The 55,697-nt window shown below is 68.9% G+C and carries 53 protein-coding genes (1 of these 53 running past the window's edge); 22 read left to right on the forward strand and 31 right to left on the reverse strand.

Annotated features, from left to right (window positions below):
* Positions 1–623, forward strand: a 623-nt coding sequence (locus VK682_RS19340; RefSeq protein ID WP_324782421.1) for an MOFRL family protein, incomplete at its 5' end; no start/stop codon positions are given.
* A gap of 236 nt (positions 624–859) precedes the next feature.
* On the opposite strand, the gene VK682_RS19345 is transcribed toward VK682_RS19340, so the two are convergent.
* A complete protein-coding gene (locus VK682_RS19345; protein ID WP_230794399.1) occupies positions 860–2,374 on the reverse strand; it encodes an MDR family MFS transporter in 1,515 nt (504 codons plus the stop codon).
* 148 nt (positions 2,375–2,522) lie between these two features.
* Here VK682_RS19345 and VK682_RS19350 point away from each other — a divergent pair, with 148 nt between their 5' ends.
* The 3 genes from VK682_RS19350 (at position 2,523) to VK682_RS19360 (ending at position 6,819) form a co-directional block, all read left to right on the forward strand.
* Positions 2,523–3,146: a MarR family winged helix-turn-helix transcriptional regulator gene (locus VK682_RS19350; RefSeq protein WP_230794402.1), complete on the forward strand. Its 624-nt coding sequence runs from the start codon at positions 2,523–2,525 to the stop codon at positions 3,144–3,146.
* Between the two features lie 182 nt (positions 3,147–3,328).
* Positions 3,329–3,955 (forward strand): DsbA family protein, encoded by a 627-nt coding sequence (locus VK682_RS19355; RefSeq protein WP_230794404.1) that lies wholly within the window; start codon positions 3,329–3,331, stop codon positions 3,953–3,955.
* Positions 3,956–4,239: 284 nt separating this feature from the next.
* Positions 4,240–6,819 carry a calcium-binding protein gene (locus VK682_RS19360; RefSeq protein WP_324782422.1) on the forward strand — a complete coding sequence of 860 codons (2,580 nt, stop codon included), beginning with the start codon at positions 4,240–4,242 and terminating at the stop codon, positions 6,817–6,819.
* Positions 6,820–6,846: 27 nt separating this feature from the next.
* Here VK682_RS19360 and VK682_RS19365 read toward each other — a convergent pair whose 3' ends face one another.
* The gene (locus VK682_RS19365; protein WP_324782423.1) at positions 6,847–9,459 is read right to left on the reverse strand and encodes an AAA family ATPase; all 2,613 of its coding nucleotides are present in this window, start codon (positions 9,457–9,459) and stop codon (positions 6,847–6,849) included.
* Positions 9,456–10,586 carry a metallophosphoesterase family protein gene (locus VK682_RS19370; RefSeq protein ID WP_324782424.1) on the reverse strand — a complete coding sequence of 377 codons (1,131 nt, stop codon included), beginning with the start codon at positions 10,584–10,586 and terminating at the stop codon, positions 9,456–9,458. The genes VK682_RS19365 and VK682_RS19370 overlap by 4 nt, the downstream gene beginning before the upstream one ends.
* A gap of 206 nt (positions 10,587–10,792) precedes the next feature.
* On the opposite strand from VK682_RS19370, the gene VK682_RS19375 reads away from it, so the two are divergent.
* The 8 genes from VK682_RS19375 to VK682_RS19410 are packed head-to-tail and all read left to right on the forward strand — an operon-like array spanning position 10,793 to position 16,750.
* Positions 10,793–10,954 (forward strand): hypothetical protein, encoded by a 162-nt coding sequence (locus VK682_RS19375; protein WP_165616824.1) that lies wholly within the window; start codon positions 10,793–10,795, stop codon positions 10,952–10,954.
* Positions 10,951–11,112, forward strand: a complete 162-nt coding sequence (gene hemP, locus VK682_RS19380; RefSeq protein WP_230794407.1) for a hemin uptake protein HemP — start codon at positions 10,951–10,953, stop codon at positions 11,110–11,112. Before VK682_RS19375 ends, hemP begins: the two co-directional genes overlap by 4 nt.
* Positions 11,113–11,158: 46 nt before the next feature.
* A complete protein-coding gene (locus VK682_RS19385; RefSeq protein ID WP_324782426.1) occupies positions 11,159–12,418 on the forward strand; it encodes an imelysin family protein in 1,260 nt (419 codons plus the stop codon).
* Positions 12,419–12,429: 11 nt separating this feature from the next.
* Positions 12,430–12,726, forward strand: coding sequence for a (2Fe-2S)-binding protein (locus tag VK682_RS19390; protein ID WP_089848143.1), 297 nt, complete (start codon positions 12,430–12,432; stop codon positions 12,724–12,726).
* A complete protein-coding gene (gene bfr / locus VK682_RS19395; RefSeq protein WP_089848141.1) occupies positions 12,674–13,159 on the forward strand; it encodes a bacterioferritin in 486 nt (161 codons plus the stop codon). Before VK682_RS19390 ends, bfr begins: the two co-directional genes overlap by 53 nt.
* Complete coding sequence (locus tag VK682_RS19400) at positions 13,146–14,672, forward strand: di-heme oxidoreductase family protein (RefSeq protein ID WP_324782427.1); 1,527 nt, start codon at positions 13,146–13,148, stop codon at positions 14,670–14,672. The genes bfr and VK682_RS19400 overlap by 14 nt, the downstream gene beginning before the upstream one ends.
* A gap of 1 nt (position 14,673) precedes the next feature.
* Positions 14,674–15,657 (forward strand): imelysin family protein, encoded by a 984-nt coding sequence (locus VK682_RS19405; protein WP_230794412.1) that lies wholly within the window; start codon positions 14,674–14,676, stop codon positions 15,655–15,657.
* Positions 15,658–15,661: 4 nt separating this feature from the next.
* The gene (locus VK682_RS19410; protein ID WP_230794413.1) at positions 15,662–16,750 is read left to right on the forward strand and encodes a DUF1513 domain-containing protein; all 1,089 of its coding nucleotides are present in this window, start codon (positions 15,662–15,664) and stop codon (positions 16,748–16,750) included.
* On the opposite strand, the gene VK682_RS19415 is transcribed toward VK682_RS19410, so the two are convergent.
* From VK682_RS19415 to VK682_RS19465, 11 genes are all read right to left on the reverse strand, one after another.
* Complete coding sequence (locus tag VK682_RS19415) at positions 16,703–17,737, reverse strand: LacI family DNA-binding transcriptional regulator (RefSeq protein ID WP_324782428.1); 1,035 nt, start codon at positions 17,735–17,737, stop codon at positions 16,703–16,705. The genes VK682_RS19410 and VK682_RS19415 overlap by 48 nt on opposite strands.
* Positions 17,734–18,312: a protein-tyrosine phosphatase family protein gene (locus tag VK682_RS19420; RefSeq protein ID WP_230794417.1), complete on the reverse strand. Its 579-nt coding sequence runs from the start codon at positions 18,310–18,312 to the stop codon at positions 17,734–17,736. Before VK682_RS19420 ends, VK682_RS19415 begins: the two co-directional genes overlap by 4 nt.
* Positions 18,313–18,315: 3 nt before the next feature.
* Positions 18,316–19,332, reverse strand: coding sequence for an MBL fold metallo-hydrolase (locus VK682_RS19425; protein ID WP_230794418.1), 1,017 nt, complete (start codon positions 19,330–19,332; stop codon positions 18,316–18,318).
* On the reverse strand, positions 19,320–21,053 hold the full coding sequence (locus VK682_RS19430; protein ID WP_230794420.1) for an ABC transporter permease: 1,734 nt from the start codon (positions 21,051–21,053) through the stop codon (positions 19,320–19,322). Before VK682_RS19430 ends, VK682_RS19425 begins: the two co-directional genes overlap by 13 nt.
* Before the next feature lie 3 nt (positions 21,054–21,056).
* Complete coding sequence (locus tag VK682_RS19435) at positions 21,057–22,022, reverse strand: ABC transporter substrate-binding protein (RefSeq protein ID WP_230794421.1); 966 nt, start codon at positions 22,020–22,022, stop codon at positions 21,057–21,059.
* Positions 22,019–23,131, reverse strand: a complete 1,113-nt coding sequence (locus VK682_RS19440) for an ABC transporter ATP-binding protein (protein WP_230794422.1) — start codon at positions 23,129–23,131, stop codon at positions 22,019–22,021. Before VK682_RS19440 ends, VK682_RS19435 begins: the two co-directional genes overlap by 4 nt.
* A 169-nt stretch (positions 23,132–23,300) precedes the next feature.
* A complete protein-coding gene (locus VK682_RS19445; RefSeq protein ID WP_089848121.1) occupies positions 23,301–23,543 on the reverse strand; it encodes a DUF2842 domain-containing protein in 243 nt (80 codons plus the stop codon).
* Positions 23,544–23,547: 4 nt separating this feature from the next.
* Positions 23,548–24,843 carry an adenylosuccinate synthase gene (locus VK682_RS19450; RefSeq protein WP_230794424.1) on the reverse strand — a complete coding sequence of 432 codons (1,296 nt, stop codon included), beginning with the start codon at positions 24,841–24,843 and terminating at the stop codon, positions 23,548–23,550.
* Positions 24,844–24,942: 99 nt separating this feature from the next.
* The gene (locus VK682_RS19455) at positions 24,943–25,878 is read right to left on the reverse strand and encodes an AEC family transporter (protein ID WP_089848117.1); all 936 of its coding nucleotides are present in this window, start codon (positions 25,876–25,878) and stop codon (positions 24,943–24,945) included.
* A gap of 21 nt (positions 25,879–25,899) precedes the next feature.
* Entirely contained in the window at positions 25,900–26,703 is an 804-nt protein-coding gene (locus tag VK682_RS19460) for an MBL fold metallo-hydrolase (RefSeq protein ID WP_230794608.1), read from the reverse strand.
* Positions 26,700–27,503, reverse strand: a complete 804-nt coding sequence (locus tag VK682_RS19465) for a TatD family hydrolase (protein WP_230794426.1) — start codon at positions 27,501–27,503, stop codon at positions 26,700–26,702. Before VK682_RS19465 ends, VK682_RS19460 begins: the two co-directional genes overlap by 4 nt.
* Before the next feature lie 241 nt (positions 27,504–27,744).
* Here VK682_RS19465 and VK682_RS19470 point away from each other — a divergent pair, with 241 nt between their 5' ends.
* From VK682_RS19470 to VK682_RS19485, 4 genes are all read left to right on the forward strand, one after another.
* Positions 27,745–29,208, forward strand: coding sequence for an aldehyde dehydrogenase family protein (locus tag VK682_RS19470; protein ID WP_324782429.1), 1,464 nt, complete (start codon positions 27,745–27,747; stop codon positions 29,206–29,208).
* 81 nt (positions 29,209–29,289) lie between these two features.
* Positions 29,290–30,138 carry a putative selenate ABC transporter substrate-binding protein gene (locus VK682_RS19475; RefSeq protein ID WP_230794609.1) on the forward strand — a complete coding sequence of 283 codons (849 nt, stop codon included), beginning with the start codon at positions 29,290–29,292 and terminating at the stop codon, positions 30,136–30,138.
* Positions 30,135–30,800 (forward strand): ATP-binding cassette domain-containing protein, encoded by a 666-nt coding sequence (locus VK682_RS19480; protein WP_230794430.1) that lies wholly within the window; start codon positions 30,135–30,137, stop codon positions 30,798–30,800. Before VK682_RS19475 ends, VK682_RS19480 begins: the two co-directional genes overlap by 4 nt.
* Entirely contained in the window at positions 30,790–32,310 is a 1,521-nt protein-coding gene (locus tag VK682_RS19485) for a PhnE/PtxC family ABC transporter permease (protein WP_230794432.1), read from the forward strand. The genes VK682_RS19480 and VK682_RS19485 overlap by 11 nt, the downstream gene beginning before the upstream one ends.
* Here VK682_RS19485 and VK682_RS19490 read toward each other — a convergent pair.
* On the reverse strand, positions 32,283–32,711 hold the full coding sequence (locus tag VK682_RS19490) for a Fur family transcriptional regulator (RefSeq protein ID WP_089848110.1): 429 nt from the start codon (positions 32,709–32,711) through the stop codon (positions 32,283–32,285). The genes VK682_RS19485 and VK682_RS19490 overlap by 28 nt on opposite strands.
* A gap of 126 nt (positions 32,712–32,837) precedes the next feature.
* Here VK682_RS19490 and VK682_RS19495 point away from each other — a divergent pair, with 126 nt between their 5' ends.
* From VK682_RS19495 to VK682_RS19510, 4 genes are read left to right on the forward strand one after another with little or no spacing between them, the layout of a single operon-like run.
* Complete coding sequence (locus VK682_RS19495; protein ID WP_324782430.1) at positions 32,838–33,728, forward strand: metal ABC transporter substrate-binding protein; 891 nt, start codon at positions 32,838–32,840, stop codon at positions 33,726–33,728.
* Positions 33,725–34,492, forward strand: coding sequence for an ATP-binding cassette domain-containing protein (locus VK682_RS19500; RefSeq protein WP_324782431.1), 768 nt, complete (start codon positions 33,725–33,727; stop codon positions 34,490–34,492). The genes VK682_RS19495 and VK682_RS19500 overlap by 4 nt, the downstream gene beginning before the upstream one ends.
* Positions 34,489–35,349 carry a metal ABC transporter permease gene (locus tag VK682_RS19505; RefSeq protein WP_089848104.1) on the forward strand — a complete coding sequence of 287 codons (861 nt, stop codon included), beginning with the start codon at positions 34,489–34,491 and terminating at the stop codon, positions 35,347–35,349. Before VK682_RS19500 ends, VK682_RS19505 begins: the two co-directional genes overlap by 4 nt.
* Complete coding sequence (locus VK682_RS19510; RefSeq protein ID WP_089848102.1) at positions 35,346–36,170, forward strand: metal ABC transporter permease; 825 nt, start codon at positions 35,346–35,348, stop codon at positions 36,168–36,170. Before VK682_RS19505 ends, VK682_RS19510 begins: the two co-directional genes overlap by 4 nt.
* 8 nt (positions 36,171–36,178) lie before the next feature.
* On the opposite strand, the gene VK682_RS19515 is transcribed toward VK682_RS19510, so the two are convergent.
* The 15 genes from VK682_RS19515 to VK682_RS19585 all read right to left on the reverse strand — a co-directional run bounded on the left by VK682_RS19515 (position 36,179) and on the right by VK682_RS19585 (position 53,037).
* On the reverse strand, positions 36,179–37,171 hold the full coding sequence (locus VK682_RS19515) for an Ldh family oxidoreductase (RefSeq protein ID WP_230794433.1): 993 nt from the start codon (positions 37,169–37,171) through the stop codon (positions 36,179–36,181).
* Complete coding sequence (locus tag VK682_RS19520; protein ID WP_230794434.1) at positions 37,168–38,334, reverse strand: M20 aminoacylase family protein; 1,167 nt, start codon at positions 38,332–38,334, stop codon at positions 37,168–37,170. Before VK682_RS19520 ends, VK682_RS19515 begins: the two co-directional genes overlap by 4 nt.
* A gap of 272 nt (positions 38,335–38,606) precedes the next feature.
* Positions 38,607–40,202: a DUF1217 domain-containing protein gene (locus tag VK682_RS19525; protein ID WP_324782432.1), complete on the reverse strand. Its 1,596-nt coding sequence runs from the start codon at positions 40,200–40,202 to the stop codon at positions 38,607–38,609.
* Positions 40,203–40,309: 107 nt separating this feature from the next.
* Positions 40,310–41,899, reverse strand: coding sequence for a gamma-glutamyltransferase family protein (locus VK682_RS19530; RefSeq protein WP_230794436.1), 1,590 nt, complete (start codon positions 41,897–41,899; stop codon positions 40,310–40,312).
* Between the two features lie 81 nt (positions 41,900–41,980).
* A complete protein-coding gene (gene xylB, locus VK682_RS19535; protein ID WP_230794437.1) occupies positions 41,981–43,429 on the reverse strand; it encodes a xylulokinase in 1,449 nt (482 codons plus the stop codon).
* 1 nt (position 43,430) lies between these two features.
* Entirely contained in the window at positions 43,431–44,897 is a 1,467-nt protein-coding gene (locus VK682_RS19540; RefSeq protein WP_230794438.1) for a mannitol dehydrogenase family protein, read from the reverse strand.
* Positions 44,898–44,959: 62 nt separating this feature from the next.
* Complete coding sequence (locus VK682_RS19545) at positions 44,960–45,964, reverse strand: ABC transporter ATP-binding protein (RefSeq protein WP_230794439.1); 1,005 nt, start codon at positions 45,962–45,964, stop codon at positions 44,960–44,962.
* 15 nt (positions 45,965–45,979) lie between these two features.
* Positions 45,980–46,810, reverse strand: a complete 831-nt coding sequence (locus VK682_RS19550) for a carbohydrate ABC transporter permease (protein ID WP_089848085.1) — start codon at positions 46,808–46,810, stop codon at positions 45,980–45,982.
* A gap of 71 nt (positions 46,811–46,881) precedes the next feature.
* Positions 46,882–47,754 (reverse strand): carbohydrate ABC transporter permease, encoded by an 873-nt coding sequence (locus tag VK682_RS19555; RefSeq protein WP_089848083.1) that lies wholly within the window; start codon positions 47,752–47,754, stop codon positions 46,882–46,884.
* 171 nt (positions 47,755–47,925) lie between these two features.
* Positions 47,926–49,245 (reverse strand): ABC transporter substrate-binding protein, encoded by a 1,320-nt coding sequence (locus tag VK682_RS19560; protein ID WP_089848081.1) that lies wholly within the window; start codon positions 49,243–49,245, stop codon positions 47,926–47,928.
* A 105-nt stretch (positions 49,246–49,350) separates the two neighbouring features.
* Entirely contained in the window at positions 49,351–50,313 is a 963-nt protein-coding gene (locus tag VK682_RS19565) for a sugar-binding transcriptional regulator (protein WP_089848079.1), read from the reverse strand.
* The gene (locus VK682_RS19570) at positions 50,300–50,998 is read right to left on the reverse strand and encodes an HAD family hydrolase (protein ID WP_230794440.1); all 699 of its coding nucleotides are present in this window, start codon (positions 50,996–50,998) and stop codon (positions 50,300–50,302) included. Before VK682_RS19570 ends, VK682_RS19565 begins: the two co-directional genes overlap by 14 nt.
* Positions 50,995–51,453 carry a MarR family winged helix-turn-helix transcriptional regulator gene (locus tag VK682_RS19575; RefSeq protein ID WP_230794441.1) on the reverse strand — a complete coding sequence of 153 codons (459 nt, stop codon included), beginning with the start codon at positions 51,451–51,453 and terminating at the stop codon, positions 50,995–50,997. Before VK682_RS19575 ends, VK682_RS19570 begins: the two co-directional genes overlap by 4 nt.
* A 103-nt stretch (positions 51,454–51,556) precedes the next feature.
* Positions 51,557–52,105: a L,D-transpeptidase gene (locus VK682_RS19580; protein ID WP_230794443.1), complete on the reverse strand. Its 549-nt coding sequence runs from the start codon at positions 52,103–52,105 to the stop codon at positions 51,557–51,559.
* 140 nt (positions 52,106–52,245) lie between these two features.
* Positions 52,246–53,037, reverse strand: coding sequence for a L,D-transpeptidase (locus tag VK682_RS19585; protein WP_089848071.1), 792 nt, complete (start codon positions 53,035–53,037; stop codon positions 52,246–52,248).
* A gap of 172 nt (positions 53,038–53,209) precedes the next feature.
* On the opposite strand from VK682_RS19585, the gene VK682_RS19590 reads away from it, so the two are divergent.
* Both VK682_RS19590 and VK682_RS19595 read left to right on the forward strand, forming a co-directional pair.
* Entirely contained in the window at positions 53,210–53,872 is a 663-nt protein-coding gene (locus VK682_RS19590; RefSeq protein ID WP_089848069.1) for a response regulator, read from the forward strand.
* Between the two features lie 3 nt (positions 53,873–53,875).
* Positions 53,876–55,204 carry an ATP-binding protein gene (locus VK682_RS19595; protein WP_230794444.1) on the forward strand — a complete coding sequence of 443 codons (1,329 nt, stop codon included), beginning with the start codon at positions 53,876–53,878 and terminating at the stop codon, positions 55,202–55,204.
* A gap of 96 nt (positions 55,205–55,300) precedes the next feature.
* Here the strand turns inward: VK682_RS19595 and VK682_RS19600 are convergent, their stop codons facing one another.
* Positions 55,301–55,697 carry the 3' portion of a heme ABC transporter ATP-binding protein gene (locus VK682_RS19600; protein WP_230794446.1) on the reverse strand. The gene runs 389 nt beyond the window's last position, so 397 of the gene's 786 nt are visible here — the last part of the coding sequence; the start codon falls outside the window, past its right edge — the gene reads right to left on this strand; it ends in the stop codon at positions 55,301–55,303.

The raw sequence follows: 55,697 nt of genomic DNA on the forward strand, positions 1-55,697 counted from the left end.
TGCCCGAGACGGTGCTGGCCCATATCCGCAGCGCCGCCTCTGCCGCGCCCGATCCGCGTGATCCGGTCTTTGCCCGCAACGAGGTGCATGTGATCGCCTCGGCCCGGATCTCGCTGGAGGCGGCGGCGGCGCGGGCCGAGGCGCAGGGCGTCCCGGCGGTGATCCTGTCGGACGCGATCGAGGGCGAGGCGCGCGATGTGGGCCGGGTGCATGCGGCGCTGGCGCGCGAGGTGGCCCGCCGCAACCGGCCTTTCGTGGCGCCAGTGGTGATGCTGTCTGGCGGTGAAACCACGGTGACGCTGCGCGGCGACGGCGGGCGGGGCGGTCGCAACACCGAATTCCTGCTGGCTTTCGCGCAGGCGGTGGACGGGCTGGCGGGCATCCACGCGCTCGCCGCCGATACCGATGGCATCGACGGCACCGAGGACAATGCGGGCGCCTTCGCCGATGGCACCAGCGCGGGCCGTCTGCGCGCCAGCGGGCATGATGCGATGACGGCGCTGGCCCGCAATGACGCATGGGGCGCGTTCGACCAGCTGGGAGATCTGTTCAGCCCGGGCCCCACCGGCACCAATGTGAACGATTTCCGGGCCATTCTGGTGCGGCCAGAGGGCCACGGCTGAGCGGTTACAGCTTCTTCACGGACTCGTCATGGAACTGTTTCGGCGGTGGCGCATCCTGTTGCGCAGGGGCGCCCGGGGAGGTGCCCGCGCCGCTTGACCGAAGGACAGAGCCCATGATGGTGATTGATCCGTTCCGCTTCGTGCTTTCCTGCTGCTTCCTGCCCGCGCCCAACGGCATGCTGGCGCAGTTCGTCAAACGCCTGCGCGGCTGATCCCGCGCAAGCGTCCTGTGCTGCTCAGGCGGGCATCGGCTGTTCGCGCAGCAGCACCGACAGCGCGCAGGCCAGCGCCGCCGCCGCCGCCGCGATCCAGAACACTGGGTGCAGCGCCGCGCTGAACCCCTCCATCACCTGCAGCTGCAGGGCGGCGGGCAGGCGCGCGATCATCTCGGCGCCCATGCCGCCCAGCCCGCCCTCCATGTCCTCGGGCAGCTGGCCATCAAGCTGCCGCGCCAGCCCCGCGCTGAAGATCGCGCCGAAGCCTGCGGTGCCAAGCGCGCCGCCGATCAGGCGGAACATGTTGGCGCTGGCGGTGCCGATGCCGATCATGCTGACCGGCACCGCGTTCTGGATGGCGGCGACCCCCACCGAAAACACCGGACCAAGCCCCAGCCCGACCGCGACCATGGTGCAGGCCACCAGCCAGAGCGGGCTTTGCGGCGAGAGCGTGGTCATCGCCAGCATCGCCAGCGCCAGCAGCGCGGTGGAGGCGATGGGCAGCAGCCGGTAGCGCCCGGTCTTGGACATGATCCGCCCCGCCACGGTGGAGGCAAGGATCAGCCCGCCCATCATCGGCACCAGAAACAGCCCCGACTGCGTGGGCGAAATGCCCTTGGCCACCTGCAGGAACAGCGGCAGGAAGGTGATGGTGCCGAACATCGCCATGCCGACCAGAAAACCCACGGCGTTGACCACCAGAAAGGCGTTGATGGTGAAGAGCGTGGGCGGCAGGATCGGCTCCGGCGCGCGGCGTTCGACGGCGACAAAGCCCACCAGCGCCACCAGCGCCAGCCCGACCAGCGCCAGCAGCGCGGGATCGGTCCAGCCCAGCACGGTGCCCCCCATATTCGCGACCAGCACGGCGGAGGCCAGCAGCGTCGCCAGCAGCGCCGCGCCCGCATAGTCGATGGACTGCCGCCTGCGGTCGCTGCGCGAGGGCAGCGCCATGCCAAGGATGACAAAGGCGATGGCGCCGACGGGGAAGTTCACGAAGAAAATCCAGTGCCATGACCAGTGCTGCACGATGAACCCGCCCAGAAGCGGCCCCACCACGGTGGAGACGCCGAAGGCCGCCCCCATCAGCCCCTGCGCCTGACCGCGCTGGCGGGCGGGCAGCAGATCGCCCACCACCGCCATGGAGGTGACGATCAGCGCGCCCGCGCCCAGCCCCTGAATGGCACGGCCCGCGATCACCAGCCCCATGGTCGAGGCAAAGCCGCAGATCACCGACCCGGCAAGGAAGATGCCGATGGCCACCTGCAGCACCGCCTTGCGGCCATAGAGATCCGACAGCTTGCCCGCCACTGGCGCCCCGATGGTCGAGGCCAGCAGATAGGCGGTGATGACCCATGTCAGATGGTCCATGCCGCCCAGATCGGCGACCATGATCGGCATGGCGGTGGAGACGATGGTCTGTCCCAGCGAGGCGAAAAGCAGCGTCGCCGCCACCGCCGCCAGCGCCAGCCGGATCACGGCGGGGTCATGGGCTTCGGCAGCGGCGGGCAGGTCGATGGGGTCGGCGCGGTCGGTCATGAACGCGGTCTCCTTGGGCAATCAGGCAGCGGTCGGGCCGGGGGGCGCGGCGATCTGGCGCTTCGCGTCCGCTTGCGGCACACTGGGGTTGCGACATATCTGTGCCCGTAGCAGATATATGTCAACAGCATCTAAATGGAGACCCCCATTGCCCGAGACGGATCCGAGCCTGAAAGACCACCTGCACCTCGCCGGCATCGAAGCGGCGACCGCCGAGGCCGCGACAGAGATCGACGCGGTGCTGCAGCGCTGGCGGCGCCGGGTCATCAAGCGCGAACTGGGCCAGCACGCCCTGTCCGATCTGGGGCTGACGCTGGATCTGGCGCAGCTTGACGTGCTGATGGCGGTGCGCGCGCCCGAGGCGGAATTCGGCACGCCCTGCGACCAGACCGAAACCATGGTGTCCACCGTGGCCTCGCGGCTTGGCATCGATCCGTCGCGCGCCAGCCGGGTGACCTCGGATCTGATCCGGCAGGGGCTGGTGCGGCGCGCGGTCAGCCAGCAGGACGCGCGGCGCAGCGTGCTGGAACTGACCGAAGAGGGCGCGCGGCTGGTCTCGGCGGTGCGCACCTACAAGTTTCTGGTGCTGGGCAGCTTCCTCAAGGACTGGACCCCCGAAGAGGTGGCGACCTTCCTGCCGCTGCTGGAACGGTTCAGCGCGTGGTCGGATCAGGCCGCCCACCATACCGAAGCGGTGGCGGAACAGATCGCCGACCTGCGGGTGACACTGGCCGAAGCCGGGATCGGCGGGGATGGCGCCACGGCGGAATAACCGCGCATGTGATTCAAAACTGCGCAAGATCTGCGCAGTCCCGGCAGGTCTGCCGCCTGATCTGCCGCTCTGACAGGCAGAACCGTGCGTGGACAGCGGGCCATGTGACAGACTCTTGACAGGGGGTGCCGCGCCTGTCGCCATGGCGTCATGATCGTGTCCGGCAGCTGACGGGGGTGTCCATGTTCGCCAGACAAACCGAGCCGAGCGTGGACCCGTCCGGCGATGTTGCCCGCATCGACTATTATTTCTCTCCCATGTCCGGCGATGCCTATCTGGGCCATGCCACGCTGATGGCGCTGGCGCAGGAGCGGGCGCTGCCGGTCCGCTTCCTGCCGGTGGACGAGACGCGGCTTGATCTGCTGCCCGAACATCAGCGCCCCGACCGCATCGCGGAACAGGCCCGCCGCGCGCGGCGCGCCGGGCTGCGCATGGCGGCGGAGCCGCTGAACTGGCCCACCGATCCACGGCTTGCCTGCCGCGCCATTCTGGCGGCGGGGCTGCTGGGGCTGGATCAGGCGGCGGCCAGCCTTGCCTGCCTGCGCGGGGTCTGGGCCGAACAGCGCAACATCGCCGATCCCGGCGATCTGGCCGAGGCGTTTGACGCCGCAGGCCTGCCGGGCTGCCGCCTGATCGCGGCGGCGGGATCCGAAGACCTGCGCGACGCGGCGCAGGCGGTGATCAGCAGCGCGCAGGCGGCGGGGATTCCGCTGCTGCCCTGCTGTGCCGTGGCGGGCCGCCTCGTGCCGGGGCTCGACGGTCTGGACCGGCTGCGCCAGCACCAGCACCAGCCCTCGCACGCCGCCTGAATTCCGCCTCATTTTTGCACGGCGGGCGCGCAGAAATGCTTGCCGCATGCGCAGACGCACAGTAGCGTCAAAAGGCCTGGCGCGAGTCAGGTTTTCTGGATGCGCTTATTGCCGACCCTATTTCACCTCTCGCCTGCCGATGCCCGCACCCGACATTTTTCCGCGCGCCCCGCAGTCTGACCGGCATTCCATCCGATCCACCTTTGGCGTGCGGGCGGTGGTCCTGTGCGTCGGTTCAGCGATTGGCTTCTGCGATGCAGGGGCATGACAGGGAATGACACAAGATGAGTCTTCAGGACACCTTGATCGGCACGGATGGCAACGACACGCTCGCCGCGCTGCCGGATGGCCAGAGCATTTTCGGGCGGGCAGGGGATGACAGCCTGACCGGCAGCGATCTGGCCGACCTGCTGGTCGGAGAGGAAGGCAACGACACGCTGCGGGGGCTTGACGGCGATGACCGGCTTCTGGGCGGCGCGGGCCGCGACCGGCTGGAAGGCGGCAATGGCGATGACGTGCTCGACACCACCGGGGGCGACATCGAAAGTCAGGACTTCGGGGATTACGTCCGTCCGGGGCTGGGCAATGACACGATCCTTGGCCATGTAGGGCTTTATGGCGTCGGAAGCGGGACCGATCTGAGCTATGCCAATCTGTCGGGCGTGGGCGGGGTGACGATCACCTCGGGCCTCAACGGCACCGGCACGGCGGTCACCGGCAACGGCCTGTCCTCTGACCAGTTCTCGCATATCGAATATTTCGAAGGCACGCAGGATGGCGATCTGATCCTTGGCTCGGATGATGACCGCTGGGAAGGTTTCGCCGGTCTGGGCGGCGCCGACACCATCGATGGCGGTGCGGGGCAGAACCTCGTGGAATACGTCTACGAGCACGAATATTTCGACGGCACTGGCACCGGCATCTTCGCCAACCTGCCGGAAGGCTTCATCCTTGACACTCAGGGCAATGTCGACCGGGTGACCCGCATCCAGACCATCAGCGGTTCGGTGTTCGGCGATACGATGATCTCGGCTGGCCTGAGCGGGACCATGCTGATCGGCAATGCGGGCAATGACTACCTGTTCGGCGGCGCGGGCAACGAGACTCTGGACGGCGGCGAGGGCAACGACACCCTGCTGGGCGGGCTGGGCAGCGACGAGCTGTATGGCGGCGCGGGCAACGATTCGCTCAATGCTGGGGACAATACCGATTACGACTACATCGCGCCCGGATCCGGTCTGGACACCGTCACCTTCGAGGCTGACGTGACCGGCTATTTCGAGCTGGATCACGGCGATCTGGATGACGGCATCGTGGCCACGATCAACGGCATCACCAATACCGGCATCATCCTGAAGCAGGGCGCGGGCAGCACCACGCTTTTCGGGGTGCGCTGGCCGCTGCGCGGTGACGGGCTGATGGTGGTCGGCACGGATCATGACGACACCTTCAACGTCGCCTTGGCCGAAGGCGATTACATGATGCTGCAGGGCGGCGCGGGGCAGGACAGCTACACCCTTGCCGGGCTTGGCGCCTTCCGCATGGATTTCACCATGTCCGAGGAGGGCATCACCCTGAACCTCGCCACGCGGCAGATCCTTGATGACGGTTTCGGCAATGCCGAAACCCTGAACGGCTTCGGGATTGTCGACCAGATCCGCGGCAGCGATGGCGACGATTCCATCATCGGCAGCGCTGCCAGCGAACGCTTCGACCTGCGGCGGGGCAATGACACGCTGGATGGTGGCGGCGGCATCGACATGCTGCGCTATGACCGCACCAACTATGCCAGTGTCGTGGCGGATCTGTCCGAAGGCGTCGCCACCGGCAGCTATCGGGGCAGCACGTTCCGGCACAGCTTCACCAGCATCGAGAATATCCGCGGCTCCAATGGCGGGGCAGACACCATCTTTGGCAGCGCCACCGCCAACCGCATCGAAGGGTTCGCGGGCAATGACACGCTGAACGGCTGGTTCGGGAATGACACGATCGACGGCGGCGCGGGGGCCGATCTGATGATCGGCGGCCCGGGGTCGGACGTGTTCTATGTGGATGATGCGGGCGACGTGGTGCTGGAAAGCCGCAAATGGGCGGGCATCGATCACGTCATGTCTTCGGTCGATTTCCGGCTGGGCAGCGCGCATGTCGAAAACCTGAGCCTGACCGGCACCGCCTATCTGGGCGCGGGCAACGGGCTGCGCAACGTGCTGCGGGGCAATGGCGGCGACAACCTGCTGGACGGCGGGCCCAATGTCGATACGCTGATCGGGGGCGCGGGCAATGACACCTATTTCGTGCGGTCCCCCGGCGATACGGTGATCGAGGCCGCGAACGAGGGGCTGGACACCGTGCGCGCCTTCCGCTCCTACACGCTGGAGAACAATGTCGAACGGCTGTTCCTGCAGACCGTGCGGACCAAGGCCGGGGACGTGCTTGATATCAACGGCTTCGGCAACAGGCTTGACAACGTGATCATCGGCAACCCCTTCGACAACGTCATCGCCGGGCGCGAGGGCCGGGACACGCTGCAGGGGCAGGCGGGGGCGGATGCTTTCGTTTTCGACCGCGCCTATGGGGGTGACAACGTCGACCGCATCATCGATTTCAACACCAACGAGGCCAACGAGGGCGACACGCTGATGATGCGCAGCCCCTACTTTGGCGGGCTGGCGGCGGGGACGCTGGATGCGGAACTGTTCGTGGCCGGAACCCAGGCGCAGGATGCCGATGACCGCTTCATCTTCGACCGCGCCTCGGGGCAGCTGTGGTTCGACGCGGATGGCACCGGTGCCGCAGACCAGCAGCTGATCGCCACTTTCGAACGCAACGCGCTGGTGACGGCTTCGGATATCGAGATCTTCTGATCCCGTCTCCCTAACGGTCGGGGCGCGTCACAGCGCCTCGTCCGGCAGGGTTCCGGGGGCAAAATCCAGCACCTGCCCGCCCAGTTCCCGGAAGGCCCGCTGGCGGCAGGTCAGCACCAGAATCTGCAGGTCATTCGCCTGCCGGTGCAGCGCGTCGAACATCCGTTCGATCCGCGCGTCATCGGTATAGACCAGCGCATCGTCAAGGATCACCGGCGCGTGCCGCCCGCTGCGCGCCAGCAGCCGGGCAAAGGCCAGCCGCACCATCAGCGCGATCTGTTCGCGGGTGCCGCCCGACAGCACCTCGATCTGTTCTTCCTGCCCGTTGCGGCACAGATGCAGCGGCAGCAGCTTTTCCTCGTCAAAGACCAGTTCCGCCTCGGGCCAGAGCAGCCGCAGCAGCGGCGCCAGTTCGCGTGTGACCGGTTCGAAATAATGCTCGCGCGCCTCGGCGCGGGCCTGTTCCAGCGTGCGGCGCAGCAGCAGCAGCGTGTCGCGTTCAAAGGCCATCCGGTCCGCCCGCGCCTCCGCCTCCGCCAGCAGATCGCGGCTGGCGGCCAGATCCTCCTCCACGCCTTCGCCCGCGCGCAGGCTGATCGCGGCATCCAGCCGGGCGATGGCCTCTCCCAGATCGCGCTGCCGTTCGGCGACCTGATGCAGCACCGCCTCGGCGCGGGTCAGCGCGGCTTCGGCGGCATCCAGATCGGGCGCGTCGGAGGCGAGCCGCGCCACCTCGGCGGCGGCGGTCGTGCTGGCCTCGGCGGCGGCCTGCCGGGCCTGCTCCGCCTCGGCGCGTGCGGTGGCGGGATCGGCGGGCAGGGCGGCCTGCGCCTCGGCCAGCCGCGCCTCGGCCTCCTCGCGCAGCGACAGGGCGCGCACCTCGGCCAGACGCGCGGCCTCGGCCTGCGTGCGGGCGCGGTCCTGCGCCTCTTCCGCCGCACGCAGCGCTGCGGCGGCGGCCTGCAGGCGCTGCGGCAGGGTCTCGGCCTCGGGCAGATCGTCCAGATCCTCTGACGGCTCGGGCAGGGCGTCGCGCGCGGCCTCCAGTGTGGCCAGCCCTTCGGGGGCAAGCGCTGCAAGGGCCCCGCGGGCCTCCTGCGCGCGGGCCTCGGCCTCGCTGCGGGTCCGGACAGCGGCCCGCGCCGCCTCGACCGAGGCGACACCGGCGGCCTGCAGCGCCGCCTCCAGCGCGCGGCGCGCCTCGTCCAGCGACTCGCGCGTGCTGCTGGCGCCGGGATGCAGATGCAGCGCGCCCAGCCCGGGCAGATCCAGCACCAGCGCGCGGTCCAGCAGGTGATCCACCCCCGGCTCCAGCGCGCGCCCGTCCAGATGCAGCGGCGTGGCGCCGGGGGCATAGTCCATGCGCAGGCGCGGCGCGGCGCGGGCATGCAGTTCGGTCCGCACCCGCGCCTCGCGCGCGCAGCTTTCGATCGCGTCCAGCACCGGCTGCGTCAGCCCGGCCTGCGCCACCTGTGCCGCCTCCTGCGCGGTGCGGGCATGGCGCTGCCCCTCGGTCAGGCGGCGGGTCAGGGCTGCGCGCTGTTCGCTGGCGCTGCGGCGGCGGGTGATCTCGGCCTGCCGCGCGCCCTGATCCTGCAGCGTGGCATGGCAGGTGCGGGCTTCGGTCACCGCCGCCTGCGCGCGGCTTAGCGCCGTCTGTGCGGCTTCGGCTGTGGCGCGGGTCTCCGCCTCGTCGCGGCTGCGCTCCTCCAGCCGTGTGGCGGCGGCGCGGGCGCTGGCCTCGGCGCGGTCAAGGGCGGTGAGGCTCGCCTCTGCACTGGTCCGCCGCAGATCCGCCGCCCCCTGCGCCTCGCGCGCGCGGGTCAGGTGGCTGGCAAAGGCGCGGGCGGCCTCGGCGCGGGCGCGGGCCTCGGTCAGCCGGGTCTGGCGGGCCTCCTGCGCCTTGGGCTCGGTCAGCTCGGCGCGTTCGGCGCGCAGGCGGCGGCGTTCGGCGCTGTCGGCTTCCAGCAGGCGGGCCAGATCGGCAAGCTCTGCAACCCGCGCGGTCAGCCGGGCCACATCGTCTTCGGCGGCCTTTAGTGCTCCTCTGGCCTTGCGCCCTTGTGGAGTAACCAACTCCGCCAGCGCCGCCTCGGTCTGGGCCAGCGCGCGGTCCATGCGCCGCCCGCCGGTCAGCGCCTCGACCTCGCCCGCGACCGAGGACAGCAGATCGCGCCGCGCCCGCTGCGCCTGATCCTGTTCGCGCCGCTCGCCGTCATCCAGCGCGGTCAGCCCCTGCCGCACCCAGAGCAGCCCCGAAGGCCCGCCCGCCTCTGGCGCCTGCGTCAGCGCGGCGATCCAGTCCTCCGCCGCCTCGCCCTTGGCCAAGAGCCGCCCGTCCTGATGCACCTCCGCCATGGGGCGCGACAGCCAGCGCTTGGTCAGCCGCACCCGGCCCTGATCGGTGTCAAGCTCCACCGACACGGTGGGCGCACCCCCCGCATGCGGGCGCAGCGCCTTGATCTCCTTGCCCGCGGCGCGGTGTTTCTGGAAGAACACCGCCTGCAGCGCGTCAAAAAGCGTGGATTTGCCGTCTTCGTTGGGGGCGGCCAGCACATTGAGCCCCGGCCCGATCCCCGCCAGCGTGACGGGGCGGGTGAAGCGGCGCACGTCGCAGAGCGTGACCGACACCAGCTTCATGGCTGATCCTCCAGCAGCAGGCCGTAAAGCCGGTTCAGCGCGGCACGGGCCACGGCGCGGTCGCGTTCGGCAAGCGTGGCATCCGCCGCCTGTGCCGACAGCCGGTCGGCGGCCAGTCGCAGCGCGCCCGCGCGGTCGATGGCATCCAGATCGGTGGCCTCATGCTCCAGCCCCAGCGCCTCGGTCGTCAGCTCGAAATAGCCGAACTCCGGCGCCACGCGGGCGGCGGCGGCCATCAGCGCGGCGCGGGCGGCCAATGTCACCCGGCCCTCGGCGCGCAGGCGCAGCACATGATCGCGGCGCAGCGCGCGGTCGGCGGGCAGGGCGGCGGCGAGGCCTGCGGCGGCATCCTGACCGGGCAGCAGCGGCAGGGCGCTGTCGGTCCAGTGGAAGGTGCCGGTCGTCACCTGCTGCACCTGCGGCGGGGCGCCAGCGGTCAGCGTGACGGCAAGGCAGGCGCCGCACCCGTCATGGCGGAAGCCGTCGCGTTCCGGGCTGCCGGAATACCATGTGTCGGGGGAGATCGCTTTCGCCCCGTGCCAGTCCCCCAGCGCCAGATAGGCAAGGCCCGCGCTGCGGGCGCGGTCGGGCGGGATCACCTCGTCGCGCCGCGCGCCGTCCTCGTCAAAGCTCTGCACCGCGCCATGGGCCAGCCCGATGCGCAGCGCCCCGTCTGGCGTGGCGGCGGCGGGCATGGCGGCGGTCAGGTCGATCCCCGGAAACCGCCGGGGCAGCGGCGCGGGCAGCAGCCAAGCCCCGGGGGCCAGTTCCACCGGCGCCGCCTCCGCCAGCAGGCGCAGATTGGCGGGGCCGCGCGCCACTTCGGACCACAGCTCCTCGGCGGCGAGGCTGTCATGGTTGCCGGGCAGGATCCACCAGACCAGATCCGCCTCCGCCCCCATGGCCGACAGCGCCTGCGCCCGCACCCGCGCGCTGGGGGTGGGGCTGTCGAACACGTCGCCCGCCAGCAGGATGTCGCGCGCGCCGTGATCGCGCGCGGCCTGCGCCAGCCGCGCCAGCGCGCCGTGCCGCGCCTCGACCAGCCGCGGGCGGATGTCCTCGGGCAGGGCGGCGAAGCGGCGGCCCAGATGCAGGTCCGAACTGTGGATGAAGCGGAATGGCGTCATGGTCTGTCCCCCGCGCGGACCTTCGCCGAACTGGCGGGCAAGCGCAACGGGGGGAGGGAGGCTCTGTGCCCGATCAATGTCCGACGGAAATTGTCAGATTGACAATTCCGATTCATTTGGTCAGTTATGAAGGGCATCCAGCCACCCTGCGCCGCCGCGACGGGAAGCCGAGACCGGAACGACCGGAAAACCGAAAGAGGCTGACGATGGCACAGACATATACCACAGGCGCGCAGGCGCCCCACCCAAAGAGCGAACGGGCGGAACTGATGACGCAAATCCTTGGCGGGCTCTGGCCGGTCGAGGGCGTTCTGGAAAGCCTGCTTGACCGCTTGGAGACGCGCGACCTCGGGAGGACCGCACAATGATCGTCGGAAAACTGGACACCTACACCGCTTCGCCCGTTGTGCCCCGCCATGACGCGCGCGCGCTGACCGAAAACGGCATCACCGCCGAGATCGAGCTGGACGGTCAGATCTACACGCTGCGGATCACCAAGGCCGGAAAGCTGATCCTGACCAAATAAGCCCGCGCCGACAGCCCGGCACGTCCCCTGAAGAAGGAACCGATCCATGAAGCGCCTGCTTCCCTCCGTGCTTGCCCTTGTGGCGGCAACTCCCGCTCTGGCCGCGACCGACCGCGCCGCCGTGATCGACACCTATGCCGACATCGCGCAGGCGGGATATGAGGACAGCCTGATCACCGCGCGGGCGCTGCAGGAGGCGGTGGCGGCGCTGGTGGCCGACCCGTCCGAGGCGACGCTGGCCGCCGCCCGCACCGCATGGCTTGCCGCCCGCGATCCCTACCAGCAGACCGAGGTTTATCGGTTCGGCAATCCCATCGTCGATGACTGGGAAGGCAAGGTGAACGCATGGCCGCTGGACGAGGGGCTGATCGACTATGTCGATACAAGCTATGCCGGGCCCACGGATGAGAACGAGCTGGCCGCCGCCAATGTCATCGCCAATCCGGCGCTGATGATCGCGGGGCAGGAGGTGGATGCCGGCACCATCACGCCCGCGCTGATCGCCGACACGCTGAACGAGGCGGACGGGATCGAAACCAACGTGGCGCGCGGCTATCACGCCATCGAATTCCTGCTCTGGGGGCAGGATCTGAACGGCACCGGGCCGGGGTCGGGCGAACGGCCCTTCACCGACTACGCGCAGGGCGAGGCCTGCACGGGCGGCAACTGCGACCGCCGCGCCGACTATCTGACCGCCGCCACCGATCTGCTGATCTCCGATCTTGAGGAAATGGCCGCGGCCTGGGCCGAAGAGGGCGCCGCCCGCGCCGCGGTCACCGCTGATCCCGATGCGGGGCTGGTGGCGATGCTGACCGGCATGGGATCATTGTCCTATGGCGAACAGGCGGGCGAACGGATGCGGCTTGGCCTGATGCTCAACGATCCCGAGGAAGAGCATGACTGCTTTTCCGACAACACCCACAATTCGCATTACTACGACGGCAAAGGCGTGCAGAACGTCTATCTGGGCGCATATACCCGGGTCGATGGCAGCACCGTCTCTGGGCCCTCGCTCCGCGATCTGGTGGCGGAGACCGCGCCCGAGTTGGATGCCGAGATGACCGCGAAGCTTGAGGCCACGATGCAGGCGCTTGGCGCGATCAAGACGGCAGCCGAAGGCGGCATGGCCTATGACCAGATGCTGGATCCGGCCAATGCCGAAGGCGAGGCGCTGGTGATGGCCGGGGTCGACGGGCTGATCGACCAGACCCGCAGCATCGAACGCATCGTCACCGCGCTGTCGCTCGACAGCATCGCCTTCGAAGGCTCCGACAGCCTCGACAACCCCGGCGCCGTCTTCCAGTAAGGAGAACAGCCATGATCGTCTGCCATTGCCAGAACATTTCTGACCGTGACATCAACGCCGCCATCGACTGGATGCGAAAGTCCGATGCGCAGACGATCATCACGCCGGGCAAGATCTATCATGCCCTTGGCAAGGCTGCCGATTGCGGCGGCTGCATGCCGCTCTTCTTGCAAATCATGCGCGGGAACGACAATCTGGAAGTCCCCATGCATCTCCGCGGGCTCCGGCGCCGCGGATCATCACAGGAAGGCGCACATGAAGGGCGAAGAGACGGTCATCGAGTATCTCAACAAGGCTCTGCGGTCTGAACTGACGGCGGTCAGCCAGTACTGGCTGCATTTCCGTCTGCAGGAGGACTGGGGCCTTGGCCATATGGCCAAGAAAAGCCGCGAGGAAAGCATCGAGGAGATGCACCATGCGGACAAGCTGATCGGGCGGATCATCTTTCTGGGCGGTCACCCGAACCTGCAGAAGCTCGACCCGCTCCGCATCGGCCAGACCCCCAAGGAAACGCTGGAATCCGATCTGGCCGCCGAACTGGACGCCCGTGCGCTTTACAAGGAAGCCCGCGAGCATTGCAACGCCGTGGGCGATTACGTCACGATGAAGCTTTTCGAAGAGCTGCTGATGGACGAGGAAGGCCATATCGACTTCCTCGAAACGCAGCTCGAGCTTTACGCGAAACTGGGTGAAGAACGTTATGCGCTGCTCAACGCGTCACCGATGGATGAAGCCGAGTAGGCTTGTCCTGTGCGCCGTCCTCTGGGGCGGCGCCGCCTCTGCTGCTGACGCGACCGGTCCCGACCTGCGGGATCTGCATCTGGAGGTGACCCCGCGCACGCGCGGAGAGGCGGCGCGCATCGCGCGCGTCACGGCGCCGCCCACCGATTTCAGCACCCCCGAAGCCTTCGAGGATCTGCCCGGTGGTGCCGCCACGGTGCGGGCGCGCACCAATGCCGACGCCTTTTCGCAGCCCTCCGCCAACATGGCCTTTGACCGCGAGCTGCAGTTCAAGGTCGGCAACGGGCTTTTCCGCAAGCTCTGGGTCTCTGCTCCGTCCTCCACCCGCGCCTCTGACGGGCTGGGGCCGCTTTACAACGCGCGCGGCTGCCAGAACTGCCATCTGAAGGACGGGCGCGGCCATACCCCCGATGCGGGCGGGGCGGTGTCGATGTTCCTGCGCGTGTCGGTGCCCGCGGATCCCGGCGCCGACATGCCCGAGATCGAAGGTTGGATCGCCACCGCGCCCGATCCGGTCTATGGCGGACAGCTGCAGGATTTTGCCACGGCGGGGCTTGCCGCCGAATACCGGCTCGACGTGCGGTATACCGAACGCGAGGTGCCGCTGGCGGGGGGAGAGGTGGCGTCGCTGCGTGTGCCCGTCTATGCCGCCGCCGACCTGTCGCAGGGGCCGCTGGCGCCCGGGGCCATGCTCAGCCCCCGCGTGGCGCCGCAGATGATCGGCCTTGGCCTGCTGGAGGCGATCCCGGCGGCGGACATCCTTGCTCATGCCGACCCGGAGGATGCGGATGGCGATGGCATCTCGGGCCGCCCCGCCGTGGTCTGGTCGCGCGAGGCGGGGGCGCCGATGCTGGGCCGCTTTGGTTACAAGGCCGGGGAGGCGACGGTGCGCGAACAGTCCGCCGCCGCCTTTGCCGGCGACATGGGCCTGTCCACCCCGCTGCATCCCGACCCCTGGGGCGACTGCACCCCGGCGCAGACCGCCTGCCGCGCCGCGCCCGGCGGGGAGGATCCCGAACGCGGCGGGCTGGAGGTGGATGACGAGGCGCTGGATCTGGTGACCTTCTACAGCCGCAACCTTGCCGTGCCCGCCCGCCGAGATGCCGCCGATCCGCAGGTTCTGGCGGGCAAGCAGGTGTTCCATCAGGCGGGCTGTCCCGCCTGCCATGTGCCCAAATTCGTCACCCACCGGCTGCCCGACCGTCCCGAACAGAGCTTCCAGCTGATCTGGCCGCATAGTGACCTGCTGCTGCATGACATGGGCGAAGGGCTTGCCGATCACCGCCCCGAAGGTGTGGCCACGGGGCGCGAATGGCGCACCGCGCCGCTCTGGGGGCTGGGCATGACCCGGCAGGTCAGCGGCCATACCGAACTTCTGCATGACGGGCGCGCGCGCTCGGTGCTGGAGGCGATCCTGTGGCATGGCGGCGAGGCGCAGGCGGCGCGCGACCGCGTCGTGGCGCTTGACCCGCCCGACCGTGCCGCCCTTCTGCGTTTCCTTGAAAGTCTCTGACATGATCCTGCGTGCGACCCTCTGCCTGCTCTGCCTTGCCAGCCCGCTGCGCGCGGGCGTCCCCGAGGCGCTGACCGGCCACATCCTGCCCGGCTATGCGGGCTTCGCCGAAGCCGCCGGAGATCTGGCGGAGGCGGCGCGGCAGGACTGCACCGCGCCCGCGCTGCGCGCGCGCTACCAGCTGGCCTTTGACGCATGGACCGTGGTGGGTGACATCCGCATGGGACCTTCGGAAACCGGCGCGCTGGCGGTGGTGTTCTGGCCCGATGCGCGCGGCTTTACCCCGCGCACCCTGCAGGGGTTCATCGCGGATCAGGCGCCGGTGGGCCGTGATCCTGCCGCCTATGCCGAGGCCTCGATCGCCGCGCGCGGGCTCTTCGCGCTGGAACAGATGCTTTATGAGGCGGAGTTCGCGGGCTATGCGCCGGGCAGCTATGCCTGTGCGCTGGTCCAGACCATGACCGCCGACATGGCGGCGCAGGCACAGGCCCTGCAGGACGGCTGGCGCGACGGGTTCGCGCAGGTGCTGCTGTCGGCGGGCGGGCCCGGCAATGCCAGCTTCCTGTCGGAGACCGAGGCGATGGCCGCGCTTTACACGCAGGTCATGTCCAGCCTCGAGGTGACCGCCGATACAAGGCTGGGCCGACCGCTGGGCAGTTTCGACCGGCCCCGCCCGACCCGGGCAGAAGCGTGGCGCGCGGGCCGCAGCCTGCGCAACGTGCTGCTTTACGCCCGTGCGGCGCGGGATCTGGCGGTGACGCTGGCGCCCGGACCGCTGCCGCAGACCGATGCAGCGCTCGCCCGACTGGAAGAACTGGCGGGACGCGTCAGCGATCCCGGTCTGCAGGATCTCGACGATCCCGCCGCGCGGCTGCGGTTGGAGATCGTGCAGCAGCAGGTCCGCACCCTGCGCGACACCATCGGCGCCGAACTGGGCGCGCCGCTGGGGCTTAGCGCCGGGTTCAACTCTGCCGACGGGGATTAAGGCCATGACCACACGCCGCGGCTTTCTCGCCACGCTGCTCGCGGCCAGCGCCGCCCCCGCCACCGGCTGGGCGGCGGCGGGGGATCCCGCCTATCTGGCCGCCGCCAAGGATCCGCAGGGCGGCTTCGTGCTGGCCGGGCTGCAGGCGGACGGGGCAGAGCTGTTCCGCATCCCGCTGCCCGCGCGCGGCCATGCGGGCTGCGCCCATCCCCGCCGGGCCGAGGCCGTGGGCTTTGCCCGCCGTCCCGGCACCTATGCGCTGGTCATCGACTGCGCGGGCGGCAGCGTGCTGCACCGCCTTGCCGCGCCCGAGGGCCACAGCTTCAACGGTCATGGCGCCTATTCCGCTGATGGCACGCGGCTTTTCACCTCCGAACAGGTGGCAGAGGGCAGCGCGGGCCGGGTCGGGGTCTGGGACGTGGCGGCGGGCTATCGCCGTATCGGCGGTTTCGCCACGCAGGGGCTCGGTCCGCATGAACTGCGGCTGATGCCGGACGGGGCGAGCCTTGTGGTCGCCAATGGCGGCATCCAGACCGATGCCTTTGACCGCACCATGCTCAACACCGAGACCATGCGCCCCAGCCTCGCCTATCTCGGGCTGGAGGGCGAGCTGCTTGATCTGGTGGAGCTGGAGCCGGATCTGCGCCAGAACTCCATCCGCCATCTGGCGCTGCGTGGCGACGGGCTTGTGGGCTTTGCCATGCAGTGGCAGGGCGAACCGGGCGCGGCCCCCCCGCTGCTGGGGCTGCATCGCCGGGGCGGGGCGGTCACGCTCTGTCAGGCGCCGCTGGCGGAGGAACTGGTGATGGACGGCTATGCAGGCAGCGTGGCCTTTGACGGCAGCGGCGCCGAGATCGCCATCACCTCGCCGCGCGGCGGGCGGCTGCACCGTTTCGCGGAGACGGGGGCGTATCTGGGGGCGGTGTCGCGGGCGGATGTCTGCGGGCTGGCCGCCCATGCGCAGGGCTATCTGGCCAGTGACGGGCTGGGCGGGCTCCTGCTGGTCGAGGCCGCACAGGCCCGTCCGCTGCGCCGCGCCGGTCTGTCATGGGACAATCACATCGTGCCGGTGGGCGGCCAGGGCCACGCTTGAGCGTTCCACCAGCGCCACCGGCAGGCGCAGATGCAGGGGCGGGGCTTCGGGGTCGCGGTCGATCGCCTCCAGCGTGGCGGCGGTCAGCGCCTCCAGCGACTGCGCCACGGTGGTCAGCCCGTGCGAGGCCCAGGCCGACACGGGCGCATCGTCAAAGCCGATCACCGACAGGTCGTCCGGCACCCGCCGCCCCATTTCGGCCCGCGCGGTGTTGAGCACGCCAAGGGCGATCTCGTCGGTCACGCCGAAGATGCCGTCGATCCCCGGGTGGGCGAGCAGGGCACGCGCCGCCTCCACCCCGGTCTGGTAGCTGTTTTCCCCCTTGGCCCAGCGGGTCACTGGCACGCCGTGCCGCGCCATATCCTCGGCAAAGGCGCGGGCCCGGTCCAGCTTGGCGCTGGTGCGCGAGGCAGAGATCACCACCGCCACGTTGCGGCAGCCCGCCGCCCGCAGCCGCGCGGCGGCAAGCCTGCCGCCTTCGGCGCTGTCGGCAAGGATCAGGTCGGCGGCGGCGCCCTCGGGCGGGGCGGGGCGGTTGATCAGCACCATGCGCGCGCCGTTCTGCGCGCAAAGCCGGATCAGCGCGTCGGGGGCGGCGCCCGACAGCAGCACCACGGTGCGCACGCGGTAATCCAGAAGCCGCGCCAGATCCTCCTGCGCGCCGGGGCCGCTGCCTGCGGTGTTCAGCAGCAGGCATTGCAGGCGGCGGCGCTGCAGGGCCGCGCTAAGGGCCGCAAGCTGCGCCGAGATATAGGGGTTGGCAAGGTTCGCCCCCACCACCCCCACCAGATCCGAACGGGGCTGGTGCAGGCTGCGCGCCAGCCGGTTGACGCGGTAGCCCAGTTCTTCGGCGGCGGCATAGATGCGGCGCCGCGTCTCTGCCGAGACATGCGCGCCGGGCGTATAGGCGCGCGACACCGCAGAGCGCGACACGCCCGCGCGTTCGGCCACATCGGCGGCAGAGACGAAGCGCGATCTGCCGGTCATGGCCGCAGCCCGCCCGCATCCAGCGCCTGCCGGGCCAATGCCAGCATCGGCGGCAGCGGATAGCTGTCGGGCAGGGCGCGCAGCTGGCGCAGATGCGCCAGCGCCGCCTCCAGCGTCGGGAACTGCGCGCCGCGGCGCAGATGCAGCCACAGCGCCAGCACCGTGACCGACCGCGACCGCCCACCCCGGCAATGCACCAGCAGCCCGCCCGGCTGGTGGGGCGGGTAATGCGGCTTGGGCGGGGTGTAGCACGAGGCCAGCCCGTCGATCAGCAGCACCGCCGCCGCCAGAAGCTGCGGCGCGTTGCCCGGCCCGTCCAGCAGCCCGATCTGGTGACGCCGGACATGGCCGCCTTGGGGCAGGGCCAGCGGGCCGGGGTTGAGGTTCATGGCAAGGTTGAGCGTGGTGGTGATGCCCGCGCCCTGCAGCGCCTGCGCCTCCTCTGCCGCCGCCAGATTGCCCAGCCACAGCCCGCTCAGCCCCGGCCCGGGTGTCTGCGCCACAGGCCAGAGCAGCGGGCGGGCATCCTCGCTCGCCTCCTCGGCGGGGCTGTCGGGGGGAAGGGCGTGGCGCATGGCTCAGATCTCCAGATCGGCGGCAAGGCACAGCCGGTCCGCCAGCGCCGCGGCAAGGCGCGGGGCGGAGGCCGGATCGACAAAGGCGGGCAGCAGGCGGCGGGCGCGGGTGGCCTGCGCCAGTGCCACAAGATCGCAGAGGCGCGGGTGCACGTTCCAGCCCATCCACTGCGCGCGCCCCTCCGCCAGCAATGCGGCGGCAGGGCTGGTGCGCGGCACATGGCTGGAAAAGATGAAGCGAAAACCGCCGCGCGCCAGAAGCTGCGCGGGCAGGCCGTCTTCGGCATTGGCGCCTGCGGCCACGATCACCTGTTGCGGCGTCGCCCGCGCGGCATCGGTGACCTGCGGATCAAGCCCGAGCTGCCGCGCCTCTGCCGCGATGCGGGGGCAGGCCTGCACGCTGAGCCCCGCGCGGGCCAGCGCCGCGATCATGTCCGGCCCGCGCCCGTCGGCGGGACAGGGCAGCACCGCGCCGCCGCGCGCCGCCTGCGCCAGTGCGGCGATCTGCGCGGGCAGTCCGGTGTCACGATCGCCATAAGAGGCATCGGCCAGCACCGTGGCGGCGGGCGGGAACGGATCGCAGGGCAGCAGCGCCGCCTCCGTGCTGAAATCGCCGGTATAGAGAAACCCGCCCTGCGGCGTGTCAAAACGCATCCAGATGCCGCCCGGCGCATGGCCCGCCCGCCCGGTGCAAAGCGGCACGCCCAGCACCTGCGCCGCGCCGCGTTCGGGCAGCACATGGCAGTGCTGCGGGCGCTGCGGCAGCTGGTCCAGCGTGGCGGCGCTGGCATGGATCTCGGGCATTCCCAGCTCGGCCAGCCGGTCCAGCCCGCCCGCATGGTCGATATGGGCATGGCTCAGCAGCACCGCATCCACCCGGCCCGCGCGGGACAGATCGGGCCGGTCGCCCTGTTCCAGCCCGTCGCCCAGATCCAGCAGCAGGCGGCGCCCGCCGATCTGCAGCAGGAAGACGGCGGCGGATTTGCCCCCCAGCCCGCTGAGCGCGGTCAGTCGCGCCATGGCAGCACCCCCTCGGGCAGGTGGCGGCCAAGGATCAGGCTGCCCGCCATCAGCGCCAGCACCAGCGCCACCATCAGGCAGCCCACGGCGGCGGCCAGCGTGGTGGACCCCGCCTCCTCCAGAAAGATGATCATCGGGCCGATGGTCTGGGCGCGGGACGACACCAGCAGCACCGAGGTCTGGATCTCGTTGATGGCGGTCATGAACACGAGAATGCCGGAGGCCATGGCGGCGGGCGCCAGACCCGGCAGCACGATGTCGCGCAGCCGGGCGAAGATGCCCGCGCCGGTCAGCTGCGCCGCCTCGTCCAGCCCGCGGTCAAGCTGCGCGAAGCCGCCAAGGATCGGGCGCAGCGCCAGCGCCAGATAGTTCGACAGATAGGCGGCAAGGATCACCCAGACCGTGCCGTAAAGCCCGGTGCCCAGAAACGGCAGCGGCCGCAGGAAGAACAGGATCATCGCGACGCCGATGATGATGCCGGGCAGCGCATAGGCGAGTTCGGAGGCAAGCCGCAGGCCGCGCGCCACCCAGCCGTGCCGCCAGACCAGCACATATCCCAGCGCCACCGAAACCGGGATCAGCACGGCAACGCAGAGCGTGGTCAGCCAGAGGCTGGTGAAGAAGGCCTGCCGGATGCCTTCGTGGTGGAACAGCGCATTGGCGAAATTCTCGAAGGTGATCGTGTCGGCGCCCAGAGGCTGGCCCACGCCGCGCACCAGCGCCGTGCCCAGAAGTGCTGTCAGCGGCAGCACCAGACAAAGCGCCAGATAGGCCCATGCCAGCGCCGCGACCGGCCTGCGCCAGCGCCCCAGCGCCATGCGGGGGGCGCGCTGCGCGCCATCGACCCGCTGGTCGCCGCGTCGTCCCAGCCAGCCGGTCAGCGCCATGCCCGCCACGGTCAGCCCGGCCAGCAGCAGCGCCAGCAGCGCCATGTCATTAAGCGCCGAAGGCCCATAGGTGTTGAGCTGGCGATAGATCAGCGTGATGAGCGTCGAGACGCGGGCGGGGATGCCCAGCATGGCCTGAATGCCGAAATTGCCGATGGAGGAGACAAAGGCCAGCGCCGCGCCCGCAAAGATGCCGCCGCGCACCAGCGGCAGCACGATGTCGCGGGTGATCTGCAGCGGGCGCGCGCCATTGGCCCGCGCCGCCTCCAGCAGGGAGGCGGGCAGGCGGTGCAGGCTGGCGCGCACCGACAGGAACACCAGCGGCGCGTTGTAAAGCCCAAGCAGCAGGATGATGCCGCCCATGGAATAAAGCGGATGGCGCGTGCCCGGCGGCAGCGACAGGCCAAGCGGTCCCAGCAGCGGGCTTGCGGGCGAAAACGCCTGAACCCATGCCAGCGCCGTGACCTGCGGCGGGATCATCAGGGGCAGCACGAAGCCAAAGACCCAGAGCGTGCGCCGCCGCATGTCGGTCAGCCCAGCCAGCAGGGCGGCGAGCGTGCCGATGACGATGGCAAGCAGGGTGGAGGCGGTGGCGATCCACAGCGTGTTCAGCGTCGCCTCGACCACGCGGCGCCCGCCCAGCAGACCGGCGATGCGCGCGGCGTCAAAGCTGCCCTGCGGCAGCAGGGCGGCACTCACCAGCCGGGCCAGCGGCGCGATGGAAAGCACCCCCACGAACAGCGCCAGCAGCACGAGCAGCAGCCGCTCGCCCCCCGGACCGGAGAGGCGAAGCGCCCGCAGGGGGCGCTTCGCTGGAGGTGTGGCAAGGCTCAAGGTTCAGAGCCCGAAGATGTCGGCGAATTTCTGGCGCACCTCGGCGTCGGATGTCACCGCCGCATCGGCATCATAGCCCAGAAGCTTCATGTCCTCGAGCTTGGGGAAGCCTTCGGGGCTGTCGACGCCGGGCAGGATCGGCAGGTTGCCCTGACCGGCCACCAGTTCCTGACCTTCGCGGCTCAGCAGGAAGTCGATGAAGGTGCGCGCGGCCTCGGGGGCGTCGGTGGTGGACAGGATCGCCGCCGGTTCGGTGATGAAGGACACGCCATCCTCGGGCACGATATAGTCGATGGGCGAGCCGTCAGCCTTGGCGCGCAGGGCGTTGGCATCGACGAGGATCGCGTATTTCGCCATGCCGATGGCCACGGCATTGGTGGCAGGGCCATTGCCGCCTTCGGGCACGATGTCGAGATCGTTCAGGCCTTCGAAGAACGCCCAGCCCAGATCGGGGTCGTTGATGACCGCATGCAGGTGGTTCAGCGCGGCGCCGGAATAAAGCGGCGAGGGCACGGCGATCTGGCCCCGGTTTTCCTCGACCAGCAGGTCGTTCCAGCTGGTCACCGGCTCCGCGATTTCAGGGTTGTAGGCGATGCCGGTGGTGATGGCCTTGGTGCCGAAAAACATCATGTCAGGATCATAGGTGGCGGCGTCATAGTCGGCGACGGGCGCCTCGGGATAGGCCATCAGGTGACCGCCCGCCTTCAGTTCGCCAAGGTTGATGACATCGGCCACCAGCAGCACGTCGGGCTGGACCTGACCGGCCTCGATTTCCGCGCGCAGCACGTTCATCAGCGCGGAGGTGCCGTTGCGGGTCCATTCCACGGTGATGTCGGGATGGGCCGCCATGAAGGCATCGACGGTTTCCTGCGCCTGTTCCGGCGGCTGGCTGGTGTACAGCGTCAGAGTTTCGGCAAAGGCCGCGCTGGACATCAGCGTGGCGGCAAGCGTGAGCGAAAGCAGTTTCATCGGTCTGTCCTTGCTGGTTGGGAGGAGGAGAGGGCGGCAGGGTCGGGGATCACCCAGCCGTCGCGCAGGGCGAGCGAGATCCGCTGCCCGCGGCAGAGCGAGGCGGGCGCGGCGATGTTGAGCGACAGCGCCACGGGCGCTGCCTGTCCCGCCATGACCTCGGCGCGCAGATAGGCGCCGCGAAAGGTCGCGCGGGTGACATGGGCGGGAATGGCGGCGGGGGCGGGATCGGCCAGCAGCGCCAGATCGGCGGGCTGGACCGAGATCATCGCCTGCGCGCGCGGCTTTTCATCGGGGGCACAGCGCAGCAGGGCGGGCTGGCCCAGCACGATGGCCTGCGCGCGGCCCGTGCCATCGGGGCGGATGTCATGGGCGGGCACCACGCGGCCCTCGCCGATGAAGCCCGCCACGGTTTCAGAGGCGGGCTGCCGGAACAGCGCCTCGGGGCGGTCGAACTGCAGGATGCGTCCACGATCCATCACCGCGACGCGGTCGGCCAGCGCCAGCGCCTCGGCCTGATCGTGGGTGATGTAGAACATGGTGGCGCCGGACCGGGCGTGGAAGGCGGCGAATTCCTCCTCCAGCGCGCCGCGCAGATGCACGTCGAGATTGGCGAGCGGTTCGTCCAGCAGCACGACGCGGCTTTCCATCGCCAGACAGCGCGCCAGCGCCACGCGCTGCCGCTGCCCGCCCGACAGATCGGCGGGCCGCCTGCTGGCCAGCGCGCCCAGTTCCACCATTTCCAGCACGCGGGCGACGCGGGCCTCGCGTTCGGGTTTCGGCACGCCCGCGATGCGCAGGCCGTAAGCGACGTTCTGCGCCACGCTCATATGCGGCCAGAGCGCGTAATTCTGGAACACCACGCCGATGCCGCGCTCTTCGGGCGGCAGGTGGCGCCCGGGGGCCGAGACGGTGGCGCCGCCGATGTCGATGCGGCCCGCATTCACCGGCTCGAATCCGGCCAGACAGCGCAGCAGCGTGGTCTTGCCGCAGCCCGAAGCGCCCAGCACCGCCACGAATTCGCCCGGCTCGATGGACAGGCTCACCTGCCGCAGCACCTCGGTCCGGCCAAAGCTCTTGTCCACTGCGTCGATGACGATGCCGCTCACCGCAAACCCCTCTGGCCCGTGCCTGCACAGCTGTGCAGGCACGGGCCATGGGTGCCCGCCCGCCGCGACATCGCGACGACAGGCCCGTGAAGCTTGCATGACATCGGGCGGCGGACAGCAGAACGCCCCCCGGATCGGGGGGCGCTGCAAGGGCCGTGCGGCGGGGGGGTTACCGGTCCGGGTCGTCGGCCCCGGGGCGCCGGTCAGGATCGGCCTGACCCACGCCCTTGAACACGAACTTGAAGGGCAGCATCCACAGGAAGCCCAGCCCCACATAGACCAGCAGCTCTGCCCAGATCGGCGGGCGGTTCAGCGCGTTGACCAGAGTGACCGCCGCCACGATGTAAAGCGGCAGCCCCACCAGCAGGATGACCAGCGACCAGCGGCGCCGCGCCTTGTAGCTGAGCGCCATCCGCTCAGTCCACGAAGGGGTCGGTGACGAGGATGGTGTCCTCGCGTTCCGGCGAGGTCGACAGCAGCGCCACCGGGCAGCCGATCAGCTCTTCGATGCGGCGGACATATTTCACCGCAGCCCCGGGCAGGTCGTTCCAGCTGCGCGCGCCTTCGGTCGATTCGGTCCAGCCTTCCATCTCTTCATAGATGGGGGTGCAGCGCGCCTGCTGTTCGGCGGCGATCGGCAGATGGTCCAGCACGGCGCCGTCCAGCTCGTAGCCGGTGCAGATGCGGATGGTCTCGAACCCGTCCAGCACGTCAAGCTTGGTCAGCGAGATGCCGTTGACGCCCGAGGTCACGCAGGTCTGGCGCACCAGCACCGCGTCGAACCAGCCGCAGCGGCGCTTGCGCCCGGTCACGGTGCCGAATTCGCGGCCACGTTCCCCCAGCCGCTGACCGTCCGCGTCATGCAGTTCGGTGGGGAAGGGGCCTTCGCCGACGCGGGTGGTGTAGGCCTTGACGATGCCCAGCACGAAATCGATGGCGCCCGGGCCCATGCCGGTGCCGGTGGCGGCCTGTCCCGCGATCACGTTCGACGAGGTGACATAGGGATAGGTGCCGAAATCGATGTCCAGCAGCGCGCCCTGCGCGCCTTCGAACAGGATGCGCTTGCCCGAGCGGCGCTTTTCGTTGAGCACCTTCCAGACGGGCCCGGCATATTTCAGGATCTCGGGCGCGATCTCGCGCAGCGAGGCCAGCAGACCGTCGCGGTCCACGGGTTCCAGCCCCAGACCCCGGCGCAGCGCGTCGTGATGCAGCAGCGCCCGGTCCACCCGCGCCACCAGCGTGGCGTCATCGGCCAGATCGGCGACGCGCACCGACCGGCGGCCCACCTTGTCCTCATAGGCCGGCCCGATGCCGCGCCCGGTGGTGCCGATCTTGGCTCCCTTGGAGGCAGCCTCTTCGCGGGCGCGGTCCAGTTCGCCATGAATCGGCAGGATCAGCGGCGTGTTCTCCGCGATCATCAGCGTCTCTGGCGTGATCTCGACCCCCTGCGCGCGGATCGAGGCGATTTCCTTGACCAGATGCCACGGATCCAGCACCACGCCATTGCCGATCACCGACAGCTTGCCACCGCGCACCACGCCCGAGGGCAGCGCGTTCAGCTTGAACACCTTGCCGTCGATGACCAGCGTATGGCCAGCGTTATGGCCACCCTGAAAGCGCGCGATCACATCGGCCCGCTCGGACAGCCAGTCCACGATCTTGCCCTTGCCTTCGTCGCCCCACTGGGCACCCACGACGACCACGTTAGCCATTGCTCACCTGTCCTTTTGCGGCAGTTCAAACCGGCACCGTATAGCGGGGCCGGGCGCGGGGGGGAACCCTCAATTGGCCGGTGTCCATTCCGCCGCAGATCAGGGCAGAAGATGCAGCCAGCCCCATGTGGTGAAGATGCAGAGCCCGGTGGCCAGCAGCACCGAGGAGGCCGCGACGCGCTTGGCCACGCCATACATGTTGGCGAAGACATAGGCATTGACCCCCGGCGCCACGGCGGCGGTAACCACGCCCGAGCGCATCGCATCGGTGGGCAGATCAAGTGCGGTGCCCATCAGATACATCACCGCCGGGTGCAGCCCCAGCGACAGGGCGCAGACGAACAGGATGGCGCGCATGTCGCCTTCGGGGCGGTAGCGGTAGAGCACGCCGCCAAGCGCGAAGAGCGCGGCAGGCAGGGCGGTGCGGGTCACCATGTCCAGCGCCTCCAGCATGGGGGCGGGCAGCGAGATGTTGCCAAGGTTGAACAGCAGCCCGATCAGGATGCCGATGACCAGCGCGTTGCGGAACATCGCGCGCAGGATGGTGACGGGCAGGCGGCGCAGTTCGGTGCCACGGGACCGGGCGCGGGCAATCTCCATCGCGGTGATGCCGATCGCATATCCCAGCGGCGAATGGATGGAGATGATGGCGTAATTGCCGTTCAGCGCCTCCGGCCCGAAGGCGCGTTCGGTGATCGGCAGCCCCAGCAGCAGCGAGTTGGAGAAAAGCCCGCAGAAGCCGATGGCGACCGAATCCTCCCACGGGCGGCGGAACAGGTAGCGCGCCCCCAGCAGCCCCACGACAAAGCCCGCGATGGCGCCGGTATAGAACGAGATCAGCAGCTTCGGATCGAAATAGGCGCCCAGATCCAGCGTCCAGATGGCGCGGAACAGCAGGCAGGGAATGGCGATGGTCTGGGTGAAACTCATCAGCCCGTCCACCGCGTTGTCCTTCAGCAGCCCGCGCCAGCTGGCCAGCCAGCCCGCACCGATCACGATGAACACCGGCAGGATGACGTTGAGCAGCGCCTGCATCAGCGGCGCCGGACGGCGCGGTTACAGCGCATAGCTCAGCACCATGCCGTCAAAGGCTGGCTCCACATGGGCGGGCGTTTCGGCGGCCACCGCGTCATAATCCAGATCAATGTGCATGTTGGTCAGCACGGCGCGGCGCGGGGCGGCGCGGGCGATCCAGTCCAGCGCCAGCTGCAGATGGGCATGGGTCGGATGCGGGCTGCGGCGCAGCGCGTCGACGATCCAGCAGTCCAGCCCCGCCAGATGCGGCCAAGCGTCTTCGGGGATGCGCACCACATCGGGCATATAGGCCAGATCATGAATGCGGAACCCCAGCGCGTCGATGGATCCGTGATCGACCTTGATGGGCGTCAGGGTGATGGCGCCGCCTGCGCCCTCGATGCTGAACGGGCCACGGCCGATGCTGTGCAGGTCGAATATGGGCGGGTAGGGGCTGTCTTCGGGCTGGGCGAAGGCATAGCCGAAACTGCTCAGCAGCACGTTCTGCGTATCGCCATCGGCCCAGACCGGCAGGCGGGCGCGGCGGTTGAACACGATCTGGCGCAGGTCATCGAGCCCATGGGTGTGATCCGCATGGGGATGGGTCCAGACCGCCGCATCCAGATCGCCGATCCCCGCATCCAGAAGCTGCGCGCGCATGTCGGGCGAGGTGTCGATCAGCACCCGCGTCACCCCCGCCTCGCCCTCGCGTTCGATCAGCATGGAACAGCGGCGGCGGGTGTTCTTGGGGTTCGCCGGATCACATTCGCCCCAGTTGCCGCCCAGCCGGGGCACGCCGCCCGAGGATCCGCAGCCAAGGATGGTAAAGCGCAGCGTCCCGGTCATGTCGGCGCCCGCCATGCCGCCGCCTTGGCGAACAGCCGGTCAAAATTGGCCTCGGTCGCGGCGGCGAACTCTTCCAGCGTCAGCCCGAAGGCCTTGGCGCCGACCTCGGCGGTGTGGCGGGTGTAGCCGGGTTCATTGCGCCGCCCGCGATGCGGCGGCGGGGCCAGATAGGGGCTGTCGGTTTCCAGCAGGATCCGGTCCAGCGGGGCGGCGGCGAAGATCTCGCGCAGGTCGGCGGATTTGGGGAAGGCCGCGATGCCGGACATGGACAGGTAAAAGCCGCAGTCCAGCGCCGCCCGCGCCAGCTCCGCCGAGGAGGAAAAGCAGTGCATCACGCAGGCATAGGGCTTTTCGCAGAAGCCCTCGGTCAGGATGCGCGCCATGTCGTCATCGGCGGCGCGGGCATGGATGATCAGCGGCAGGCCGGTTTCCTGCGCCGCCGTGATGTGGACGCGCAGCGAGGCCTGCTGCGCCTCTGCCGTCTCGGCGGTGTAGTGGTAATCGAGCCCGGTTTCGCCGATGCCGACAAATTTGGGATGCCGGGCCAGCGCCACAAGCTGGTCGACCGTGACCGCCGCCGCCTTGCCCACGCTCATCGGGTGCAGCCCTGCGGCATAGAACACCGGATCATGCGCCTCCACGATGGCGCGCACCTGCGGTTCCTGATGCAGCTTGGTGCAGATCGTCACCATCCGGTGCACGCCCGACGCGACGGCGCGGGCGATGACCTCGCCGCGATCCTCGTCGAAATCGGGGAAATCCAGATGGCAGTGGCTGTCGGTGATGCGGGGAAATGTCATGCGCGCGTCCTTTGCGGGCAGGTATCCGACATGCGCCGGGCAGGGTCAAGGCGCGGCGGAGGGATCGGCGCCGCAGGGCCTGTCGCGGACGCAGGCGGCGAAAACCGCTGGATCCATGCCCCGGACTGTGCCCTGATTTCAGGCATCCGCCCCGGCAGCGGGGCGCCGTGGGCCGGGCCGGGCTTTTCGGCCCCCGCCTGCCGCGCTAAGCCAGCCGCAGTCCAGACCCAAGGAGCCCCCGATGACGCTTGCCTTCGATCCCGCCGCCCTGACCCTGCCCGCCGCGCATTTTATCGGCGGCACCTTCATCGACGGGCCGGAGGAGATTGCGGTGACCGCCCCCTCCAGCGGGCAGGCGCTGCGCGCCATTCCCTGCGCCGATGCCGCCATGGTCGACCGCGCGGTGGAGACGGCGCGCGCCGCGCTTGCCTCCTCGGGCTGGGGCGGGCTGATGCCGCGCGACCGGCTGCGCGCCATGCACCGCTGGGCCGACCTGATCGAGGCGGAGGCGGCGCATCTGGCCCGGCTGGAGGCGGTGGCCTCCTCCCGTCCCGTGGCGCAGGCGGTGACGGGTGACGTGCTGGTGACCGCCGAACAGATCCGCTTCTTTGCCGAATTCGCCGACAAGGAGGGTGGCGAGCTGGTGCCCACCTCTGACGCGCAGATGGGCTTCATTTCGGCGCATCCTTACGGGGTGATCGGCGCCATCACGCCGTGGAATTTCCCGCTGTCCATGGCGGCATGGAAGCTGGGGCCGGCGCTGGCTGCGGGCAATGCGGTGGTGCTGAAGCCGTCGGAGATGACGCCCTATTCCACGCTGCGGCTGGCGGAACTGTCGGTGCAGGCGGGGATTCCGGCGGGGCTGATCAACATCGTGCTGGGCGAGGGGCCCACCACCGGCAGCGCCATCACCGGCCATCCCGGCATCGACAAGGTGTCCTTCACCGGATCCACCCGTGCGGGCGCGCAGATCATGGAAAACATCGCCCGCACCGGCATCAAGCCCATGACGCTGGAACTGGGTGGCAAAAGCCCGATGCTGGTCTTTGCCGATGCCGATCTGGATCTGACCGCCGACTGTCTGGATCGCGGCATCACCCCCAATGCCGGGCAGTTCTGTGTGGCGGGGTCGCGCATAATTGTCGACCGCCGCGTGGCCGAAGAACTGGCGGAGAAGCTTGCCGCCCGCTTTGCCCGCCACGCCCCCGCGCCGACATGGGCCGGGGAGGCCGGGTTTTCGCCCATCATTTCGGAACGGCAGCTGGCGCGGATCGACAGCATCGTGCGCGCGGCGGTGGATCAGGGGGCGCAGATCCTCTGCGGCGGCGAACGGTTCGACCGCGAGGGCAGTTTCTACCGCCCGACCCTGATCGGCGGCGTCGACGCGCAAAGCCCCGCCATCCGCGAGGAGATCTTCGGCCCCGTCGCCACCTTCCAGACCTTCGACACCGAGGAAGAGGCGCTGGCGCTGGCGGCCCACCCGACCTACGGGCTGGCGGCGGGGCTGTTCACCCGCGATCTCAGCCGTGCGCTGCGTCTGACCCGCGCGCTGGAGGCGGGCACCGTCTGGGTCAACCGCTATGGCCGCACCCGCGATCACATCCTGCCCACCGGCGGCTGGAAGGCCAGCGGCATCGGCAAGGATCTGGGGCGCGAGGCGTATCTGGCCAACCGCCGCACCAAATCGGTGCTGATCGACCTCTGACCCCCGCGCATGCCTCTGGATCTGCGCGGCCCGCCGGGGTAGGGCGCGGCAAAGCCACCAAAGGATCACCCGATGCTCCGCATGTTCCAGACCGCCACGCTGATCGCCCTGCTCTCCGGCACCGCTGCCGGGGCGCAGACGCTTTATTTTTCGGCCATTCCCGACGAGGACGAGACTGCACTCGTCACGCGCTTTTCCGCCGTGGCCGAGTATCTTGAGGGCGCCTTGGGCGTCGATGTGGAATTTGTGCCGGTGAAAAGCTACCCCGCCGCCGTCACCGCCTTTCGCAACGATCAGGTGCAGCTGGCGTGGTTCGGCGGCCTGACCGGCGTGCAGGCGCGGCTGGCGGTGCCGGGGGCAAAGGCCATCGCGCAGGGGGTCGAGGATCCGACCTTCATCACCTATTTCATCGCCAATACCGACACCGGGCTGGAGCCTTCGGACGAGTTCCCGCAGAAGATGGAGGGCATGACCTTCACCTTCGGCGCGCGCACCTCGACCTCGGGGCGGCTGATGCCGGAGTTCCATATCCGGCAGGAAACCGGCAGCGCGCCCGAGGAATTTTTCTCGCGCGTGGGCTATTCCGGCGATCACAGCCAGACGCTGCGGCTGGTGGCGAGCGGCGCGTGGCAGGTGGGCGCGCTCAACTATGCCGTCTATGACAAGGCGCTTGCCGATGGCGCCCCCGAGGTCGAGACCGCGCAGGTGATCTGGCAGACCCCGCCCTATCCCGATTACAACTGGACCATCCGTGGCGATGTCGATGCGCGCTTTGGCGAGGGCTTTGCCGACCGGGTGCAGGCGGCGATCCTTGCCATGGACGATCCCGACCTGCTGGCCAGCTTCCCGCGCGACGGGTTCATTCCCGCCGCAAGCGAGGATTTCCAGCCGATCGAGGATGTGGCGCGGGAGCTTGACCTGCTCGAATGACGCTGGCGCGGCTTTCCGGGGCCACGCTGGGTTATGGCGCGGGGGCGGTCCTGTCGGATCTGTCCCTGACGCTTGATCCCGGCGAAAGGCTGGTGCTGCTGGGGCGCAGCGGTGTGGGCAAGACCACGCTGCTGGCGCATCTGCACGACCGGATGACCGGGGCGGGGCAGCGCGTGGCGCTGGTGCCGCAGGATCACGCGCTGGTGCCGCAGCTTTCGGTGCTGCGCAACGTGCTGATGGGACGGCTTGACGATCACGGCGCGCTTTACAACCTGCGCAGCTTTGCAGCGCCGCGTGCCCGCCAGCGCGCCGAGGTGGCAGCCCTGCTGGCCGATCTGGCGCTGGAGGGACTGGCCGACCGGCCCGTCGCCGCCCTGTCGGGCGGGCAGAAACAGCGCGTGGCACTGGCGCGCGGGCTTTACCGGGGCGGCACGGTGATGCTGGGCGACGAGCCGGTCTCGGCGGTGGACGAAACCCAAGGGCCGCTGCTGATGGATCTGATCGCCGCGCGGTTTGCCACCGCCGTGGTGGCGCTGCATGACGTGGGCCTTGCCCGCCGCTTCGGCACAAGGCTGCTGGGTCTGCGCGACGGGCGCATCCTTTTCGACGCCGCCCCCGGGGCGGTGGAGGATGCGCAGATGGCGGCGCTTTATGCCGACTAGACTGCGCATCGTGGCGCTGTTTGCGCTGGCGGGGCTGCTGGCGCTGCCCTTGGCCGATCTGACGCTGGCGGGGCATGACCCTTGGGAGGCGCTGGCGCGGATGGGGGCGGGGTTCCTGCGCCCCGATTTCGGCGCGGTGGACCAGATCGGGCGGGCGCTGGCCTCAACCGTGTTTTTTGCCATCGCGGGTGTGGCGCTTGGCGGTGCGGCGGGCTTTGTCATGGCGCCGTTCCTGCATCTGCGCGGGGTGCGCGGGCTCGCCATCGCGCTGCGCTCGGTGCACGAACTGTTCTGGGCGCTGCTGCTGCTGCAGGTGCTGGGGCTGGGGCCGCTGACCGGGGTGCTGGCCATCGCGCTGCCCTATGCGGGCATCTTCGCCAAGGTCTTTGCCGAACAGATCGAAGAGGTCGATCCCCGCCCCGCGCAGATCCTGCCGCCCCGCACCGGCGTGCTGTCGCGCTTTGTCTTCGCGCAGCTGCCGCTGGCGGCGGGGGCGATGCAAAGCTACACGCTTTACCGGCTGGAATGCGGGCTGCGCTCCAGCGCGGTGCTGGGATTTGTCGGGCTGCCGACGCTGGGCTTCCAGCTCGACAGCTTTTTCCGCATGGGCGATTACGGCGCGGCCAGTGCCATCCTGATCTGCTATGTGGCGCTGATCGCCTCCCTCCGGCTGTGGATGCGGCGGCGGCTGGTGCCGGTCTGGATCGCGGCGGCGGTGGTCTGGCTGGCGCTGATCCCGACGCCACCCATGGGGCAGGGCGCGCTGTGGCGGTTCCTGAGCCATGACGTGATCCCCGCGCCGCTGCGCGACGGCTGGGATGCGGGCGCCTTTGCCGACTGGCTGGGGCCGCTGCTGGTGCAGCAGGTGCTGCCGGGCCTGTGGGCGACGCTGCTGGTGGCGCAGATCGCGCTGGTGCTGACCGGGCTGGTGGCGCTGGCCAGTTTCGGGCTGATCGTGCGGCGGGTGACGGGGCGCGTGGGGCAGGCGCTGGGGCATCTGGGGCTGGTGATCCTGCGCAGCCTGCCCGATTACATGCTGGCCTATCTTTTCCTGCAGATCTTCGGACCTTCGATGCTGCCCGCGATCCTTGCGCTGGGTCTGCACAACGGCGCCATCATCGGCCATCTTCTGGGCCGCGAGGGCGAGGCGCTGGTGCCCCGCCTGCGCGCCGATGCGCCGCGCGGCACGATGCTGTGGCTCTGGGAACTGCTGCCGCGGCTTTTTGGCGCCTTTGTCGCGCTGTGTCTCTACCGGTGGGAGATCATCCTGCGCGAAACCGCCGTGATGGGCCTTCTGGGGGTGGCGACGCTGGGCTTTTACATCGACGGCGCCATGTCGGAACTGCGGCTCGACCGGGCGGTGCTGCTGCTGCTGGGGGCGGGGGCGCTGACCGTGGCGGTGGATGCGGCCTCGCGGCATCTGCGGGCGCGGACCGATGGCCGGGCGCGCGCCACCGGGCGCGGCACCGCGCAGGCGCTGGCTCAGGATGTGGGCTTGCGCCGCACGTAAAGCTCCATCCGGTGGTGGACGATGTCATAGCCCAGTTCCGCCGCCAGTTCCGCCTGCAGCCGTTCGATCCGGTCAGAACAGAATTCGATCACCTCGCCCGTATCCACGTCGATCATGTGGTCATGATGGCCCGCATCGGCATGTTCGAACCGGGCGGAGGCGCCTTCGAACTGGTGGCGGTGGATCACCCCCTGACCCTCCAGCGCGCTGAGCGTGCGATAGACGGTCGACAGCGAAATCCCCGGCATTTCCTCTTCGGCGCGGCGGTGCAGTTCCACCGCGTCGGGATGGTCTTCGGCCTCGGCAAGCTTCGCCACCAGCACGGCGCGCTGCCGCGTCATGCGGATGCCTGCATCGCGCAGGGCCTGTGTCAGTCGGTCAGAGCGGGCCAGTCGTGTCATCCATCGGTTTTGCCCGCTGCGGAGCGCGCTGACAAGATCCTCCGCGCTTAGTTGCAAATGGATTGCAACTGACTTGACAGATGCAATCCATTCGCAGATAGATGCGACAACCCACAGGAGATCCGCATGCTCACCCGACGCCAGACCCTTGCCTTGTCCGCGGCCTTTGGCCTGATGGCCCGCCCCGCGCTGGCCCAAGGTCGTCTCAAGGTCGTCACAACCTTCACCATCATCGCCGACATGGCGCAGAACGTCGCGGGCGATGTGGCCGAGGTGGTGTCCGTCACCCGGCCCGGCGCCGAGATCCACGGCTATTCCCCGACGCCGCGCGACATCCTGCGCGCGCAGGATGCGGATCTGGTGCTGTGGAACGGGCTGAATCTGGAGCTTTGGTTCGAACAGTTCTTCGGCAACCTGCGCGACGTGCCCGCCGCCACGGTCAGCGACGGCATCGCCCTGATGCCGATCGCGGGCGGCAGCTATGACGGCAAGCCCAACCCGCATGCGTGGATGGGGCTGGAGCCGGCGCTGGTCTATGTGGACAATATCCGCGCCGCGCTGGAAACCGCCGATCCCGCCAATGCGGCGGCCTACCGGGCCAATGCCGAGGCCTACAAGACCCGCATCCGCGACACCATCGGCCCGCTGCGCGACGCCATCCGCGCGCTACCCGAAGACCGCCGCTGGCTGGTCACCTCCGAAGGGGCGTTTTCCTATCTGGCGCGGGATTATGGCCTGCGCGAGCTGTTCCTGTGGCCGATCAACGCGGATGAGCAGGGCACGCCGCAGCAGGTGCGCGCGGTGGTGGATGCGGTGCGGACCCATCAGATCCCGGTGGTGTTTTCCGAATCCACCGTCTCCGACCGTCCGGCCCGGCAGATCGCCCGCGAAACAGGGGCGGCTTATGGCGGGGTGCTGTATGTCGACAGCCTGTCGGAACCCGGCGGCCCGGTGCCCAGCTATCTTGATCTGCTGCGCGTCACGTCGGAAACCATCCTGCAGGGGCTCAGCCAATGACCGAAGGCATCCGGGTCGAAGGGCTGACCGTGCGCTACCGCACCGGCATGACTGCGCTGCGCGACGCCAGCTTCAGCCTGCCCACCGGCACCATCGCCGGGCTTCTGGGCATGAACGGCGCCGGGAAATCGACGCTGTTCAAGGCGCTGATGGGCTTTGTGCCGCGCGCCGCCGGAGAGGTGGCGCTGCTGGGCCAGCCGGTGGCGCAGGCGATCCGGGCGCAGGCCGTGGCCTATGTGCCGCAGGCCGAAGAGGTCGACTGGACCTTTCCGGTGCTGGTCGAAGATGTGGTGATGATGGGCCGCTATGGCCATATGGGCTTCCTGCGCCGCGCCCGTGACGCCGACCGCCGCGCCGTGGCGCAGGCGCTGGAGCGGGTGGGCATGGCCGAGTTCCGCCACCGCCAGATCGGCGAGCTGTCGGGCGGGCAGAAAAAGCGCGTCTTTGTCGCCCGCGCGCTGGCGCAGCAGGCGCGGGTGATCCTGCTCGACGAACCTTTCGCCGGAGTCGACATGACCACCGAGGCGCAGATCATGGATCTGCTGCGCGAGCTGCGCAGCGAAGGCCGGGTGATGCTGGTGGCCACCCATAACATCGCCGCCGTGCCGGAGTTCTGCGACCGCGTGGTGCTGGTGCGCGGCACGGTGCTGGCGCATGGCCCCACGGCGGAGGTGCTGACCGAGGCCGCGCTGCGCGACACGTTCGGCGGCATGGCCCCGCTGGCGGAGGCTATGCCGCTGCGCGTGGCGGGGGCGCGGGCATGAGCCTGCTGCTGGAGCCTTTCAGCTACGGCTACATGACCAATGCCATCTGGGTGTCGGCGCTGGTGGGGGCGGTCTGCGCCTTCCTGTCGGCCTTCCTGATGCTGAAGGGCTGGTCGCTGATCGGCGACGCGCTGAGCCATGCCATCGTGCCCGGCGTCGCGGGAGCCTATATGCTGGGCCTGCCCTTTGCGCTTGGCGCGTTCCTGTCGGGGGGGCTCGCGGCGCTGGCGCTGCTGCTCTTGCGCGCGCGCACCGGGCTCAAGGAAGACACGCTGATCGGGCTGGTCTTCACCTCGTTCTTCGGGCTGGGGCTGTTCATGGTCTCGCTCAACCCGGTTTCGGTGTCAGTGCAGACCATCACCATGGGCAATATCCTTGCCATCACCCCCGCCGACACGCTGCAGCTGGCGCTGATCGGGGGGATCTCGCTGCTGATCCTGCTGGCGAAATGGCGCGACCTGCTGGCGGTGTTCTTTGACGAGGCCCATGCCCGCACGCTGGGGCTAAACCCCACGGCGCTGCGCGCGCTGTTCTTCACGCTGCTTGCCGCCTGCACCGTCGCGGCGCTGCAGACGGTGGGGGCGTTTCTGGTCATCGCACTGGTGGTGACGCCGGGGGCCACCGCCTATCTGCTCTGCGACCGCTTTCCGCGCCTGCTGGCGCTGGCGGTGGGGATCGGCGCCAGCACCTGCGCCTTGGGCGCCTATCTGAGCTATTTCCTTGATGGCGCGACGGGGGGTGTCATCGTCTGCCTGCAGACCGCCCTGTTCCTGCTGGCCCTTGCCTTTGCGCCCAAACATGGCGTGCTGGCCGCGCGCCGTCGCGCCCGGGTCGCCGCCTCGGAGGATGCGGCATGATCGACACGCTGCTGCTGCCGTTCCAGCTGCCCTTCCTGCAGAATGCGCTGCTGATCACGCTGCTGATGGCCCCCGCCGCCGGGCTGCTGTCGTGTTTTCTGGTGCTGAAGGGCTGGTCGCTGATGGGCGATGCGGTGTCCCATGCAGTGCTGCCGGGGGTGGTGCTGGCCTATATGGCGGGGATTCCGCTGCTGATCGGCGCGTTTCTGGCGGGGCTCTTCTGTGCGCTCGCCACGGGCGTCATCCGCGATCTGTCGCGGGTCAAGCAGGACACGGTGATGGGCGTGGTGTTTTCCGGCATGTTCGGGCTGGGCATCGTGCTTTACACGCAGATCTCCTCGGACCTGCATCTGGATCACATCCTGTTCGGCAACCTGCTGGGGGTCAGCGCCGCCGATCTGTGGACCACCGGGCTGATCGCGGGCGGGGTGGGGCTGGCGCTGCTGCTGCTCTGGCGCGACCTGCTGCTGCTGGCCTTTGACCCAGTGCAGGCGCGGATGGCGGGGCTGCGGGTGCGGCTGCTGCATTACGGGCTGCTGGTGGCGCTGTCGGCCACGGTGGTGGCGATGCTGTCGGCGGTGGGGATCATCCTGTCCGTCGCGCTGCTGATCGCGCCGGGGGCCAGCGCCTTCCTGCTGACACGGCGTTTTCCGGCGATGCTGGCGGTGTCGGTGGCGCTTGCCATGATCGCAGGGGTCACGGGGGTCTGGCTGAGCCTCTTTCTCGACAGCGCGCCCGCGCCGACCATCGTGCTGATCCTGACGGGGTTTTTCCTGCTGGCTCTGGGCCGGCACCTGCTGCGCCGACCCGTTCTGTCCTAACCCGTCGGTCAGAGATAGCTCTGCAGCATCGCCAGATCATCCTCGGTCAGCGCCACGCCCTGCGCCTCGGCCTCGGCGCGCAGGCGGCGGCGGCGGTCGCCGGGCAGCCGGTCCTGCCCCGCCGCGCGCACCGCATCCGACAGCTGCCGCACCCGCTGCGCAAAGCCCGCGCCGCGGTCTGGATCGAGCAGCAGCAGCATCTGCCCGGTGCAGGGGATCTTGGCGCCGGGATGGGCCGACCAGTCCACCTCTGACGAAAACGCGCCGCCGGTAAAGGCTGCCGCCAGAATCTCGATGGTCATGGCCAGCGACGCCCCCTTGTGCCCGCCAAAGGGTAAAAGCGCGCCTCCCTCCAGAATGGCGTTCGGGTCGGTGGTGGGCTGGCCCGAAGCATCGACGCCGCAGCCTTCGGGCAGGGCATGCCCCTGCCGCGCGGCGATCTGCACGTCGCCATGCGCCAGCGCCGATCCGGCCTGATCCCAGACATAGGGCGCCTCGCCGGCGCGCGGACAGGCAAAGGCCATGGGATTGGTGCCAAAAACCGGCGTGGTCCCGCCCGGCGGCACCACCACCGCCATGGAATTGACCACCGACAGCGCCACAAGCCCCGCTTCGGCAAAAGGTTCGACATCGGGCCAGAGCGCGCTGAAATGCTGCGAATTGCGCAGCGCCAGCACCGCCACCCCCTGCGCCCGCACCCGGTCCAGCAGCAGCGGGCGCGCGGCCTGCAGCGCCACCTGCGCAAAGCCGCCGCGCGCATCGACGCGGATCTGCGCGGCGCCGCTATCCTCGATCACCGGCACGGCATTGGGTGCGCCCCAGCCGCTGCGCAGGGTCGAGACATAGGCCGGGATGCGGAACACCCCATGGCTCAGCGCGCCGTCGCGCTGACAGGCCGCGCAGTTTTCCGCCAGAACCTGCGCCACCTCCGCGCGCAGACCCTGCGCGCGAAACAGCCGGGCCAGAAGGGCCACCAGATCGACGAAGGGCAGGCGGATCATGCGGCGGGCGCCAGTTCGCGCGCCACCAGATCCACCCAGAAGCGCATGGCGGGCAGGATCGCGTCATCGTTGAAATCATAGCCCGGATTGTGCAACTCGGCCGAGTCGCCATTGCCGAACCACAGGATCGCGCCGGGTTTCGCCTCCAGCATGTAGGAAAAATCCTCCGATCCCATTACCGCCGCGCAGCTGTCATCGACCACGGCCGCCTGCCGCGCCACCTCGACCGCGAGCGCGGTCTTGGCGGGATCGTTGGCGGTCACCGGATAGCCGGGGCGCCAGTCCAGATGCGCGGTGCAGCCGAACTGTTCCGCGCCCGCGCGCAGGATGCGGCGTATATGCGCCTCGGCCTCGCGCCGGGTCTCGACCGTCATGGTGCGCAGGCTGCCGCCGAACACCGCCGTATCGGGAATGACGTTCAGCGCGCCGGGCGCCCCGGCCTGAAGATAGGTCAGCGACAGCACCACCTGATCGAAAGGATCGGTGAAACGCGACACCAGCGTCTGCAGCGAGGCGATCAGATGCGCCGCCGCCACCACCGGATCCAGCGATTTCGACGGGGCCGAGGCATGGCCGCCGCGCCCTTCGACGGTGACCACGAACCGGTCGCCCGCCGCCATCAGCGCCCCGGGCCGGGTGGCGAATTCCCCCACCGGCAGGCCGGGCTGGTTGTGCATGGCATAGACCGTCTCGATCCCGAAGCGGTCAAACAGCCCGTCCTCGATCATCTTGCGCGCCCCCGCGCCCCCTTCTTCGGCGGGCTGGAAGATCAGCGCGACAGTGCCGGCAAAATCGCGATGCGCGCACAGATACTGCGCCGTGGCCAGCAGCGTGGCGGTGTGCCCGTCATGGCCGCAGGCATGCATCATGCCGGGATGGCGCGAGCCATAGGGCAGGTTGGTCTTTTCATCCATCGGCAGCGCATCCATGTCGGCGCGCAGGCCCAGCACCGGACCGTCGCCGCCCGCGCCACGGATCAGCGCCACCATCCCGGTGTCGGCGAGCCCGGTGACCAGCTCGTCCACGCCGAAGCCGCGCAGCTTCTCCGCCACATAGGCCGAGGTCTTGGGCAGCGCATAAAGCAGCTCGGGCATCTGGTGCAGATCGCGCCGCCAGTCGCGGGCGGCCTCGGCGATGCGGGTCAAGTCGTCGGTCTGGGTCAAGGGGCTCTCCTGTCGCTGCGGCCTTGCGGGCCTACCGCATCCTTTCAGCCCGCATGGCCGGACGCAAGACATGCGCAGACTGGCCCGGGCTGAGCCGGGCGGGCGCAAAGGCTGGCCCAACCTGCCTGACGCGTCGGCAGCCTGAAGGCCGTCAGCCCCGGGGACCGCCCCACGTCGTCAGTTGCAAGGATCTGCTCTATGCCAAAGAGCGCGCCCAAGCCTCTCTGCGGAAGCGCCGCTTCAGACGGCGTTCTGCCTGCACCCGTCACCGGTCAGCCCAAGAGCGACAGCACGATGCTGGCGGAGCTGTTCAGCGGGCTCGCGGCCACGGCGCTGCGCGTCAGGTAAAGGCGCCGCATCTCCTCCAGCTTGTCGCTGCTGGCCAGATCCGCCAGCTGGTCGGTGCCGAACACCCGCTCTGCCCGCTGTTTCAGCTTGACCAGCTGCTGGTCGATGTCCAGCGCGCCGAAACTGTCGGGAAAGCCGAACATCGTCTCGAACACCTCGCGCAGCGGGGTGGAGGCCATGACCGAGAACCAGCGTGAATCGTTGGTCCTGCCATTGGCGACCACCGTGCTCAGCTCCCGGTCCAGCGACAGGGCAAGGCGCAGGGTGGGGTCGGCCTCGCCCACCTGAATTTCGAACTGCCGGTCGAGGTAATTTTCGACGATCTGTTCGGCGAAACCCGCCGGATAGCTGCGGCGCGGATCGGTTTCGGGGAAGGTGAAGGCCTGGGCAAAGACCTTCACCCTCGGGTCGGGATGCACATTGGCGAGCGAGGTGGGGTCTGACAGGTCAGAGGACAGCACCCGGTTGGCAAAGGGCACCCGGTCGGCGGATTGCGGGAAATCGAAGAAGTCGAAGCTCGCCAGCATCAGGGGGATGTCGCTGAACAGATCGGCAGGCTTGGCGATCGGCGCCGCGCGCGCCGCGACGACCGAGGTGAATTTCTCCAGCGTGCTGGTGAAGGCCTCGCCTGCGTCCTCCGCCGCTGCGCGTGCCGCAAAATCGAACACCCCGGCAAGCGCGGCATAGCGCGGATCGCTCTGGCTGCGCGCGACCGAGTCCGGATCGGACAGGTTCGATGTCAGTACGTCGCGCAGGAACTGGGTGCGGTAGATGTCATTGCCCAGCCCGAACATGTCCAGCGTGTCGCGCAGCAGATCATCCTCTGCAAAAAGCGTGTCCACATCGGTGACCTTGGCGGCAAGCCCGGAAAACTCTTCGGCATAGCCATAGATCGTGCCTTCGCTGGCGGTTTTTCCGGCCAGATCGAAGGCCTGCGCCAGCTGCGCATAGCGCGGATCGGGCAGGCGGTTGGCAAAGGAGTCAGGGTTGCTGACATCGGATTCCAGCACCTGTTTCAGGAAGTAGGTGTTGCGCATGTCCGCTTCGAGCCCGAAACTGGTGAGTGTCGCGCGCAGCAGGGCGGTATCGGACAGCAGGTCGTCCGCCTGCCTGATCTTGGCAAGCTGGTCCAGCACATCCTCCCCCGACCGGGCCTGCGGCAGCTCTGCGCCGTTGCCTGCGAAGTTGAAGGCGCGGGCCAGCGCCAGATACCGCTTGTCGGCCAGACGGTTGGCCAGCGACCGGCTGTCACCGAGATCGGAGTCGAGGATTTTCGAGATGAAGGCGCGGTTGTCCAGATCATCCTCCAGCCCGAAGGCCCCCAGCGCCACCTTCAGCAGGCTGCGGTCGGCCATCAGATCGGCGCTGCTCTGCACCTCCTGCAGCTTTTCGACAAACTGCGTGGTTTCGCGCGCAATGACGGGGGATTTGGCCAGCAGCGCCTGCTGGGTTTCGCGCGTGCGGGACAGGAAACTGTATCCGGCAAGGCCGGTGCCAAGAACGGACGGGGCGAAAACCATCTGCACCTCCTGCATCGGCCCGCAGCGCGGGCAGGGTTGACCAGACCCTAGGGCACAGATCTTAACATCGCGTTTGGTCCACCAGGGTCCAAGGCCAGATGTCAGGCTCAGAAGGCCAGCGCCTGCCCGTCCTTGCGCGGATCGGATCCGGCGACATAGCCGCCCGCCATGCGCCGGATCAGCTGCGCGCCGCCAAAGCCGAAGACGGCATCGGGGCTTTCGCGGACAATCTCGTGCCCCAGCGCGGCCAGATCCGCGGCAAGCTGGTCGTCAAAGCCGCTTTCCAGCGCCAGCCCGCGCCCCGCCGTGACCCGCCAGCGCGGCGCATCGGCGGCGGCCTGCGGGTTCTGGCCAAAGCCCAGCACCCGCAGCGCCATCTGCAGATGCCCCTGCGCCTGCATCGGGCCGCCCATCACGCCAAAGCTCATCACCGGCGCGCCGGTCAGATCGGTGGCGAAGGCGGGGATGATGGTCTGGAACGGCTGCTTGCGCGGCGCCACGATGTTGACATGGCCGGGGGTCAGGCTGAAGCCTGCGCCGCGATTCTGCAGCGAAATCCCGGTGCCCGGCACCACCACGCCAGACCCGAAGCCCATGTAATTGGACTGGATGAAGGACACCATGCGCCCCTCGCGGTCGGCCACGCTAAGATAGACCGTGCCGCCGGGGCCGGGGGTGCCGTGGCCGGGATCGCCCGCGCGAGCGGGATCGACCAGCGCCGCGCGGCTGTCCAGATAGCGATCGGTCAGGAAGGCCTCGGGCGCGTGGCGCATCCGGGCGGGGTCGGTCACATGTTCGGCGGCATCCACCAGCCCCAGCTTCGTGGCCTCGATCGCCAGATGATGGGTGCGCGCGTCATCGACCGCCGCTGCCTGCCAGTCGAGCCGGTCGAGCACGCCAAGGCCGATCAGCGCGCCAAGCCCCTGACCGTTGGGCGGAAGCTCGTGGATCAGGTGATCACCGAAGCGGGTGTGCAGCGTGTCCACCCATGCGGGCTGATGCGCGGCCATGTCCTCGGCAGTCAGATGGCCGTCATGGGCTGCGGCATGATCGGCGATGCGCTGCGCCAGCGCGCCCCGGTAGAAACTTTCGCCTTCGGTCTCCACGATGCGGCGCAGGGTGGCCGCGTGACCGGGCAGGCGGATGCGGTCCCCGGCTTTGGGCGCGCGCCCGCCGGGCAGGAAACAGTCGGCAAAGCCCGGCTGCGCGGACAGCGCCTGCCCGCCCAGATGCCAGAGCCGGGCGATCACCGGGCTGACCACAAACCCTTCCTCGGCGAAGCGGAGGGCGGGGGCGGCGATCTGGCCCAGCGGCAGCGTGCCGAAGCGGCGCCAGAGCGCGATCCAGCCCGACACCGCCCCGGGCACGGTGACCGAGGGCCAGCCGCGTTCCGGCATCCGGCTTTGCCCGGAAAAAAGCTCGGGGCGCCACGCGGCGGGGGCGCGCCCCGAGGCATTGAGCCCCGAAAGCCGCGCGCCGTCCCAGACGATGGCATAGGCGTCCGATCCCAGCCCGCAGCCGGTGGGTTCCACCACCACCAGCGCCATGGCGGCGGCAATGGCGGCATCCACGGCGGTGCCCCCGGCCTGCAGCATCGCCATGCCCGCCTGTGCGGCCAAGGGCTGCGAGGTGGCGATGGCGCAGTCGCCGCTGACCGGCTGACGGGTGGAGGGATAGGGCAGGGAGGGATCGAACATCGGGCGCTTTCGGCTGGCGCCGCCCCAGGACGGGCGGCGCCAGCATGATCCGGCATCCCGCGCGGGGATGCAACGCGGGCGCTACTGCACCGCGCGGATGGGGGGATAGGCGGCGCGGAAGCGGGCATAAGCCTCGGCATAGGCCGGAACCAGTGCGGCGACCGGATCCACCACCTCCGCCGTGGCGGGCGGGGTCAGCACCACCTCCGGCGCCTCGCCGGTGGCAGCCATGCGCCCCAGCCGGGCCGCGCCAAGGGCCGCGCCGAATTCACCCTCTGCCGGCAGATGCAGCGGCAGATCCAGCACGGTGGCCAGAAGCCGCAGCCAAGACCGCGATCTTGTGCCGCCGCCGATGGCGAAGAGATGCGGCAGATCGGCCCCGGTGGCGCGCAGCGCCTCGGCGCTGTCCTTCAGCCCGAAGCTCACGCCTTCGAGCACGGCGCGGGTCATGTCGTCGCGCGTGGTCTCGGTCCCCAGCCCGGTGAAGGCGCCACGGATTTCGGCATCGTTATGCGGGGTGCGTTCGCCCGAAAGATAGGGCAGGAAGCGCGGCTTGCCCGGCGGCGGCGGCATCTCCGCCAGCCCGGCGGTCAGATCGGCGGGGCGCTGTCCGGTGATCCGCGCCAGCCAGTTGAGGCTGTCGGTGCAGCTGAGCATCACGCCCATCTGATACCAGCGCCCCGGCACCGCATGGCAGAAGCTGTGCAGCGCCGTTTCGGGGGCGGGGTGATAGCCGTCGCGCGCCGCCAGCAGCACGCCGGAGGTGCCCAGCGACACGAAGCCCTGACCTTCGTGCAGCGCGCCGATGCCGCAGGCGGCGGCGGCATTGTCGCCCGCACCCCCCGCCACGGCGACGGGCTGCGTGAGGCCCCATGCGGCGCGCAGATCGCGGCGCAGATCACCTGCGCGCTCGGATCCTTCCACCAGCCGGGGCATCTGGTCGCGGCGCATCTGCCCCGCCTCCAGCAGTGCCTCCGACCAGTCGCGCGCGCCGGTGTCGAGCCACGAGGTGCCCGCGCTGTCGGACATGTCCGCGACGTGATCGCCGGTCAGATAAAGGTTCAGATAGGCGGCAGGCAGCAGCACCCGCGCCACCTGCGCAAAGATCTGCGGCTCGTGCGTCGCGACCCAGAGCAGCTTTGGCGCGGTGAAGCCCGGAAAGACGATGTTGCCCGACAGCGCCCGCAGCTGCGGATCGGCGTCAAGCCGCGCCGCTTCGGCAAAGCTGCGGGTGTCGTTCCACAGGATGCAGGGCCGCAGCACGCGGTCCTGCGCATCCAGCAGCGTGGCGCCATGCATGTGCCCGGCCACGCCGATGCCGCGCAGACCCGCCCATGCGGGATGGGCGCGCAGGTCGGACACGGCGCCTTCCAGCGCCCCGATCCAGTCGGCGGGATCCTGTTCGGACCAGCCGGAGCGGGGATGCTGCACCTCGTAATGCCGTTCGGCACTGGCCAGCGGCACGCCGCCCGCGTCGGTCAGCAGCGCGCGCAGCCCCGAGGTGCCAAGATCGATGCCCAGAAAGCTCATCTCAGGCGTCCAGATAGATCTTGATGGCGGCTTCTGCCCCCTCGGCCCAGATCAGCCGCAGCCAGTCCGCGAAGAGCCCGGCAAATTCGGCATTGCCCGCGATCTCGCCATAGACGGCGCGCTGGCCCAGCCACAGCTCGGGCTGGTCCTTGGCCTCAGCCGCAAGGGCGGTCAGCGCGTCCCAGTTGGGATCGTTGGGGGCGATGGCGGTGCCATCCTCGAAGGTGCCGAAGGCATAGCGGCACCACAGCGCGGATTCGAGCGCGAGCCCCGTCACCGGCACGCCCGCGCGGAGCCCGTCGGCGATGGAGGGCACGATGAATTTCGGCTGCCGGTTCGACCCGTCCAGACACAGGCGGCGGATCGTGTCCTTGACCGCCGGATTGGCGAACCGGCCCTCGATCAGCGTCAGATACTCGGCCGGGGTGAAATCCGGCACGGCATGGACATGCGGCAGGATTTCGGTGGTTTCGACCTTGCGCAGGAAGGCGCTGACCAGCGGATGCGCCATGGCATCATCGGCGAATTCGCAGCCCAGCAGGGCGCCAGCATAGGCGATGATGGCGTGACCGCCGTTCAGGATGCGGATCTTCATCCGCTCGTAATCATGCACGCGGTCGGTGAAGGTGACGCCGACCTTTTCCAGCGCGGGGCGGCCCTGCGGGAAATTGTCCTCCAGCACCCATTGCCGGAACGGCTCGCAGGTGACGGGAACCGGATCCTCCAGCCCGAAGCTGGCGGCCAGCGCGCGTTCGCCATCGCCGGTGGCGGGGGTGATGCGGTCCACCATGCCGTTCGGAAAGGCGACATTGGCCACGATCCAGTCGGCAAATTCCGGATCCTGCAGCCGCGCCGTGCCCGCCACCGCGTCGCGGGTGACATGGCCATTGCCGGGAATGTTGTCGCAGCTCATCACCGTGAAGGGGGCAAGACCCGCCGCGCGGCGCGCCCGCAGCGCCGCCACGATTGCGCCGAACACGGTGCGAGGCGCCTCGGGGGAGGCGCCATCCGCCACGATGTCGGGATGGGTCGGATCAAAGGTGCCGGTGGTGGCGTCGACGTAATAGCCGCCCTCGGTCACGGTCAGCGACACGATGCGCGTGGCAGGCTCGGCCATCTTGGCGGTCAGCGGCGCGTTGTCGGGGGCGACCTCGACAAAATCCACCATGGCACCGATGATGCGCGGGCTGGTGCCGTCGGCGGCAAGCTCGATCACCGTGGACAGGCAGTCCTGCGCGCGCAGCGCGTCGCGCATCTTGGCATCGGGGGCACGCACGCCCGCGCCGCAGATCGCCCAGTCATGGTCGAGCCCCAGCGCGAACAGATCATCCAGATAGACGGCCTGATGGGCGCGGTGGAAATTGCCCAGCCCCACATGGACGATGCCATGGCTGAGGGCCGCGCGGTCATAGGCGGGACGGGCGATGCGGGGGTCAAGCGCGTCGAGCCGGTCATCCTGAAGTTTCATGGGAGCCTCCGTAGCTCTGGTCTTCGGTGCCGCACGGGTCCGGGCGGCGGGGCGGGCTGCGGTCAGATCCGCAGGCCCTGCTTGTCGAAACGGTGAATCTTCGACGGGTCGGGGGTCAGGAAGATGCGGTCGCCATGTTTCACCGGCATCTCGCCATCCACCCGCACGGTCATCGGCGCGTCATTGAACCCGTGGTCATGCACATGCAGGAACGTGTCCGAGCCCAGATGTTCGGCAACGCCGACCCGCGCGGGCCACTGGCCTTCGGAGGTGGAGACCGCCAGATGTTCGGGCCGCACGCCGATGGTGGCCGCGCCATGCTGGGCCGCCACCTCGCCGCGCAGCAGGTTCATCTTGGGGCTGCCGATGAAGCCCGCGACAAATTCGTTGCGCGGCGAATGATACAGCTCCAGCGGGCTGCCCACCTGTTCGATATATCCGGCCTGCAGCACCACGATCTTGTCGGCCATGGTCATGGCCTCCACCTGATCGTGGGTCACATAGATCATCGTGGTGTCCAGACGCTTGTGCAGCTCCATGATCTCCAGCCGCATGCCGACCCGCAGCGCCGCGTCGAGGTTCGACAGCGGTTCGTCAAACAGGAAGGCCGACGGTTCGCGCACGATGGCGCGCCCGATGGCCACGCGCTGGCGCTGGCCGCCCGACAGCTGCCCCGGACGGCGGTCCAGATAGGCGGTCAGGTTCAGCGCGGCGGCGGCGGCATTGATGCGGCGGTCCTGTTCGTCCTGCGGCAGCCCCGCCATCTTCATCGGAAAGGCGATGTTCTTGCGCACCGACATATGCGGGTAAAGCGCGTAGGACTGGAACACCATGGCCAGACCGCGCTTGGCGGGCGGCATGTCGGTGGCGTCCTTGCCGTCGATGCGGATCTGGCCGGAGGACACGTCCTCCAGCCCGGCGATCAGCCGCAGCAGCGTGGATTTCCCGCAGCCCGAGGGGCCGACGAAGACCACGAATTCGCCGTCCTCGATGGTGAGATCCAGCGGCGGGATGACGTTCACTTCGCCGAAGCTTTTCGTCACCTTGTCAAGCGTGATGCGTCCCATATGAATGGTCCCCCCTTATTTCACCGCGCCAAAGGTCAGGCCGCGGACGAGTTGTTTCTGGCTGAACCAGCCCATGATGAGGATCGGCGCGATGGCCATGGTCGAGGCGGCCGAGAGCTTGGCGTAGAACAGCCCCTCGGGCGAGGAATAGGAGGCGATGAAGGCGGTGAGCGGCGCGGCCTTGGCGGCCGTCAGGTTCAGCGTCCAGAACGCCTCGTTCCACGCAAGGATGATGTTCAGCAGCACCGTGGAGGCGATGCCCGGAACCGCCATGGGCGTCAGCACATGGATCAGTTCGTTGCGCAGGCTGGCCCCGTCCATGCGCGCGGCTTCAAGGATCTCGCCGGGGATTTCCTTGAAATAGGTGTACAGCATCCAGACGATGATCGGCAGGTTGATGAGCGTCAGCACGATCACCAGACCGGTCTTGGTGTCCAGAAGGCCCACGTCGCGGAAGATCAGGTAGATCGGCACCAGCACGCCCACGGGCGGCAGCATCTTGGTGCTGAGCATCCACATCAGTACGTTCTTGGTCTGCTTGCCGGGCACGAAGGCCATGGCCCATGCGGCGGGAATGGCGATGATCAGACCCAGCAGCGTCGAGCCGAGCGAGATCACCACCGAATTCCAGAAATGCCGCACGTAGTTCGACCGCTCCTGCACGGTGGCATAGCTTTCGAAGGTCCAGGCAGAGCTGAGCACCTCGAGCGGGGTCTTGATCGCGTCGCCTTCGGATTTGAAGGACAGGATCACGGTCCAGAGGATGGGAAAGAAGATGGCGATGCCCACGGCCCAAGCGGCCACGGTCACGATCAGCTTCCGCCGGTTTGTCACGGCACGGGCCATGGTCAGATCTCCCGCGTCTGGGGGTGGAGGGGGGCGGCGCCGCAGCGCCGCAGGATCAGGCCGGACATTGCTCAGGCCTCCAGATTCTTGCCGATCATCCGCATCAGGAAGATCGCCACGATATTGGCAAGGATGATCGCCACGACCCCGCCCGCAGAGCCCATGCCCACGTCGAACTGCAGCAGCGACTGCATGTAGATGAGGTAGGTCAGGTTGGTGGAGGCCGTGCCGGGTCCGCCATTGGTGGTCACGAGGATTTCGGCAAAGACCGACAGCAGGAAGATGGTCTGGATCAGGATCACCACGGTGATCGACCGGGCCAGATGCGGCAGCATGATGTACCAGAAGCGCGACAGCGCGCTGGCGCCATCCATCTCTGCCGCTTCCAGCTGGTCCTGATCCAGCGACTGCAGCGCGGTCAGCAGGATCAGCGTGGCGAAGGGCAGCCACTGCCAGCTGACGATGCCGATGATCGACAGCAGCGGCGCCTGGCTCAGGAAGTCATAAGGTGCAAGCCCCAGCGCCTTGAAGGCATGGGCAAAAAGCCCGTTGACCGGGTTCATGAACATGTTCTTCCACACCAGCGCCGACACGGTCGGCATGACGAAGAAGGGCGCGATCACGAGGATGCGCACGATGCCCTGACCCCAGAACGGCTGATCCAGCAGCAGCCCCAGCAGCACGCCGCCCACGGTGGTGATCAGCAGCACGCCCCCCACCAGCAGCAGCGTGTTGGTCAGCGCTGCGGTAAAGGCCGGATCAGAGAGGAAATAGCTGTAATTGTCCCAGCCGGTGAACTCTTCCATTCCCGGCATCAGCAGGTTGTAGCGCAGGAACGAGAAATAAAGCGTCAGTGCCAGCGGCACGATCATCCAGCCCAGAAGCAGCAGCACGGCGGGCGAGATCATGACGCGGGCTGCGGCGCGGGAAGCTTTGGTGGCCATGGCGCGTCTCCCTGGGTCTGTCGTTGAGAATTGGGTGGGGGAAAGGATCCGGAGCCCGGCCGCTTTATGATCCGCGCAGGGGGCGCGCGGGCGGTCCGGGCTCCGGTTCCGCCGAAGGGGGAGGAAATTGCGGGCCCTCACGATCCCCGGGGGGCCCGCACCCTTCGGTGTTTACTTGATGTAGCCGGCGCGGGTCATTTCGCGCTCGGTCAGCTGCTGGGCCATGCTCAGCGCCTGTTCGGCACTGACCTGACCGGCAAGCGCTGCCGAGAACTGCTGACCCACTGCGGTGCCGATGCCCTGAAATTCGGGGATCGCCACGAACTGCACGCCGACATAGGGCACGTCGTCCACGGTCGGGTTCTGCGGATCAGCCGCGTTGATCGACTCCAGCGTCATCTGCGCGAAGGGCGCCGCGTCCAGATACTCCTGGTTGTCATACAGCGACTGGCGGGTGCCCGGGGGAACGTTGGCCCAGCCTTCCTTCTCGGCGACGAGGGCGGTGTATTCCTTGGAGGTTGCCCATTCCACAAAAGTCTTGGCCGCTTCCTCGTTCTGGGTGCCTGCGGGGATCCCGAGGTTCCATGCCCAAAGCCAGTTGCCGCGCTTGCCCAGACCGTTATCGGGAGCAAGCGCGAAGCCCACCTGATCCGCCACGGTGGATTCGTCGGGGTTGGTCACGAAGGAGGCCGCCACGGTGGCGTCGATCCACATGCCGCACTTGCCCGACTGGAACAGCGCAAGGTTTTCGTTGAAGCCGTTCGAGGACGCGCCCGGGGGGCCGTATTCGTTCATCAGCTCAAGGTAATCGGTCAGCGTGGCTTTCCATTCCTCGCTGTCGAACTGCGGTTTCCAGTCCATGTCGAACCAGCGCGCGCCATAGCTGTTGGCCATGGCGGACAGGAAGGCCATGTTCTCGCCCCAGCCGGCCTTGCCGCGCAGACAGATGCCATAGACTTCGTTGCCCTTGTCGGTCATCGCCGCCGCGGCTTCCTTGATGAACTCCCAGGTGGGGGCGTCGGGCATTTCCATGCCGGCGGCTTCCATCAGATCGCGGCGGTACATGACCATCGAGCTTTCGCCGTAGAAGGGCGCCGCGTAAAGCGAGCCGTCCACGGTCAGGCCGCCACGGATGGCAGGCAGGATGTCGTCCACGTCATAGCTCTCGGGAAGATCGTCAAGGCTCACCAGCCAGCCGCGCTCGCCCCAGATCGGAACCTCGTAGGTGCCGATGGTCATCACGTCGAACTGGCCGCCCTTGGTGGCCACGTCCTGCGTCACGCGCTGGCGCAGCACGTTCTCTTCCAGCGTCACCCATTCGACGGTGATGTCGGGATGGGCCTCGTTGAAGGCATCCATCAGGCCCTGCATGCGGATCATGTCGCCGTTGTTCACGGTGGCCACGGTGATGGTGGTCGATTGCGCCGCAGCAGCGGTGCAGAGCGCGCCCATGGCGCAGGCGCCCATGAGGGCGCGGAATGATAGAGTCATGGTAATCCTCCCGTTGATCACTGAGCTTTGAGCATATGCTCGCGTGATGGGCAAATGCTCACATCAAGACGCGACTCTGTCAAGCCTGATTTGACGGCGACGCGCTCAGGACGTGCTGAGAAGTTCTGCGGCGGTGACTTCGTCGGTGATCAGCCCCTGCATCAGCCGCCCTTCGAGGGCTGCGCGCAAGGGCTTGATCTTGCTGGCGCCGCCCGCGATGCAGATGACCGGGTTGGCATTCTGCGGCACGCGGACGCCGACCATGAAACGGTTGACGGGGTGATCCAGATAGCGACCCTGCGAATCAAAGATATGGCCGCCGATTTCGCCCGCAGCCCCCGCCGCCTGCACGCTGGCCAGCTGTTCGGCGCTGATGAAGCCGTCGACGAACAGCGGCGCGTCATCGGCCATCTGCCCGATCCCCACCACCGTCACATCGGCCCGCAGCGCCAGATCGCGCGCGCTGACCACATGCGGCAGCGCGCGGTAGGTCTCAAGCTCGGCGGGGCTGCGCGCGGTCACCGGGGCGGCCATGGGATAATGCGGCGCGCCGGTCTTGTCGGCGATGCGCATGATGACCTCGTAGAACGAGGCGGAGCCGTCGGGGGAGACGTTGCCGATCAGCGACACCATGCGGTGATGCCCGCCCGGCACGGTCTGCATCTGCTCGACCACCGCGCGCAGCGTCCGCCCGGTGCCAAGCGCGATCAGCTGCGGTGTGTCCTGCGCAAAGATCCGTTCCAGTTCGGGCGCGGCAAAGGAGGCGATGGCGCGCAGCGCGTCCTGCGAGGCCCCGGCGCGCGGCGCGACCCGCGCCTGCGTCAGCCCGAAGCGGCGGCGCAGCGCGCGTTCCAGTTCCAGACATTCGGCGATGGGATGGTCGATGCGCACCCGCACCAGCCCCTCGGCCACGGCGCGGGCCACCAGCCGCTGCGCGCGCTGGCGCGAGATGCCCAGATCCTCGGCGATCTGGTCCTGACGCAGCCCGCCCACATAGTAAAGCCACGCCGCCCGCGCCGCCAGATCGCGCGGCGGCACATCGCTGTCATCGGTGTTACGCTGGGCCATGGGCGGGCTCCGGGGACAGGATCTGCGGGCAGAGCGCGGGCAGATCGGCGAAGGAGGCGAAGCGGCGATGCGGCACGATCTCCGGATCCTCGGGCAGATCCATGCCCTGCAGATGGCTGCCGCCGGTGAACTGCCAGACCTGCATGCCCGCCGCGAGCCCGGCGGCGATCCCCGCCAGCGAATCCTCGATCAGCAGGCAGTGACGGGGGGCGACCCCGGCGCGGGCGGCGGCCAGCAGCGGCAGATCGGGCGCGGGCTTGCCGCGCGCCACTTCCGACGCGGTGGAGATGCGGCCCGCAAAAGCCGCCGCAAGCCCGGTCAGCCGCAGCGATTCCGCCACCCGCGCCGGGCTGGAACTGGTGGCCAGCGCATAGGGCACGGCAAGGCGCGGCAGCAGCGCGGCCAGATGCGGCATGGCGCGCAGCCCCTCTGCGGCGAAGGCGGCAAAAAGCCGGGCGCGGTAATCCGCCTCGAACCCAATGGGCAGGGCGATGCCGAAATCGCGGCGGATCTGCGCCAGCACCACCGGATAGCTGCGGCCCAGAAAATGTCGCGCTACATAGGGCAGATCCACCGTGACCCCGTGCTGGGCCAGTTCCGCCATCAGCATCCGCAGCGAGATGATCTCGCTGTCGACCACGACGCCGTCCATGTCGAACAGCACCAGCCGGACGGGCGCGGTCATGCCTGCGGCTCCTGCAGCAGCCGGGTCAGCCCCTGTTCAAAGGCGGCAAAACCCTCGGCCAGCCGCGTCTCGATCTCCTGCTGATAGGCAAGGGCAATGGGCAGCAGATCCTCCACCAGCGCGCAGCCTGCGGTGGTCAGTTCCAGCCGCACCAGCCGCCGGTCGGTTTCGTTCATCCGCTTGACGATATGGCCCGACGCCTCCAGCCGCGAGGCGGCGCGGCTGACCTTGGATTTCTCCATGGCGGCGTGTTCTTCGATGTCGCGCACCGAAACCGAGGCGCCCGCATGGGCCAGATGCGCCAGCACGCGCCATTCGGGAATGGTGATGCCGAAGCGCGCTCGGAACTGCCGCGCCAGCTCTTCGCTGGTGCGTTGTGCCGCCACCGCAATGCGGTAGGGCGTAAAGGCCCCGAGATCGAACTCGGTCAGGGCCGGACCCTTGGCATCGGTCATCTGGCGCTCCCTTTTGCGCCATATCGCCCGCAGCCATGGCAGGGTGCAAGCCCGTTCCTGAGTGGGGGGCGCGCCGGGGTCACTGTCCCGGCGCGCGGGCGGCTCAGATCACCCGGACCTGCGTGCCGATCGGGCAGAGCGCATAAAGCTCTTCGATCTTCTCGTTATAAAGGCCGATGCAGCCATCCGACGAGGGCCGCCCGATCTTGCGCGTGTCATGGGTGCCGTGGATGATATAGGCGGGCCAGCTCAGATACATGGCATGGGTGCCCAGCGGATTTTCCGGCCCCGGCGGGATCGGCTTCCAGTCGGGATAGCGTTCCATCTGCGACGCGGTGGGGGTCCAGGACGGGCCAACCTTCTTGCGCACGATGCTGGTATAGCCACGCTTGGTCAGCTCTTCGGAAATCGGCACCGAGGTGGGGTAAATCCGGTAATCGCTGCCATCTGCGGACCAGAAATGCAGCGCGCGCGACGCGGTGTCGGCCACCAGCGTGGCCTTGCCGAGAGTGTCGAAATGATCGCGCCAGTCCTGCATGCTGAAGCTGGAGGTGTTGCGGCGGGACTGCGCAAGGGCAAGCCCCGGCGCCGCCAGCGCCATGGTTCCGGCAAGGCCGCCCAGAGCGGCGCGACGGGTCAAACGGTTGGTCATCTGCTCTCCTTTCCCGGGGACGGATCCCCTTGGACTGTCCCCAGATCAGGCGTGGCTTAACGCAACCTTAACCCTTTGGGCCACCCCGGGCGGCGAAAGAAGCCGCCCAGGGCGGCGGAGGAAGCCGCCCGGGGAACGGGTTACGCCGCGTCCTCTTCGGGCAGCGGGGCGGTGCCGGTGGGCGCCTCGGCCATGGGCTGCGGCGCGGGCTGTTCGGGCAGCGGCGTGCCCGGCGGCACGGTGCCGGTGCCCGCATCGGCGGCGGGACGCACGATCACCTTGGTGCCCTTGGCCACCTGTTCGGCCAGATAGATGGAATCCTGATTGAACATGCGGATGCAGCCCGAAGACGTGGCATGGCCCACGGTCCAGGGCGACGGCGTGCCGTGGATGCGGTAAAGCGTGTCGCGCCCGCCCCGGAACAGATAAAGCGCCCGCGCCCCCAGCGGGTTTTCCAGCCCGCCCGGCAGGCCGTTGCGCACCGGGCCATAGGTTTCCGGATCGCGGCGGATCATGTTCTGCGTCGGCGTCCAGTAGGGCCAGTCGCGCTTGATCTGCACCGTGGCCGTGCCGGAAAAGCCCAGACCCTCGGCGCCCACGGCCACGGCATACCGCATGGCCTTGTTGTCCTCCATCACGTGATAGAGCCAGCGCGCGCCGGGATCGACGATGATGGTGCCCGGCTTCTCGTCGGTCCAGTAATCCACCACTTGCCGCTTGCGGTCTTCGGTCAGGTATTTGTCTTCGATGGCGGGAACGGTGATGCCGTTATCTTCGACCGACGCATACATCATGCGCGTCTCTTCGGAGATGGCGCCGGGCGTGTCGGGGGGCAGCGCCGCCTCCAGCGTGGCGCAGGCCTGCAGCGCGCAGAGGGCGGCAAGGGACAGCGCGGCTCGCACGGGGCGGCGAAGGCGATAGGCAAAAGTCATGCGGAAGTTCCGTGAGTTGAGGGGACAGGGCGCCGCGCGTCGCGTCGTCTGGGCAGCCGCAGGGCTGCGGGGAAAACTGGGACGGGGCAGGATGTCATGGATACCCGCTGGTGTAGCTGGCTTAAGAGAGCCTTAAGGTTCACCTTTCACCGGCGAGGTTCAAGGAGGAACAATGCGAATCCTGATAGTCGAGGACGACCCTGTGCTTTCCGAGGGACTGAGCGTCGGGCTTGGCCTGCAGGGATTTACCGCCGATCCGGTGGGCACGCTGGCCGATGCCCGTGCGGCATTGGCCGATTGCGCCTTCGAGGGCATGGTGCTGGACGTGATGCTGCCCGACGGGTCGGGGCTGGATCTGTTGGCGGAACTCCGCCGGGCAGGCTCGGCGCTGCCGGTTCTGGTGCTGACCGCGCGCGACCAGCTGCGCGACCGGGTGCAGGGGCTGGATGGCGGGGCGGATGACTATCTGGGCAAGCCCTTCGATCTGGAGGAACTGGCGGCCCGGCTGCGCGCCATCCTGCGCCGCGCCGAGGGCCGCCCCACAGCGCTGCTGCGCTGGAACGGGCTTGATCTGGATCCGGCGCGCATGACCGGCAGGCTTGATGGCCGCGATCTGGCCTTCAGCCGCCGCGAATTTGCCGTGCTGCACGCGCTGATGGAGCGTCCGGGGCAGATCCTGTCCAAATCCGCGCTGGAGGAGCGGCTTTATGGCTGGCAGGAAGAGGTGGAAAGCAACGCGGTCGAGGTGCATGTGCATCATCTGCGCGCCAAGCTGGGCCGCGCCTTCATCGAAACGGTGCGGGGCCTTGGCTATCGCGTCGCGGCGGAAGGATAGCCCATGTCGCTGCGGCTGCGCCTGTTCCTGATCCTCGTGCTGGCGACGGGCCTCGTCTGGACCTCCGCCGTGGTCTGGATCGAACGCTCCACCCGCGCCGAGGTGCAGCGGGTGCTGGATGCCCGGCTGGCCGAGGCGGCGCGCATGGTGTCCTCGCTGCTGTCGGACCGGCGCATCGCCATGGCCGAGGGCGGCGCGCCGGTGGCGGTGCCGCTGCAGCCGCATCCCGAGTATCAGCACCAGCTCTCCTGCCAGATCTGGTCGCTGCAGGGCACGCTGGTGGGCCGGTCCGAAGGGGCCCCCGACAGCGAACTGACCGGGGCGGCGGAGCCGGGCTATTCCGAATCGTCCGTCGGCGGCGAGCGCTGGCGCGTCTTTACCGTGCAGAACGAGGCGCTTGGCGTGCGGGTCATGGTGGGCGACAGCCTGACCGTGCGCGAAGGGCTGGTGGCGGATGTGCGCGACGGGCTGCTGGTGCCGCTGGCGGTGGTGCTGCCGCTGCTGGCCGGGCTGATCTGGGTCAGTGTCGGGCAGGGGCTGGCGCCGCTGGACCGGCTGGCGGGCAGCCTGCGCGCCCGCGATCCGTCAGAAACCGGGCCGCTGCCGCAGGGCGAGGTGCCCGCCGAGATCCGCCCCGTGCAGCGCGCGCTGGACGGGCTTTTTGCCCGGCTGGCCAAGGCGCGCGAGGCGGAGCGCGATTTTACCGCCTTTGCCGCGCATGAGCTGAAGACGCCGCTGGCCGGGCTGCGGATGCAGGCGCAGATTGCCCGCATGGCGCAGGACGGGGCGGTGCGCGACCGGGCGCTGCGCGCCATCGAGACCTCGGTGGACCGCACCGACCGTCTGGTGCGGCAGATGCTGGAACTGGCGGCGGTGGACCGTGCCGCACCCGCCCCGGGCGAGGTGGTGCCGCACCGTCTGGGCGAGGAGATCTGCGCGGGGCTTGCCCCCTTGGCCGAGGCGCGCGGCGTGTCCTTCGACATGCGGCTGGATCACGCGCCGCTGGCGCTGCGGTCGAGCCCGTTCCTGCTGCAGGCGGCGCTGCGCAATCTGGTGGAAAATGCCGTGCTCGCCTCGCCCGGGGGCGGTGTGGTGCGGGTCTGGCAGCAGGGCGCCGTGCTGCTGGTGCAGGACGAGGGGCCGGGCATGCCTGCGCCGCTGCGCGCGCGCGCCACCGAACGGTTCCTGCGCGGCCCCGGCGCTGCGGGGCAGGGCAGCGGGCTTGGCCTTGCCATTGCCGATGTCGCCATGGAACGGCTGGGCGGCGCGCTGGTGCTGCCCGCCGCGCTGCCGGGCCATGGCCAGCGGGCGGAGCTGCATCTGCCGGGCTGAGATGTGTTTGGGCAGGGGCGTTGGAAGAGGGGGCGCTGCCCCCGTCCGCCTGTGGCGGACTCCCCCGGGATATTTTTGCCAAGAAGAAGGGCGGGGTCAGCGGGCTGGGGCGCGCGCGGATTGCGGCAGCAGGTAGGGGCCCTGTGCGGGCGGGGTCGACACCCGCAGGTTGCAGCCATAGGCGCGGCCAAGCAGGTCGTCGCGCAGCACGCTTGCGGGCGGGCCCATGGCCAGAAGCTGTCCCTGCGCCAGAAGCGCGATCTTGTCGGCGAACATCGCGGTGAGGTTGAGATCGTGCATCACCGCCACCACGCCGCCGCCCGCATCGGCATAATCGCGCGCGATCTGCATGATCTGCAGCTGATGCGCGATGTCGAGGCTGGAGACGGGTTCGTCCAGAAACAGCCAGCGCGGGACGCCATGGGCGACGGGATCCCAGACCTGTGTCAGCACGCGGGCCAGCTGCACGCGCTGCTGTTCGCCGCCCGAAAGC

This window comes from Salipiger marinus, assembly GCF_035481585.1.
Classification (GTDB): domain Bacteria; phylum Pseudomonadota; class Alphaproteobacteria; order Rhodobacterales; family Rhodobacteraceae; genus Salipiger; species Salipiger marinus.

What these genes read in the sequence shown, in the direction of transcription:
- VK682_RS19345 (WP_230794399.1), bottom strand. Translation starts at nt 2,374, where the DNA reads ATGACCGACCGCGCCGACCCCATCGACCTGCCCGCCGCTGCCGAAGCC.
- VK682_RS19355 (WP_230794404.1), top strand. Translation starts at nt 3,329, where the DNA reads ATGTTCGCCAGACAAACCGAGCCGAGCGTGGACCCGTCCGGCGATGTT.
- VK682_RS19360 (WP_324782422.1), top strand. Translation starts at nt 4,240, where the DNA reads ATGAGTCTTCAGGACACCTTGATCGGCACGGATGGCAACGACACGCTC.
- VK682_RS19365 (WP_324782423.1), bottom strand. Translation starts at nt 9,459, where the DNA reads ATGAAGCTGGTGTCGGTCACGCTCTGCGACGTGCGCCGCTTCACCCGC.
- VK682_RS19370 (WP_324782424.1), bottom strand. Translation starts at nt 10,586, where the DNA reads ATGACGCCATTCCGCTTCATCCACAGTTCGGACCTGCATCTGGGCCGC.
- VK682_RS19375 (WP_165616824.1), top strand. Translation starts at nt 10,793, where the DNA reads ATGGCACAGACATATACCACAGGCGCGCAGGCGCCCCACCCAAAGAGC.
- hemP (WP_230794407.1), top strand. Translation starts at nt 10,951, where the DNA reads ATGATCGTCGGAAAACTGGACACCTACACCGCTTCGCCCGTTGTGCCC.
- VK682_RS19385 (WP_324782426.1), top strand. Translation starts at nt 11,159, where the DNA reads ATGAAGCGCCTGCTTCCCTCCGTGCTTGCCCTTGTGGCGGCAACTCCC.
- VK682_RS19390 (WP_089848143.1), top strand. Translation starts at nt 12,430, where the DNA reads ATGATCGTCTGCCATTGCCAGAACATTTCTGACCGTGACATCAACGCC.
- bfr (WP_089848141.1), top strand. Translation starts at nt 12,674, where the DNA reads ATGAAGGGCGAAGAGACGGTCATCGAGTATCTCAACAAGGCTCTGCGG.
- VK682_RS19400 (WP_324782427.1), top strand. Translation starts at nt 13,146, where the DNA reads ATGAAGCCGAGTAGGCTTGTCCTGTGCGCCGTCCTCTGGGGCGGCGCC.
- VK682_RS19405 (WP_230794412.1), top strand. Translation starts at nt 14,674, where the DNA reads ATGATCCTGCGTGCGACCCTCTGCCTGCTCTGCCTTGCCAGCCCGCTG.
- VK682_RS19410 (WP_230794413.1), top strand. Translation starts at nt 15,662, where the DNA reads ATGACCACACGCCGCGGCTTTCTCGCCACGCTGCTCGCGGCCAGCGCC.
- VK682_RS19415 (WP_324782428.1), bottom strand. Translation starts at nt 17,737, where the DNA reads ATGACCGGCAGATCGCGCTTCGTCTCTGCCGCCGATGTGGCCGAACGC.
- VK682_RS19420 (WP_230794417.1), bottom strand. Translation starts at nt 18,312, where the DNA reads ATGCGCCACGCCCTTCCCCCCGACAGCCCCGCCGAGGAGGCGAGCGAG.
- VK682_RS19425 (WP_230794418.1), bottom strand. Translation starts at nt 19,332, where the DNA reads ATGGCGCGACTGACCGCGCTCAGCGGGCTGGGGGGCAAATCCGCCGCC.
- VK682_RS19435 (WP_230794421.1), bottom strand. Translation starts at nt 22,022, where the DNA reads ATGAAACTGCTTTCGCTCACGCTTGCCGCCACGCTGATGTCCAGCGCG.
- VK682_RS19445 (WP_089848121.1), bottom strand. Translation starts at nt 23,543, where the DNA reads ATGGCGCTCAGCTACAAGGCGCGGCGCCGCTGGTCGCTGGTCATCCTG.
- VK682_RS19450 (WP_230794424.1), bottom strand. Translation starts at nt 24,843, where the DNA reads ATGGCTAACGTGGTCGTCGTGGGTGCCCAGTGGGGCGACGAAGGCAAG.
- VK682_RS19455 (WP_089848117.1), bottom strand. Translation starts at nt 25,878, where the DNA reads ATGCAGGCGCTGCTCAACGTCATCCTGCCGGTGTTCATCGTGATCGGT.
- VK682_RS19460 (WP_230794608.1), bottom strand. Translation starts at nt 26,703, where the DNA reads ATGACCGGGACGCTGCGCTTTACCATCCTTGGCTGCGGATCCTCGGGC.
- VK682_RS19465 (WP_230794426.1), bottom strand. Translation starts at nt 27,503, where the DNA reads ATGACATTTCCCCGCATCACCGACAGCCACTGCCATCTGGATTTCCCC.
- VK682_RS19470 (WP_324782429.1), top strand. Translation starts at nt 27,745, where the DNA reads ATGACGCTTGCCTTCGATCCCGCCGCCCTGACCCTGCCCGCCGCGCAT.
- VK682_RS19475 (WP_230794609.1), top strand. Translation starts at nt 29,290, where the DNA reads ATGTTCCAGACCGCCACGCTGATCGCCCTGCTCTCCGGCACCGCTGCC.
- VK682_RS19480 (WP_230794430.1), top strand. Translation starts at nt 30,135, where the DNA reads ATGACGCTGGCGCGGCTTTCCGGGGCCACGCTGGGTTATGGCGCGGGG.
- VK682_RS19485 (WP_230794432.1), top strand. Translation starts at nt 30,790, where the DNA reads ATGCCGACTAGACTGCGCATCGTGGCGCTGTTTGCGCTGGCGGGGCTG.
- VK682_RS19490 (WP_089848110.1), bottom strand. Translation starts at nt 32,711, where the DNA reads ATGACACGACTGGCCCGCTCTGACCGACTGACACAGGCCCTGCGCGAT.
- VK682_RS19495 (WP_324782430.1), top strand. Translation starts at nt 32,838, where the DNA reads ATGCTCACCCGACGCCAGACCCTTGCCTTGTCCGCGGCCTTTGGCCTG.
- VK682_RS19500 (WP_324782431.1), top strand. Translation starts at nt 33,725, where the DNA reads ATGACCGAAGGCATCCGGGTCGAAGGGCTGACCGTGCGCTACCGCACC.
- VK682_RS19505 (WP_089848104.1), top strand. Translation starts at nt 34,489, where the DNA reads ATGAGCCTGCTGCTGGAGCCTTTCAGCTACGGCTACATGACCAATGCC.
- VK682_RS19510 (WP_089848102.1), top strand. Translation starts at nt 35,346, where the DNA reads ATGATCGACACGCTGCTGCTGCCGTTCCAGCTGCCCTTCCTGCAGAAT.
- VK682_RS19515 (WP_230794433.1), bottom strand. Translation starts at nt 37,171, where the DNA reads ATGATCCGCCTGCCCTTCGTCGATCTGGTGGCCCTTCTGGCCCGGCTG.
- VK682_RS19525 (WP_324782432.1), bottom strand. Translation starts at nt 40,202, where the DNA reads ATGGTTTTCGCCCCGTCCGTTCTTGGCACCGGCCTTGCCGGATACAGT.
- VK682_RS19530 (WP_230794436.1), bottom strand. Translation starts at nt 41,899, where the DNA reads ATGTTCGATCCCTCCCTGCCCTATCCCTCCACCCGTCAGCCGGTCAGC.
- xylB (WP_230794437.1), bottom strand. Translation starts at nt 43,429, where the DNA reads ATGAGCTTTCTGGGCATCGATCTTGGCACCTCGGGGCTGCGCGCGCTG.
- VK682_RS19540 (WP_230794438.1), bottom strand. Translation starts at nt 44,897, where the DNA reads ATGAAACTTCAGGATGACCGGCTCGACGCGCTTGACCCCCGCATCGCC.
- VK682_RS19545 (WP_230794439.1), bottom strand. Translation starts at nt 45,964, where the DNA reads ATGGGACGCATCACGCTTGACAAGGTGACGAAAAGCTTCGGCGAAGTG.
- VK682_RS19550 (WP_089848085.1), bottom strand. Translation starts at nt 46,810, where the DNA reads ATGGCCCGTGCCGTGACAAACCGGCGGAAGCTGATCGTGACCGTGGCC.
- VK682_RS19555 (WP_089848083.1), bottom strand. Translation starts at nt 47,754, where the DNA reads ATGGCCACCAAAGCTTCCCGCGCCGCAGCCCGCGTCATGATCTCGCCC.
- VK682_RS19560 (WP_089848081.1), bottom strand. Translation starts at nt 49,245, where the DNA reads ATGACTCTATCATTCCGCGCCCTCATGGGCGCCTGCGCCATGGGCGCG.
- VK682_RS19565 (WP_089848079.1), bottom strand. Translation starts at nt 50,313, where the DNA reads ATGGCCCAGCGTAACACCGATGACAGCGATGTGCCGCCGCGCGATCTG.
- VK682_RS19570 (WP_230794440.1), bottom strand. Translation starts at nt 50,998, where the DNA reads ATGACCGCGCCCGTCCGGCTGGTGCTGTTCGACATGGACGGCGTCGTG.
- VK682_RS19575 (WP_230794441.1), bottom strand. Translation starts at nt 51,453, where the DNA reads ATGACCGATGCCAAGGGTCCGGCCCTGACCGAGTTCGATCTCGGGGCC.
- VK682_RS19580 (WP_230794443.1), bottom strand. Translation starts at nt 52,105, where the DNA reads ATGACCAACCGTTTGACCCGTCGCGCCGCTCTGGGCGGCCTTGCCGGA.
- VK682_RS19585 (WP_089848071.1), bottom strand. Translation starts at nt 53,037, where the DNA reads ATGACTTTTGCCTATCGCCTTCGCCGCCCCGTGCGAGCCGCGCTGTCC.
- VK682_RS19590 (WP_089848069.1), top strand. Translation starts at nt 53,210, where the DNA reads ATGCGAATCCTGATAGTCGAGGACGACCCTGTGCTTTCCGAGGGACTG.
- VK682_RS19595 (WP_230794444.1), top strand. Translation starts at nt 53,876, where the DNA reads ATGTCGCTGCGGCTGCGCCTGTTCCTGATCCTCGTGCTGGCGACGGGC.